Annotated in this window: 34 protein-coding genes and 2 tRNA genes; 18 read left to right on the forward strand and 18 right to left on the reverse strand. The window is 72.2% G+C overall.

From position 1 onward, the window contains the following. Positions 1-279: transposase family protein (locus B056_RS37805; RefSeq protein ID WP_018504427.1), on the forward strand; the 279-nt coding region annotated here is incomplete at its 5' end. Positions 280-662: 383 nt separating this feature from the next. On the opposite strand, the gene B056_RS40050 is transcribed toward B056_RS37805, so the two are convergent. Genes B056_RS40050 through B056_RS0124145 form a run of 3 tightly spaced genes read right to left on the reverse strand, consistent with a single transcriptional unit; the run spans position 663 to position 3,202 of the window. Beyond that, a complete protein-coding gene (locus B056_RS40050) occupies positions 663-1,151 on the reverse strand; it encodes a gamma-glutamylcyclotransferase family protein (RefSeq protein ID WP_020572676.1) in 489 nt (162 codons plus the stop codon). After that, on the reverse strand, positions 1,036-2,232 hold the full coding sequence (locus B056_RS44700; RefSeq protein WP_018504428.1) for a hypothetical protein: 1,197 nt from the start codon (positions 2,230-2,232) through the stop codon (positions 1,036-1,038). Before B056_RS44700 ends, B056_RS40050 begins: the two co-directional genes overlap by 116 nt. Continuing rightward, positions 2,219-3,202 carry a helix-turn-helix domain-containing protein gene (locus tag B056_RS0124145; protein ID WP_018504429.1) on the reverse strand — a complete coding sequence of 328 codons (984 nt, stop codon included), beginning with the start codon at positions 3,200-3,202 and terminating at the stop codon, positions 2,219-2,221. Before B056_RS0124145 ends, B056_RS44700 begins: the two co-directional genes overlap by 14 nt. A gap of 357 nt (positions 3,203-3,559) precedes the next feature. Between B056_RS0124145 and B056_RS0124150 the strand changes: the two genes are divergently transcribed. Beyond that, positions 3,560-4,027: a hypothetical protein gene (locus B056_RS0124150; protein ID WP_018504430.1), complete on the forward strand. Its 468-nt coding sequence runs from the start codon at positions 3,560-3,562 to the stop codon at positions 4,025-4,027. A gap of 58 nt (positions 4,028-4,085) precedes the next feature. Here B056_RS0124150 and B056_RS0124155 read toward each other — a convergent pair whose 3' ends face one another. Then, positions 4,086-4,502: a helix-turn-helix domain-containing protein gene (locus tag B056_RS0124155; protein ID WP_195905950.1), complete on the reverse strand. Its 417-nt coding sequence runs from the start codon at positions 4,500-4,502 to the stop codon at positions 4,086-4,088. Positions 4,503-4,718: 216 nt separating this feature from the next. On the opposite strand from B056_RS0124155, the gene B056_RS0124160 reads away from it, so the two are divergent. The 6 genes from B056_RS0124160 (at position 4,719) to B056_RS0124185 (ending at position 9,334) form a co-directional block, all read left to right on the forward strand. Continuing rightward, positions 4,719-5,129: a hypothetical protein gene (locus B056_RS0124160; RefSeq protein ID WP_026240083.1), complete on the forward strand. Its 411-nt coding sequence runs from the start codon at positions 4,719-4,721 to the stop codon at positions 5,127-5,129. Beyond that, a complete protein-coding gene (locus tag B056_RS0124165) occupies positions 5,126-5,416 on the forward strand; it encodes a hypothetical protein (RefSeq protein WP_018504433.1) in 291 nt (96 codons plus the stop codon). Before B056_RS0124160 ends, B056_RS0124165 begins: the two co-directional genes overlap by 4 nt. Positions 5,417-5,574: 158 nt before the next feature. Beyond that, positions 5,575-7,152, forward strand: a complete 1,578-nt coding sequence (locus B056_RS0124170) for an FtsK/SpoIIIE domain-containing protein (RefSeq protein ID WP_026240084.1) — start codon at positions 5,575-5,577, stop codon at positions 7,150-7,152. After that, positions 7,149-7,385 carry a hypothetical protein gene (locus tag B056_RS0124175; protein WP_018504435.1) on the forward strand — a complete coding sequence of 79 codons (237 nt, stop codon included), beginning with the start codon at positions 7,149-7,151 and terminating at the stop codon, positions 7,383-7,385. The genes B056_RS0124170 and B056_RS0124175 overlap by 4 nt, the downstream gene beginning before the upstream one ends. Then, positions 7,385-9,106 (forward strand): replication initiator, encoded by a 1,722-nt coding sequence (locus B056_RS0124180; protein WP_018504436.1) that lies wholly within the window; start codon positions 7,385-7,387, stop codon positions 9,104-9,106. Before B056_RS0124175 ends, B056_RS0124180 begins: the two co-directional genes overlap by 1 nt. Before the next feature lie 30 nt (positions 9,107-9,136). Then, a complete protein-coding gene (locus B056_RS0124185; protein ID WP_018504437.1) occupies positions 9,137-9,334 on the forward strand; it encodes a helix-turn-helix domain-containing protein in 198 nt (65 codons plus the stop codon). 6 nt (positions 9,335-9,340) lie between these two features. Here the strand turns inward: B056_RS0124185 and B056_RS0124190 are convergent, their stop codons facing one another. Beyond that, positions 9,341-9,544, reverse strand: a complete 204-nt coding sequence (locus B056_RS0124190) for a helix-turn-helix transcriptional regulator (protein ID WP_026240086.1) — start codon at positions 9,542-9,544, stop codon at positions 9,341-9,343. 150 nt (positions 9,545-9,694) lie between these two features. Here B056_RS0124190 and B056_RS0124195 point away from each other — a divergent pair, with 150 nt between their 5' ends. From B056_RS0124195 to B056_RS0124205, 3 genes are all read left to right on the forward strand, one after another. Beyond that, a complete protein-coding gene (locus B056_RS0124195) occupies positions 9,695-9,994 on the forward strand; it encodes a hypothetical protein (protein WP_018504439.1) in 300 nt (99 codons plus the stop codon). A 248-nt stretch (positions 9,995-10,242) separates the two neighbouring features. Beyond that, positions 10,243-10,452: a hypothetical protein gene (locus B056_RS0124200; protein ID WP_018504440.1), complete on the forward strand. Its 210-nt coding sequence runs from the start codon at positions 10,243-10,245 to the stop codon at positions 10,450-10,452. After that, positions 10,452-11,732 (forward strand): tyrosine-type recombinase/integrase, encoded by a 1,281-nt coding sequence (locus B056_RS0124205; RefSeq protein WP_018504441.1) that lies wholly within the window; start codon positions 10,452-10,454, stop codon positions 11,730-11,732. Before B056_RS0124200 ends, B056_RS0124205 begins: the two co-directional genes overlap by 1 nt. A gap of 88 nt (positions 11,733-11,820) precedes the next feature. Here B056_RS0124205 and B056_RS0124210 read toward each other — a convergent pair. The 3 genes from B056_RS0124210 to B056_RS0124220 form a co-directional block, all read right to left on the reverse strand. Beyond that, positions 11,821-11,893: transfer RNA gene (locus B056_RS0124210), tRNA-Lys, on the reverse strand. Positions 11,894-12,682: 789 nt separating this feature from the next. Continuing rightward, complete coding sequence (locus B056_RS0124215; protein WP_018504442.1) at positions 12,683-13,378, reverse strand: DUF459 domain-containing protein; 696 nt, start codon at positions 13,376-13,378, stop codon at positions 12,683-12,685. A gap of 337 nt (positions 13,379-13,715) precedes the next feature. Next, complete coding sequence (locus B056_RS0124220; protein WP_026240087.1) at positions 13,716-15,344, reverse strand: phospholipase D family protein; 1,629 nt, start codon at positions 15,342-15,344, stop codon at positions 13,716-13,718. Between the two features lie 384 nt (positions 15,345-15,728). Between B056_RS0124220 and B056_RS0124225 the strand changes: the two genes are divergently transcribed. After that, on the forward strand, positions 15,729-16,502 hold the full coding sequence (locus tag B056_RS0124225) for a polysaccharide deacetylase family protein (RefSeq protein ID WP_018504444.1): 774 nt from the start codon (positions 15,729-15,731) through the stop codon (positions 16,500-16,502). Positions 16,503-16,563: 61 nt separating this feature from the next. Here the strand turns inward: B056_RS0124225 and B056_RS0124230 are convergent, their stop codons facing one another. After that, complete coding sequence (locus B056_RS0124230) at positions 16,564-18,135, reverse strand: aldehyde dehydrogenase family protein (protein ID WP_018504445.1); 1,572 nt, start codon at positions 18,133-18,135, stop codon at positions 16,564-16,566. 463 nt (positions 18,136-18,598) lie between these two features. On the opposite strand from B056_RS0124230, the gene B056_RS0124235 reads away from it, so the two are divergent. After that, entirely contained in the window at positions 18,599-19,315 is a 717-nt protein-coding gene (locus B056_RS0124235; protein ID WP_020572678.1) for a response regulator, read from the forward strand. Between the two features lie 1,305 nt (positions 19,316-20,620). Here B056_RS0124235 and B056_RS0124240 read toward each other — a convergent pair. The 4 genes from B056_RS0124240 to lon all read right to left on the reverse strand — a co-directional run bounded on the left by B056_RS0124240 (position 20,621) and on the right by lon (position 25,049). Further along, positions 20,621-20,696: transfer RNA gene (locus B056_RS0124240), tRNA-His, on the reverse strand. Between the two features lie 130 nt (positions 20,697-20,826). Continuing rightward, positions 20,827-21,423 (reverse strand): oligoribonuclease, encoded by a 597-nt coding sequence (gene orn, locus B056_RS0124245; RefSeq protein ID WP_018504447.1) that lies wholly within the window; start codon positions 21,421-21,423, stop codon positions 20,827-20,829. A gap of 129 nt (positions 21,424-21,552) precedes the next feature. Then, positions 21,553-22,110, reverse strand: coding sequence for a hypothetical protein (locus B056_RS0124250; RefSeq protein WP_018504448.1), 558 nt, complete (start codon positions 22,108-22,110; stop codon positions 21,553-21,555). A gap of 416 nt (positions 22,111-22,526) precedes the next feature. Next, positions 22,527-25,049 (reverse strand): endopeptidase La, encoded by a 2,523-nt coding sequence (gene lon, locus B056_RS0124255; RefSeq protein WP_018504449.1) that lies wholly within the window; start codon positions 25,047-25,049, stop codon positions 22,527-22,529. A 298-nt stretch (positions 25,050-25,347) separates the two neighbouring features. Here lon and B056_RS0124260 point away from each other — a divergent pair, with 298 nt between their 5' ends. The 5 genes from B056_RS0124260 to B056_RS0124280 all read left to right on the forward strand — a co-directional run bounded on the left by B056_RS0124260 (position 25,348) and on the right by B056_RS0124280 (position 29,439). Further along, on the forward strand, positions 25,348-26,316 hold the full coding sequence (locus tag B056_RS0124260; RefSeq protein WP_018504450.1) for a pirin family protein: 969 nt from the start codon (positions 25,348-25,350) through the stop codon (positions 26,314-26,316). A gap of 160 nt (positions 26,317-26,476) precedes the next feature. Beyond that, positions 26,477-27,217 carry a Crp/Fnr family transcriptional regulator gene (locus B056_RS0124265; RefSeq protein ID WP_018504451.1) on the forward strand — a complete coding sequence of 247 codons (741 nt, stop codon included), beginning with the start codon at positions 26,477-26,479 and terminating at the stop codon, positions 27,215-27,217. A gap of 113 nt (positions 27,218-27,330) precedes the next feature. Then, positions 27,331-28,062 carry a hypothetical protein gene (locus B056_RS0124270; protein WP_018504452.1) on the forward strand — a complete coding sequence of 244 codons (732 nt, stop codon included), beginning with the start codon at positions 27,331-27,333 and terminating at the stop codon, positions 28,060-28,062. A 140-nt stretch (positions 28,063-28,202) separates the two neighbouring features. After that, on the forward strand, positions 28,203-29,048 hold the full coding sequence (locus tag B056_RS0124275) for a HipA family kinase (protein WP_018504453.1): 846 nt from the start codon (positions 28,203-28,205) through the stop codon (positions 29,046-29,048). After that, a complete protein-coding gene (locus B056_RS0124280) occupies positions 29,041-29,439 on the forward strand; it encodes a DUF3037 domain-containing protein (RefSeq protein ID WP_026240088.1) in 399 nt (132 codons plus the stop codon). Before B056_RS0124275 ends, B056_RS0124280 begins: the two co-directional genes overlap by 8 nt. 172 nt (positions 29,440-29,611) lie before the next feature. Here B056_RS0124280 and B056_RS0124290 read toward each other — a convergent pair whose 3' ends face one another. The 5 genes from B056_RS0124290 to B056_RS0124310 all read right to left on the reverse strand — a co-directional run. Then, positions 29,612-31,015, reverse strand: a complete 1,404-nt coding sequence (locus tag B056_RS0124290; RefSeq protein WP_018504456.1) for a glycoside hydrolase family 26 protein — start codon at positions 31,013-31,015, stop codon at positions 29,612-29,614. A gap of 503 nt (positions 31,016-31,518) precedes the next feature. Further along, positions 31,519-36,564, reverse strand: coding sequence for an alpha-(1->3)-arabinofuranosyltransferase domain-containing protein (locus tag B056_RS0124295; RefSeq protein WP_020572679.1), 5,046 nt, complete (start codon positions 36,562-36,564; stop codon positions 31,519-31,521). Then, positions 36,561-37,901: a glycosyltransferase family 4 protein gene (locus B056_RS0124300; RefSeq protein WP_018504458.1), complete on the reverse strand. Its 1,341-nt coding sequence runs from the start codon at positions 37,899-37,901 to the stop codon at positions 36,561-36,563. The genes B056_RS0124295 and B056_RS0124300 overlap by 4 nt, the downstream gene beginning before the upstream one ends. Next, positions 37,898-39,484, reverse strand: coding sequence for a lipopolysaccharide biosynthesis protein (locus B056_RS0124305; RefSeq protein WP_020572680.1), 1,587 nt, complete (start codon positions 39,482-39,484; stop codon positions 37,898-37,900). The genes B056_RS0124300 and B056_RS0124305 overlap by 4 nt, the downstream gene beginning before the upstream one ends. 165 nt (positions 39,485-39,649) lie before the next feature. Beyond that, on the reverse strand, positions 39,650-40,601 hold a 952-nt coding region (locus B056_RS0124310), incomplete at its 5' end, for a GDP-mannose 4,6-dehydratase (RefSeq protein ID WP_026240089.1).

Below are 40,601 nucleotides of genomic sequence, written 5' to 3' on the forward strand. Positions count from 1 at the left end.
ACGATCAACCGCGCGGAAACGATCTACCTCTACGCCGACAAGGGCTACGTCGGCGGCGAGAGCGATCTGCTCCTCGTGCCCCGTAAGAAGCCCGCGAACGGCGAACTTTCCGACGGCCTCAAGGAGAGCAACCGCGTCCTCGCGGCCACCCGCGCACCCGGCGAACGCGGCTTCGCGGTCCTGAAGAACTGGCGCGTGCTCAGCCGTTTCCGCGGCTGCCCACGCCGGGTCGGCGAGTTCACCCAGGCCGTCTTCGTCCTGGAACAGGAGGGAATCTAGAAAAACAAACTTTGAAAATGCTCGCTATGTCGTTACGATCGAGTCGACGAACCAACCCTTCGACATCGAAGTCAGTGCCGGAGTAGGAGACAGGTTCGGCTCGTACCTCCGCTTTTGCCTGTTCCTCGACCTCTTCTTCAGTGAGAAGAACAGGCTCCGACAACGCGTCGTCGGCGCCCGGGCCCTGTGGCACGCTCATGTAGATCACCGTATCGCACGGCAGGGAACCGGATGAGGCTCTGTGCAGCGAGACCAGTTTATGGATCATCGAGTGAGTCGCGACGCGCCGGTGAGCACGGCCCGCCAGGGCCGCGCGCAGCCGTCGCGCGGCGCGGCACCTGCGCGGGCTTGATCCTAAAATGAGAGTTTCGGCAACGTACGGGCTACCTACCTTGCTCGTAGCGGTGGCGCCATGCGGTGCAACGCTCCACGTAGCTGGGCAGGTGGTCGCGGGCGAACTCGTCCGGGCTCCATAGCTGGGCGGGGAGGAACTCGGCGGGCTCGGTGCAGGCGTAGGCCCATGCGTGGTGGCCGTGCTCCAGGTCGACGCGGCTGACGGTGTAAAAGTCGGCCTCGAACGCGTCGAGGGTGCTCCACTCGGCTTCCGTGAGGTCGTCGAATAGGTGTCCCGTGGCGGTGGCGGCCTGGTCGCGAATGAGTCCTGGGTAGATCCGCTCTGGGAGGGCGATGACCCGCCATCCGGTGACGGTGACGGGGATGCGGTGGGGGTCGCGGTCGATGAGGGCGCGCAGGACGTCAGGGAAGAGGAGGCTTCCGTAGACGAAGAGGGGTGCCGGGTCCGCCGATGCGGGGTCCAGTCGGCCAGAGTTGGGTGAGTTGGTGCGGGGTGCTGGGCTGGGTGTAGACGGCACGGAAGACCTTCCCCACGGTTTCGGTGTCGGCGGTGTCGGCAAGGTTGACGAACCAGTCGATGCCGGCGGGGTAGGCCCACAGGTAGCTGCGTAGCTGGGGGTCGTTGCCGCGGTCGGTGAGGATGTCGGCGATGGCGTCTGCGGTCCAGAACGGGACGCAGGCGCGGGCATGGTCCGCGCAGTCCGCGACCGGCACACCGGCGTTGATGGCGCGGTGCAGGTCGGCGCGGACAAGCTGTAGGTAGTGGTCCAGGCGGACTCGCACGGTCACGGCGGTGTCGTCGGGGGTGACGAACAGCGGCATGGCCTGCGCGATGCCTTCCAACAGCACCTGATAGGGCACGTGGACCGACAGCAGGCGCGGCCACGGAACATCGGTACGGCTGGCGGTGGCGGTGTAGCTGGCGCTCTGGAGGGCGTGTCCGAGGATCTCGTGTAGGGCGAACTGGCGTAGGCGGACCTTGGTGAAGGCCGCGTTGCGCAGGTTGAACCGGAGACGTACGTCCTGGCCGGTGCCGTCGAGCCAGTAGGCCCAGTAGGCGTCGACGTCGGCGGTCGTGATCTCCAGGGTGTACGGGGCGTCCGTTTCGGCAAGGGCCCGGACGGCAGGCTCTGCCTCGCTGGCGGCGGCGCGGATCATCTCGGGTGCGTCGGCGGCCTCGACTGGTCCTTCGGCGTCGCGGAGCTGGCGGTCGGTGGTGGCATCCCAGGAAACCCCGATTTCGGCCAGTGCCGTGCGGGCGCGTTCACCGACAGCCGTCACGTACTCCTCGGGCCATCCGGCCGCCGAGCATCCCTGGGTGGCGGTCAGGTAGTCGTCGAGTGGGGGCCGTTCGCCGAGCAGCGCGCCGAGATAGGCCAGGTGGGCGCGGAGCTGCTCGGCGCAGACCTGGTCGCCGTCGCGCTCGGCTCGCTCGTAGAGCTGGGCGAGCGTGCTGTGGACGTCCAGGCGGCTCGGGGCCGCTGTCACCTTGGCCGCGGTCGGCGCGCAGTCGAAGTCGATGACCGGCGACGCCTTCCGGGCCTTCTCGTAGGCGTCCCATGCCCGTAGCGTCTGCTCGATCTCGTCACGTAGACGCATGCGCGGTGTCCCATCGCAGCGTCACGAACTGGTTCGGCCGTAGGTTCCGGCGGGTCAGCTCGATGACGACTCCGGCCTCGTCGCGGGCGAAGGACAGACCCTCGGTCGCCGAGATCTCCGACCCGTCCGGCCGGTCCTCGGTCGCCGAGCATCGGGTCAGCGACGTGACGCCCTGGTGGCGAAGCCGGATCGTGAGCGTTCCGGTGGGGCGGACGATCGACTGACGCCAGTAGTGGTCGTAGACGAACCGTCCACCGGTGCTGCGGTAGCCGACGGTCGCGGACTCTCCGGGCTGGATGGCGGGGAAGACCTGGCAGGCGAAGCGGGCGCTGAGCTTGGTGTCGTGGACGCGCTGAATGATGATGTTGCGGTCGGGGGAGGGCAGGGCCTCAATCTCCAACGGGCCGTTGGTGGTCTCGAACCACAGTTCCCTGTTGAGCCTGGTGAACGGCGTCGCCGTGCCGTTGTACAGCTCATGCCGGTAGGTCAGCGTCGCCCATCCGTCTTCGGCAACCTCGATGTCGATGGTCAGGCTGCGGTCCTCGACGTCTCCGGCCGGCTCGCGGGGCGCCGGCATGCTCACGCCTGCGGTCGTGGTCGCGTAGGCGTTGGCGCGGTGATGGTCGCCGATGCCGGCAAGGGCGGGGGAGGGCGGCGCGTCGGCTCTGGTCGTCTCGGCTTCCCAGGGGCGGGGCGCGAGCCGGAAGTAGGCACCGGGGATGCGGAGCGCGTCGGCGATGCGCTCGACCAGGTCGAGTGAGGTGATGTTGCTTTCGCCGCTCATGACCCGGCTGACCCGGCTTTGGGTGAGGCCGCGGACGGGGGAGGACACCCGGTCCTGGCTGGCGCCGTCGTACTTGCGCATCAGGCGGAAGATCGCCTGGAAGTCCAGGGTCTCGCAGGCGGCGCGGAACTCCTCGCGGGCGAGGAGATCGGGCGAGACGGTGTAGGGAGGGGCGGGCTGGGCCATCCGCCATCTCCTCGGGTGCGGGCCGACAGCCAGGGTCAGCGGGTGGTCAGGTCGCTACGCAGAGACTAGCGCCACCATGCCACCTTGGTATGGGTGGTTCGCCGCTGATCTGACGCTTTGGCGCTCGGATGGCGCCTGACAGCCACTCGGCAGGCGGTGAACCGGCCGGATTCCATGCACACCGTGCCTTGCCAACTTGACGTTTCGTGACGCATCGGATGCGGACGAGTCTTGTTCGCAGGCCACCCCGCTCCGCGTCGAGTCGGGATCTCCGCGGGGCGGGGTGGCGTCCAGGCCGTGAGGCGACGTGAGCGGATGAGGGGCGCTGCGGGTGCGATGGGACATGACGGAGCAGACATGGACGGAACCTCGCGGCGGGTCCGGGGGTTCGCGATGACGTGGGCCAGCGGCTCCTGCGAGACGGACGGGGACCCGGGCGTGGGCCTGCTGCCGTGGGGCGCGGACGCCTGGGCGCTCGTCGTACCGGCCGGCTCGTCGGCGCAGGCGCTGTACGCGGCGATGGCGGACATGCCCTCCGGCCTGCGCTTCGCCGAGTCCTTCGGGGACGTGGACACGGTCCTGGTCTACGAAGCGTCCGGGATACGGCTGTCCCGGCGGCAGCTGCCGGGCTCGTTCCTGCGCTCCATGCTCGAACTCGACCCGGCGTCGGTCGGGGAGGACAACGGCCGGCGCTGGATGACCGAAGGAGAACGCGGGGCGTACGACGCGGGGAAGGCGGACATGGCCGACGCGCTGCGCCGGCAGGTGACCCGACGGCGACGGCGCCCACGCTCGTGGAGTCCTTCGGTACTGGAAGAGGACTGACAGCGCGAAGAGCTGCGATGGGCCGGACCTCGTCGGGGGGGTCCGGCCCATCGTCGTCTCAGGACGGCGTCCGGCTGTCCGCCCTGGTGACGGCCTGCTCGACGGCGGCGAGCCTGGATGTGATCTCGGTGAGCCGCTCCTCGACCCGGGCCAGGGCGGCGAGGATCTCCCGGCCCGTGGGCTCTCCGGGCGTGCCGGCGACCGGCGGCTCGGACACGAGCACCTGGATCAGGTGATCGTCGGGCCACTCCAGCGCCTGGGCGATCGCGACGAGGGTCTTGTTCTGCACCCGGCGGCCGGCGCCGTGCTGAAGCTCGCGCAGCGTCGACACGGACACTCCCGAGATGCGGGCGAGCTCCTGCTGACCGATGCGACGGCGCGCCATCCGCTCGTTGAGCGCCGACGCGACGGCGGCCCAGTCCTCGCCGTTGACGGGCCCGCGGGCCCGGTACACCGGGGTTCTCCGGTCAGCCATGCGCGCATATTAGCGGCCCGCAAAACGACGCCAGAACCCATCCCGGCATGCCATATCACCTTGGCATGAATCTATGAGCGCCTGCATGGCGCCCATGTCACGGCTACATACAACGCTGGGTTAGCGGTTGATACGCGCTTGCTGAGCGGTGGATCGTGTATCTCGTCAGCCGGAACGCACGGTTGGTTCCGGGTAAAGGCGAGTGGAGGTGGCACGGTGGCGGTTCCGCAACGCATTCCGGTGCGGTTCGAGGACGTGTTCCCGCACGGTGCGTTCGTGCTGGGCGTGGAGGCGGCGAGCGACTTCGACAAGGTGAGGGAGAAGGCGGCGGACGTCCAGGCTCGGGACAAGGACACCGGCGAACGGGTCTGGTCGGTGCGGGTCCTGGACGCGGACCCGATGGCCCGGAAGGCCGAACTGAAGGTGAAGATCCTCGGGGAGGTGGCGCCGGTCCTGCCGGACAACCTGCCGGGGCTCCCGTTCCGGCCGGTGATGTTCGAGCGCCTGGTGGTGGTCCCGTACGTGGACACCAACGGGCGCCAGCCGCGGCTGGCGTTCTCGCTGCGGGCGGGCGTGATGCGGCCGGTCGGCCCGGCCCGGCGGACCAACCCGGGGGTGGCGGCGTGAGCGGGCGCGAGATGGACGGGCTGCGCTCGTCGACACACCTGGGGCTGCACGTGGGCGCGGACTGGTCGGCCCGCTGCCACACCTACCCGGACAAGCCGCCGATCCTCTCCGTCCACACGGGCCGGACGACGCTGTCCGTCTCGGCGGCCGGTAGCGCGGTGACCTCGGATCAGGTCGACTTCGCGTACGCCCTGCTCGCCGCGGTGAACGACTACCTCATTGAATGCGAGAGGTTCCGGTTCGCCGCACAGGACGCGGCCGAACTCCCGGGGCATCTCGCCGCTTAGCCGCTCCTCTTAGCTGCTCCGCGGTTCTCCTTCGCATCAGGCGGCCCGGAACCCTTCGTTCGGACGGGCGGATGGGTTCCGGGCCCGCCGGTCCTTCCCTCCTCTCCCCTTTCTTTCGGCTCCTGGTTTCGTGCGCTCTGAAACAGGTGGTATCTGTCATGTCCAGAATCAACGGCGACCGGGGAATACCCCGCATTCCGTCCCGGCCCGACAAGATGCGGGTCCCGATGTGGATGCTGGTGCTCGCGGTGGCGGGCAAGGGGCTGGCGCTCGGGGTCCGCTGGTGCTGGCGGCACCGGGTGGCGGTGCCGGTCGCGCTCGGCCTGGCGCTGTTCACGCGCCGCTTCGGGACGCTGGGCCTGGCGGCGCTGCTCGTCGCCCTGGCCCTGGTCGCGGTGGTCTGGCGACGCCTGCACGCCCGGTCGTTCGGCTGGCTGGCCCGCTGGGTGTGGGGACGGGTGCGGCTCGGGTTCGTGTACCGGCGGCGGTGGCGGCCGGCGATGGTGCACTCGGGCCTGGCGATCCGCATGCCGGCGTCGAACGGCGATCAGGTGACCTTCGACGAGTACTTCCCGCGTATCCGTTCGATCCGCTCGACCCGGGCCGTGGACGTGCTGCGGGTGGAACTGCTCCCGGGGCAGACACCGGAACAGTGGGCGGACGCGGCCGAAGGACTGCGGCACGTCTTCCGGGCCCGGCGCTGCCAGGTGCAGGGCGAGCCGTCCCGTTTCGTCCGGCTGCACTTGCACCACCGAGACACCCTGACCACCCCGGTTGAACCGGCTGGACTCGACCCGTCCGGCCCGGTCATCGATCACGACCCGGACGGCGACGTTACGGCGACCGGCGAGCCTGACCGGCTCGTCGGGGACCTCTCGGCCGTTCGCGTCGGCCGGCGGGAGGACGGCGAGCCCTGGACGCTGCCCGTGCGGGGAACGCATCTGCTCATCGCGGGCGCCACCGGCGCGGGCAAGGGCTCGGTGCTGTGGTCGGTCATCCGCGGTCTCGGCCCGGCCGTGCGCGCCGGCCTCGTCGAGCTGTGGGTCTGCGACCCCAAGGGCGGCATGGAACTCGCGTTCGGCGAGCCGCTGTTCACCCGGTTCGCCACCACCACGGAAGCGATCGCGGATCTCCTCGACGACGCGGTGTCGGTGATGCAGGACCGCACGGCCCGGCTGCGCGGGGTGACCCGGCTCCACACTCCGACTCCGGGTGAGCCGCTGATCGTTCTGGTGGTCGACGAGATCGCCTCGTTGACGGCCTACGTCACCGACCGGGACGTCAAGAAGCGGATCGGCGCTGCGCTGCCGCTGTTGCTCTCCCAGGGCCGGGCGCCCGGGGTCGTGGTCCTGGCGGCGGTGCAGGACCCGCGCAAGGAAGTGCTGCCGTTCCGGGACCTGTTCCCGGTCCGGGTCGCACTGCGCATGACCGAAACCGAACAGGCGGATCTCGTGCTCGGCTCCGGTGCCCGTGACCGGGGCGCACGGGCGGACGAGATCCCGGTGTCCCTGCCCGGGGTGGGCTACGTGCTCCACGAAGGACAACCGGAACCGGTCCGGGTCCGGGCCTCGTTCATCGACGACACCGAGATCAGCCGGACCGTGTGGTCCTACCGGCCCACTCCCGCGGCCGGCACCGGCTGGACACCGGACCTCGACCCCTACCGCGACAACGACCCGGCGGACCACGACCACGACCACTCCGGCGACGGCTCCTGGTGGGGTGAGGTGGCGTGAACGGCCCGGCTGGCGAGATGCCTGACGATCTGCTCGACTCGGCCGCGCCGGTGCCCGTCCTGCCAGTCTGCGCGACCTGCGGGCACCTGCGCATCACCCACCGGCGCGGCCGATGCCGTGCGGACCTCGGCTCGGGAACCGCCTGCGGCTGCGCCTTTTTCATCACCGCGCCGGCCCGTCCGCCGGCCGGTGTGCGCCTGGACCTCGACGACCGGGAGGACCGCACCTCTTGATGACTGGCCTCACCCCCGCCGGCCTCGACCCCTCCTCCGGCCGTGACGATCGTGACGATCGTCCGGGTTCCCGGGCGGCGCGGATGCGGATGCCGCTCGCTCGTCAGGTCGTGGAAACGGTCGCCGTGGAGAACGGCGTGTGCGTGCGGCCGATGGCGATGCGCCGGACGAACCTCGACACCGGCGAAACCGAGATCATCCCGGTGCCGTGCGGGGCCACCCTGGCGAGCAAGTGCCCGACCTGCGCGGAGCGGGCCCGGCGGCTGCGGATGGCGCAGTGCAAGGCAGGCTGGCACCTGGACGACGAACCCCTTCCCGACCCGGACCCGCCTACGGATGAGGCGAAGACCCTCGCGGGCTTCCGCGCCGATCTCGAAACCGTCCGGCTCGACGCTGAACGCGACGGGGACGCGGCCGGCGTCGCCGAGATCGACGAACTCATCGGCCAGGTGGACGAGGAACTCAACGCGCTCGGCGTGCGGGGGAAGGCGGCGCCGGACAGTCGGGATCGGCCTCGCCGTGTCCGCTCGACCCGCCGGCGGCAGGATGCCCCCGACCTGCCCCGGCTCCCGGTGGACAAGCGGACAGTCGGACGGACCTTCGAAGCGACGGACGGCACCACCTGGCGGCCGTCGATGTTCCTGACCCTGACCTGCGACTCGTACGGGCGGGTGACCAGTGAGGGAACCCCGGTAGACCCGGGCTCGTACGACTACCGGCGGGCGGCCCGCGACGCGATCCACTTCCCGAAGCTCATCGACCGGTTCTGGCAGAACCTGCGCCGCGCGGTCGGCTGGGATGTGCAGTACTTCGCCACCCTCGAACCGCAACGGCGGCTCGCCCCGCACCTGCACGCGGCCATCCGCGGCACCGTGCCCCGGGTCCTGCTGCGGCAGGTGGCGGCGGCCACGTATCAGCAGATCTGGTGGCCCTCGTGTGACCGGCCAGTCTATGACGACACGTGCCTCCCGGTCTGGGACGACACCGCGGCCCGCTACCTCGACCCGGACACGTCCCGACCCCTCCCGACCTGGGATGAGGCGGTGGACGCGATCGGCGACGATGACGAACCGGCCCACGTCGTCCGCTTCGGGCCACAACTCCGCGCGGACGGTGTCACGGCGAACTCGGCGAACACCGGCCGGATGATCGGCTATCTGACCAAGTACCTGGCGAAGAGCCTCGACGCCTGCCACGCGGTCACCACCGACGCGCAGCGGCGGCACGTCGATCGGCTCGCGGACGCGCTGCGCCACGAACCGTGCTCGCCTACCTGCGCGAACTGGCTGCGCTACGGCGTCCAGCCGAGAAACCCGAAACCGGGCCTCGTCCCGGGGCGGTGCCGGGGCAAGGCCCACCGGCGGGAGACCCTCGGGTTCGGCGGACGGCGGGTGCTCGTCTCGCGGCGCTGGTCCGGCAAGACCCTGACCGACCACAAGCACGACCGGGTCGCGTTCATCCGGGAGCAACTCGAAGCCCTCGGCCAAGTGGCGACCGGCCCGGCGGCCACCGGCACCGACCCGGCACGGACGGTGTGGACGCTGCTTCGGCCCGGTGACCCGGCGGCCCCTCGCCGCGAACACCTGCTGTTGCAGGCGGTCGCGCAACGGCATGCCTGGCGCGCACAACTCGACGCGGCCCGCGCCGCCACAGCGGCCGGCACCGCCACGGCCGGCGGACTTCCGGGAACCGGCCCACCGGCGGTGGCCGACGCTGCCTGAGCTGTCGTCTCGATCGCCTGGAAGGCAAGGATGACCAAGCTTCTCGTGACACCGGCCGAAGCCGCCGAGATCCTCGCACTCAGCCGGAGCACCGTGTACGAACTGCTCGCCGCGGGCGCCATCGAGTCCGTGCGGATCGGCCGGTCCCGGCGCATCCCGCGCGCCGCGCTCGACGCCTATGTGAACCGGCTGCGGGGCATCGACGTCGGCCACGGCGCGGCGGCGTGAGGCGGGCTACCGCTCGGCGGCCGGCGGAAGGTCGGGCCGGTGTTCGGCAATCCAGGCTTCGACGTCGTCGGTCTGCCAGATGTGACCGGCGGCGAGCGTGGCATGCGGCTTCGGGAAGGTCGGGTCCTCCTTCAGGAGCTGGTTCACCCGGGTCCGGCCCACCTCTAGCCGCTGCGCGATCTCCGCCGCCCCCATGAGCGGTTGTCCCATGACCGCAGACTACTGGACGACCGTCCAGACGCCCTGTACCGTTGGCGTCGCTGGACGGTCGTCCAGTCGAGATAGGCGGTCCCGGTGGGTGCTGCGAACACCCGACCGGGACCTGAGATCCCACCCTGCTCACGACAGGAGCGAGACCCTATGCCCATTTTCCCGTCCGGCAGTTCCGGCGCCTGGCGCACCCCCGGTGACGGCAGATCCGCCCTCATCTCCGTGCGCCGCACCGACACCGGCTACGAACTGCTCGTCCGTCCCGGCGCGGACGTCGGCGACCTGATGCAGGTGCTCGCGGGGTTGCCCGTGGACGCCTTCTTCACCGAGCACTTCGGCGACGTTGACGCGGTCCTCGCGTTCCACCGCCTGCCCGGTCTTTCGGCAACGGTCCTGGACGGCTGGAACCCCTCGACCGGCCCGGCGGCGGCGAGCGTTCCCCGCCTGTAGCGGCTGTTCTGCCTGCTCTACCCCCATTTTTCTTCCGTTCTCTGGTGGCGCTTGAAGCTGTCGGGGTGTCGGACGTGTCCAGGGTCGGCCGGAGGCCGATCGCGTAGCGACGCGCAGCGCCCTGGACGCGGCCGGCGCCCCGGCAGACCATCCCAGCGCCAGAGAACGGAAACCCACCCGCACCGGGCAACGCCACCCGCGGCCCGCGTGCACCTGACCCGTTCTTCCGGCAAGGAGCCGACTTCGCCATGCCCACGAACAGCGACAACCGCCCGACCATGAGCCTGCAACAGGCACTCCGCGAGCACCTCGACCGTGCCCGCGCCGGACAGGGCCTGCTCTACCCACAGCCCGAAGGAGAGTCCAAGTTCGCCTGCGACATGGGCGACAGCCGGTACGGCTGCGCTTGGTGCGACAACATCGAATGGCCCGACGGCAACCCCCTGGACGCTGACTGATGGCCGCGCGCAAGGGTCGGCGCGGCGCTGGTGAGGGCGCGATCTACAAGGACGCTTCCGGCCGCTGGCGGGCGACCGTGGATCTCGGCTGGAAGGCCGGGAAGCGGCAACGGAAGTACCTGTCCGGGAAGACCCGGGCGGAGGTCGCGGAGAAGCTGCGGTCGCTGCGTCGTGAGCAGGAAGACGGTGTGGCGATCGTGACCGGTGCGAAGCCGCTGACGATGGAACAGTGGCTGACGTTCTGGCTGGACACGATCGCGGCCAGGAAGGTGCGGCCGTCGACGCTGGCGACGTACCGGGGGTACGTGCGGAACCGGATCGTTCCGGCGCTCGGCGCGGTCCGGCTCGACCGGCTCACCCCGGAGCATCTGGAGGCGTTCTACCGCCGATGCGAGACGGAGGGCCTGGCGGCGGCGTCCGTGCTCCAGATGCACCGGATCGTCTCCCGGGCGCTGAAGGTCGCGCACCGGCGGGGGAGAGTCGCCCGAAACGTGGCGACGCTGGTCGATCCTCCCTCGGTTGACCGTGAGGAGGTCCGGCCGCTGACCGCGTCGGACGCGCGGGCTGTCCTGGACACGGCGAAGGGGCAGCGCAACGCGGCCCGGTGGTCGGTCGCGCTGGCGCTCGGCCTGCGGCAGGGTGAGGCGCTGGGGCTGCCCTGGGATGCCGTCGACCTGGACGCGACACCGGCCACGCTGACGGTGCGGCAGGCGCTGCAACGGCGGCCCTGGGAGCACGGCTGCGCCGATCCGAAGACCTGCGGGACCGCGCGCCGGTGCCCTCATCGGACCGGCGGGGGCCTGGTGATCGTGCGGCCGAAGAGCCGTGCTGGCCGGCGGACGATCGTGATTCCGCCGAACCTGGCGGTCAGCCTGCGGGCTCATCGTGCCACGCAGCGTGCTGAGTGCGGTGCGGCCGGCGGCGAGTGGGTCAACGAACACGACCTCGTGTTCGTCCAGCCGAACGGACGTCCGCTCGATCCCCGTGCGGACCACCGGGCCTGGCAGGACCTGCTGTCTCAGGCCGGTGTGCGGGCGGCCCGGCTCCACGACGCGCGGCACACGATGGCGAGCCTGCTGCTGGCCCAGGGCGTTCATCCACGGGTGGTCATGGAGATCATGGGTCACTCGCAGATCAGTCTGACTCTGGGCACGTACAGCCACGTGGCGCCGGAGCTGTCCACCGACGCGGCCGACCGGATGGGCGCGGCCCTTTGGGGCACCGCAGCGCCGGCCACCGACAGCGACGATGACCGGAAGAAGGAAGTAGAAGGGGATTGATGCGTTGCGCGCCCGTGGCTGCCAGCATGGCTGCCACAATGAAAACAGCGGCCCCATCCAAAAGGAAGAAACCGCTGGTAGCTACGGGTGCGCCGCCAGGGACTTGAACCCCGAACCCGCGGATTAAGAGTCCGCTGCTCTGCCAATTGAGCTAGCGGCGCGTGCCTCCGCGTTCCCGCGGCGACGTAGACAACCCTACCAGCTCCGCGGAGGTACTGACGCGGGGGGTCGCAGTCCTGTTCATGTCGATCTGTCCCACTCCAGCTGGCCCGGTCGTCAGGGGCCGGGCTCCGGAGGGTCTGGGGTCGGCTGGGAATCCGGGGTGCCCGTGGCGTCGATCGCCTCCGGGGTTCGAGATGCTGGTATGGGCCCGCGGTGGCAGCTCGATGTCGCCCCAGCGGCTCGAGCTGCACCGTCCGCTACCGATCGTCTGTCGGTGTGAGCCCTGCCATAGGACGGGTTCGATCCTGTTCCGTCGTGCTGTGATCGTTTTTCCGTGGTGCGCGGTGATCTTCTGTCGACGGTCGTGGTGATCTCCAACCTGGAGTGCGTCGGGGATCTTCAGCGGCGGCGCGGGGTCAGACCGTCATCTATCGGACGAAAGGTTCAAAGCGCCGGGTGGCCTGCTCGCCTTTTAGTTTCCTTCTTGTCGTTTGGGGTCGGAGTTCGGCCAGATCTGCCCCCGAAGCGGCGAGGAAGAAACTAAAGGGCGAGCAGCTGAGCCGGGTTCCCGGCCAGCTACCGAGGCCAGGCTCGCCTCTGGTTCCGCGGGCAGGCCCTGGCGGCCCCGGGACCTGGCAGCCCCGGGACCTGGCAGCCCCGGGGGACCTGGCGGCCCCGTCCTCGTGGGAGCGGGCGCAGGTCGCAGCGCCGGTGGCGCTGCCGGCAGCACCACCGCCCGCACCCTGGGCCTGGCGGACAGACCTGGGGCTCTCGTCGCCTCCGCAGGGTCAGGGGGCGCGGGCGGCGTCGGCCAGGGCGCGCCCGTAGCGTTCCGCGCCGGGGGCCCGGATCGGGCACACCGTCATCGCCGGTTGGGCGATCGGGCAGAAGTGGACGCCGTCCGGGCTGCGGACGGCCACCTTGCCGTCGGGGTCGCAGGGCTCGCCGGGCAGGCACGGCAGCCTCGGGACGAACCGTCCGTGGTCGGTGAGGACCTCCCCGGCCGGCGCGACCCGGACATGGGAGTTCCCGGCGGCGACCTCGCGCCAGACCCGGTCGAGCTCGGTGAGGCCGTCCGGCCCGACGGGCTGGTCCTCGCGCGGCGGGGCGTCCACGAGGACGACCTCGATGCCCCGGCGGGTGAGGATGTCGACGGCCTTGGCGGCGTCCTCCCGATAGGCGGTGATCACGTCCCGGCCCTGCATGCACTCGGAGGCGGTGTTGCCGGAGAAGGACAGGACCGCCACGGTGGGATCCCAGCGCCGGGCCTGGTTGCGCATGTCGGTGAACCAGTCGCACAGGGCCGTGCCGCCCCAGGTCCGCGTGGTGGCCTGGGTGACCCCGTCCTTCTCGGCGGCCGTGGTGAAGGAGTCGCGTGCCTCCCAGGCGAGCGAGTCGCCCCAGAGCGCGGCCCTCGGTTCGTCCCGCTCGTGCCGCCCGGCTGTCAGCGCGATCGTGGCCAGGACGACCGCGCCCGCGAACATCCAGCCGATGACGCCCAGACGTGGCGTGCTCAGCGCAGCTCCTCCCGACGGGTGCCGGCATGGACGGCACAGGCGCCGAGGACCCGCGAGCCGTCCGATCCGGCTGTGGCCTCGTTCTCACGGTTCCGGACACGTCCCGGGGACATCGTGCTGCATCGTCGTGGGATGGCCGCGCGCCGGGTGCGGTCCGCGTCGGATGTCCACCGGGACCCGCGGGGTCATGAGCGGCCGTTGTCGGAGTCGGCGCCCGCGCGGGCTTGCTGGTGTTACGCCGGCCCGGCCGCGCGGCCCTTTCTCCCGCGCGGCGGGGCTGCGCGCCGCCTCCGGGCCGGGCGGATCACCAGGCGTTGTCGCGGCGCATCCGGCGGGGACGGCCGTCCGGGTCGTAGATGGCGTGGTAGAGCGGCGCGGACCAGCCGCGGGTCAGCCGGTCCAGGCGCTGCGGCTGGTGTGGCCGGACCCGGCCCGGCGGGCGCGGGCCGGCCTGGCCGCCGCGGTGCCAGGCGTCGAGTTCCTCGGCGCGCCGCCGGAACGCCTTGAACCCGGCCTCGGGGTCGATGAGCTCCTCGTCGTCGCCGTCCCAGTCGAGGTGCTCGCGCCAGAGCTCGAGACGCAGGTCGCGGGCGAAGACCCGGGCGCCGTCCCCGAGGCCGCCGGGGTCGCGTGGCTCGCGCGGGTCGAGGGTGGTGTCGATGGTGGCGATGGCGAGCTCCGAGTCGTGGCTCCAGGACCGCCGGTTGAGGTTGTCCGAGCCGATGGAGGTCCAGACGTCGTCGATCGTCACGGCCTTCGAGTGGACGTAGACGGGCGTCCCAGCGTGGTTCTCGACGTCGTAGACGCCGACGCGGTCGCCGCCGGCCGCGCGGCAGATCTCCAGGGCCTTCTCCCGCCCGACGAGGTTGGGCGGCAGCGAGAAACGGCCGCCCTGGGTCGGGAACCGCGGGACGACGATCACCAGGTGCAGCTCGGGCTCACGGCGCAGCGCGTCCGCGAACAGCCGGGCCACCTCGGTGGACCACATGTACTGGTCCTCCAGGTAGATCAGCCGCCGGGCGCGGCGCAGCACCTTGCGGTAGGCGCGCGCGATGGAGCGCTCGCCCTTGCGCGCGAACGGGTAGTGCGGGCGCCGTCGCGGGTAGGTGCGCAGGATCTGGACGGCGTGCGGGCCGACCGGGGCCGGGTCGGGTGCCTGCGGCGGGAGGCCGTCCGGGTTCGTCTCGACCGGGCGGATCCGGTAGAAGGCCTGCCGGACGGGGTTGGGGTTGTCCAGCGCGGACGGGTCCTCCCAGCGTTCCCGGAAGGTCAGTTCGAGATCGCCCACAGCCGGCCCGCGCACCTCGGCCTGGATGTCGTGCCAGGGCGGGGCGGCACCGTAGGCGTCGGCGATCGGCTGGCTCTGCGGGTCGCCGGCGTGCGCGGCGTCGTCGCGGCGGCTGTAGCAGAGATCGATGCCGCCGGCGAAGGCCACGGCGTCCCCAGCCACGGCGTCCCCCGCCACCGCGTCTCCCGCCACCGCGGCGCGGCGGGCGATGACCAGCTTCTGGTGGTGCGAGCCGTTGCGGTGCACCCGGTGGTCGAGGACCACCTGGGCGCCGGCGATGTTCAGCTCCTCGGCCAGCCGGCGGTTCGGGCGCGAGCTGAACGACAGCAGCTCCAGGTGCGAGCGCCACATCAGGCCACGCACCACGGCGCCCCGGCCGGCGGCGCGGCCCAGCACCTGCCCGACCTCGGAGCCGGCGCCGTCCAGCCGCTGGTCGAGATCGCCGCGCCAGTCGGTGAACAGGAGAAGGTCGTTCTCGCCGAGGGTCTCGACGACCTCGAGCAGGCGGGAGAAGTAGGCCCGCCCGTGCACCAGCGGGCGGACGAGGTTCCCGGTGGTCCACGCCCGGCCGTCCGGATGGCGGACGTCCAGCGCCGTGTCCGGGTTGCCGCGCTCCTCGGCGGTCAGGAACCACTCCTCGAACATCGCGTCTCCGGGCGCGCTCCCCTCGGGCGGGGTTCCCTCGGACGCGGTCTCCAGGGGCATGGTCTCCTCGGACGCCGTGTCCTCGGGCATCGTGCCGGTCCTCCTTCTTCTGGCGACGCCCGGTCCGGGCACCGCGCCGGCGCGACGCGTGCCGGGGCCCTGCTGCGGATGGGACGAGCCCGTGGCCCGGGAGCGACCGGCGTTCACACGATGAATCGTGAAGCGCCGGAAGCCCACCGGAAGGTCACGGATCGTCCCGGGAGCTCCCTTCCCTCCCGCGGGACGTCCGAACCAGCGAGCCGGGACACGGTAATGGCCGGACCACGGCGACGGGCGGTGCGCGTGCCACCGGGGGGTGGCGCGCGGTGTGGCACAGTGTCCGTCATGGTGCGGTCCGGCACGGGGCGGCGGGAGACGGGGCGGTGGGCCGCCGGTGGCACGGTCATGGCGCTCGGCGCACTGGCCTACGGCCTGCCCTCACTGGCCACCTTCCGCCGGCTGCGCACCCGGGTCACCCCGGGGCTCGCCGGGGTGGGCCGGACCGACCACATCGCGCTCACGTTCGACGACGGTCCCGACCCCGCCTCGACGCCGCGCTTCCTCGACGTGCTCGACGCCCTCGAGATCCGCTCGACGTTCTTCGTGCTCGGCGGGATGCTCGAGCGCGCCCCCGGCCTGGCCCGGGAGATGACCGCGGCCGGGCACGAGCTGGCCGTCCACGGGTGGGATCACCGGCCCATGCTGCTGCGCGGGCCGGCGTCCACCTACGACCAGCTCGCGCGCACCCGGGACCTGATCGCCGAGACCACCGGCCGGGTGCCGGCCTACGTCCGCCCGCCGCACGGGGTGCTCTCGGCCGGCGTGCTCGCCGCCGCGCGCCGCCTCGACCTCACCCCCGTCCTGTGGACGGCGTGGGGCCGGGACTGGACGGCGACGGCGACCCCGGCCGGCGTGCTGGCGACGCTCGCCCCCGATCTGCGTGGCGGCGCGACGGTGCTGCTGCACGACAGCGACTGCACGTCCGCCCCGGGGGCGTGGCGCAGCGCGCTGGGCGCCCTGCCCGAGCTGGCGGCCCGCTGCGACGACGCCGGCCTGCGCCTCGGGCCGCTCGCCGAGCACGGCCTGCGCCCCGCCCCGCCCCGCGGCGGCGGGACCTGATCAGGTCTCCGGTGGCCCTGTCAGGTCTTCGGTGGCCCCGGTCAGGTCCCGGGTGGCCCGGTCAGGTCTCCGGGTACAGCGAGTAGGACGGGAAGTTGCCGTAGAGGCGCTCGGCCGGGTCCGCGCCGACGGTGACCGCGCGGACGAGGTGCTCCCCGCCGACGAACGCCCCCTTCCACGACGCCCCGCGCCCACCGAACGGCTCGGACCGGTCGCCACGCGAGCGGGGCTTGTTGACCCCGACCTTGAAGGCGGCGAGCTCGCCGGCGAGCCGTCGGGCCGTGGCGTCGTCGTCGCAGGCCAGTGAGGCGACGAGCGCGCCGTTCGAGGCGTTCATCGCGGACAGCAGCTCGGCCTCGGAGTCGACGACCACGATGCTGTCGACCGGCCCGAACGGCTCGGCGTGGTGCAGGGCGGCCGACGGCGGCGGGTTGAGGATCGCCACCGGCGGGACGTAGGCGGTCCGGTCCTGGTCGGGCAGGAACCGGCCGTCGGCGAGGTCGCCGCGGTAGAGCGGCACGCCGCCCTTGGTGACGGCCTCGTCGATCTTGGCGGCGAGCTCTGTCGCCTTCTCCGCGGTGATCACCGGCCCGAAGTCGAGGTCGGGCAGCGGGTCGGAGTCGTCGGCCACGGCGAGCGGGTGCCCGAACCGTACCGAGGAGACCACCGGCAGGTACATCTCCAGGAACTTGTCGAAGAGCTGGCGCTGGACGACGTAGCGCGGGTAGGCGGTGCAGCGCTGCTTGCCGTACTCGAAGCCCTTGCGCAGGTGGCCGGCCAGCAGGTCCCACTGGGAGAAGTCCCAGATGCCCCAGGCGTTGAGGCCCTCCTGCTCGAGGAAGTGCCGCTTGCCGGTGTCGACGAGCGCGGCCGCCACCTGGCCGCCGGCCGAACGCCCGCCCACGAAGGCCAGGCAGCCGATCTCCGGCGCCCGGACCAGCGCCGCCGACAGCCGCGATCCCGACCCGGAGACCAGCGACACCGGCAGGCCGGCCCGGCGCGCCAGCGCGCAGGCCAGGGTCAGGCAGGCCGCCCCGCCGTCGGTCGGCGTCTTGGCGATCGCCGCGTTGCCGGCGAGCACCTGGACGAGCATGGCGTGCATGAGCACGCTCATCGGGTAGTTCCAGCTCGCGATGTTGCTGACCGGGCCGGGCAGGGCCGTCCGGTCGCCGATCATGGAGTCGATCTCGTCGACGTACCAGCGCACGCCGTCCAGGGCGCGGTCGACGTCGGTGCGGGCCAGCCGCCACGGCTTGCCGATCTCCCAGACCAGCAGCAGCGCGAGCAGGTCGCGGTGCTCCTCCATCGCCTCGATGGCGGCGGTCACCCGGGCCTTGCGGTCGGCCAGTGGGACGTCGCGCCATTCCTTGTGGTCGTCGAGTGTGGCCCGGATGGCCTCGCGGGCCTCGTCGGGTTCGATCATCGGCGGGCCGGCGATCGGGGCGCCGTCCACCGGGGTGAGGCTGTGCAGTGGGTTGCCGGTCCGGCGCCACTGACCGCCCCACAGGTTGAGCAGGCGGTCCTCGTGGAATGCTTCGGGGGCCTCCTGCCGGGCGCGGGAGTAGGCGTCGGCCCAGGCGGTGCCCGGCTTGAGGTGCAGTCGGGACGGGGGGGTGCTGGCTGCGGCGTCCATCTGACGAGGGTCTCTCTGATCCGATCGCGGCGCCACCAAACAGCCTTCAATGCCGTCGCATACGCGGTACATCCAGGAGACTCAGATAACTGGTTATGAAGCACCCGTTACCCGCGTCGTGTTGCTACCGCGCGTCGTTGCCTGGTTGTGCTGAGCAGCCGGATGAATGAGCCCGCCGGCGCCGTGGGTGGACGTCCGCACAGCTCGCGAGCCTGCCCGCCGGCCGGGGCCGCGTCGCGGATGGGGAGCAGAACGTCCCACTACGTCGAACTGGCGGCGAACCCGCGTACTATTTCCAGTATGTCGGATGCGTTAAGGACATGGAAGTCGGAGGTGACTTCAGCGCGCCCGCGACCTCATGTGTGTAGTGCATCACGTAGAGTGGGCAGGTGTCCGAACCGGCTTTCGCCTGCGGCGGAGAAGCCGCCTGGCGGAAAAACCGAACCCGATTTCCGGATGTGTGATGACGGCCAGTGTGGTGCCGCCGTCGGCCGCTGATGCCGACCCGACCCGTGACGTGACGCCGATACGGGTTCTCGTCGTGGACGATCACGAGCTCTTCCTTCAGGGCCTGCAGACCGTGCTGGAGACCGAGGAGGACATTTCGGTGGTCGGGCGCGCGGCGGACGGCCAGGAGGCGCTGACCCTGGCGTCCGGCACGACGCCGGACATCGTCCTCATGGACGTGCGGATGCCGGGCCGCGACGGCATCGCCGCCGCCGGTGCCATCAAACGCGCGGTGCCGCGCACCAGGATCGTCATGCTCACCGTGTCGGACGAGGAGTCCGACCTGTTCGAGGCGATCAAGGCCGGGGCCGTCGGCTACCTGCTGAAGTCGATCCCGCCGCACGAGGTGGCCGACGCGGTGCGCGCCGTGCACAACGGCCAGAGCCTGATCAGCCCCTCGATGGCCTCGAAGCTCATGGTCGAGTTCGCGACGATGGCCCGCGGTGGGGAGGACCGTCCGCGCGCGCACGCGCCCCACCTCACCGCCCGGGAGCTCGAGGTCCTCAAGCTGGTCGCCGAAGGCCGGGCGAACCGCGAGATCGCGCGGAAGCTCTTCATCAGTGAGAACACCGTGAAGAACCATGTTCGCAATATTCTTGACAAGCTTCAGCTGCACTCCCGCATGGAAGCGGTGATGTACGCCGTTCGTCAGGGCCTGTTCGACATCGAATAAGTGGTTCCGGTGGGCGGTGGGAGTGTGTTCGGTGTGAATGGAGTCGTGTGGCCGACCCCGTCGGCTGGGAGCGGCGGGTTCGTCGGGCTCTCCGTCAAGTGATCCTCGAGTGGCCTCCGGTTGTGGCCGGTGCGTGCCGGTGGGAGCACTGACGGGCCACGTCTGACACGGTCTTCCGTACTCAGTGCGTCTTCTTCGTGACGGCGGGCCCCATAACACTTTCCCGTAATGGGTGAATTGTCCGTTCTGGAAATCCGGTGCCGCCCAGGCCGCGACCGGTGGCGACCACGAATGGCGTTGGCGGCCCGGTCGCGGGGAAGAGGCAGGTGGGAAGCCTGGCAGGCGCTGAGGAGCGGGTGTCGGTCCAGGGCGAAAGCCGCGGCGGCGCGGGAGATGGCCGGATCTGGAAGGGCTCGGCGTGCCAGACCACCCGGCGCGAGTCGCACTTCCGGGCCGGTGGTGTATCCACAACCTGTTCAGCGCGAGACCTGGCAGACAGAGTTGTGCGGTCCTTTCCTTCATTCCACCCCATACGATGTCGATGTTGGCTAGCGTCATCCGTCGACCAGCACGCTCGGATGCCCGGCACGCTCGATCGAGCAGCTCGAACGCCGGGACAGCGCCATCGGGGAGGTGAGGAGCCCGGTCCTCGGCGAGGGCCACGTCCTAGGCCGGATTTTCCGGCCCGCGATCTGCCAGCGTCCGTCAGGTTCGTCGAGCGCTGGCCGTCCGCGCGACCGCTCGTCCCACGGTTCGTCCTGACCGGGGAGGTGAGTTCACCGGTGACCACAGCGGAGCAGCCGTCCGGGGCCGACACAAGCCCGGGGCGGCCGAGCATCATCAATCAGATCTGCCTCACCTGCCGAGGCGGGCGAGCTGTCTTCGAGCTTCGCGCCGCCGACCAGGGTGGCACGGCGCCGCACCTCGAGCCCTGCCGCCACTGCGCGGGGAAGGGCCGACACGTAGGCCTCATCCCGCCGGTATAACCATATTTCCGGTGCTGTGAACCCGGGATTCCCGGTGCTGTGAACCTGGCTCCGGTGGCCACGGAGGCCGGTCACCCAGACGCCTCCGCGGTCGCCGGAGCGCCGGGCCGGCGGCTCTGGGTTGAGGCGCGCCCACGATGCCGTCCACGGGCCCGCCCGGTGAGGTTTGCGACGAGGCCGGTAGGGCCGCGCGGCGTCCGGGCGAGGACCCGGCGGTGGCCGGGGCTGGCCGGCCTGCGGGCGCGACCGAAGTGCCGCAACGGGCAAAGGAAGCCGAGTGAGGGGAGGCGAGCCGCCGCAAACGACGGCCCCCTCTAACTGGGGTGAGTGACGGGACTTGAACCCGCGGCACCCGGGACCACAACCCGGTGCTCTACCAACTGAGCTACACCCACCATCGCCCGGTTCTCACCGGGCGCAGCCATCGTACCGGGTGAACGTGCCGGTGCGGCGGCCGGGTCACGACCGAGGGCCGAAATCCGACCAATTCCCGCCCGGCGACCCGGCAGCCGGGAGGCGCGGCTGTCAGGAGGCGCGGATCGCGGCGGCCGCCGCGCGGGCGGCGTCGGTGGTCGGGCCGGGCTGGGGCACGAAGAGGATCTCGCGGTAGTACCGCAGCTCCTCGATGCTCTCCCGGATGTCGGCCAGGGCGCGGTGCCCGCCCGACTTCACCGGGGCCGCGTAGTACGCCCGCGGGTACCAGCGCCGGGCCAGTTCCTTGATCGAGGAGACGTCGATCATGCGGTAGTGCAGGAAGGTGTCGAGCTGGGGCAGGTAGCGGGCGATGAACGTCCGGTCGGTCGCGATCGAGTTGCCGCACAGCGGGGCCTTGCGCGCCTCCGGGACGAACCGGCGCAGGTAGCTGAGGAGCTGTTCCTCGGCGTCGTCGAGCTTGAGGTCGGAGCCACGCACGGCCTCGGTGAGCCCGGAGGTCTCGTGCATCTCGCGGACGACCGGGAGCATCTGGTCGAGGGCCGCGTCCGGGGCCGCCAGCACGAGGTCGATGCCCTCGTCCAGCACGGTGAGCTCGCTGTCGGTCACCAGGCAGGCGACCTCGAGCAGCAGGTCGGAACCGGCATCCAGGCCGGTCATCTCGCAGTCGATCCAAACCAGGCGATCCATCCCGTTCACATTAGGGATTTCCGTCGCTGTCGTCACGTACGGCCTCCGGTTCCGGCCTCGCGCTCCGCGTCGCGCCCCGGCCTGGCTCCCATAGTCACCGTGCGGTGGGGCGGGTTCCAGTCATGGGGCTCACGCCGGCGACCGGCTCGTGACCGGCCCGGTGCCGGGCCTCGGGACCGCCGCGCCGGCGGAGGAGCCGGCACCGGCGTCGGCCGGGGTGGAGTTCTGGATCCGGAAGGTGATGCTGCGTGCGGGCACGCCCGGGCGTTCGGAGCGGGCCTCGAGAGAGTAGACGCCGTCGATCACGGCGCTGGTCTCCCAGCCGGTCTGGTGCGGGGCGAACAGGTAGGGCGCCACGCTCGCCGTCATGGGGTAGCGGCTGCCGGTCGGGCCGGTCAGCGTGTAGTGGATCTCGCCGAGATCACCGGTCGTCTCCAGGCTGATGTGCCGGAAGCCGCGCAGCGTCTCGCCCTCCAGAACGCCGTTGAACCCCACGATGACGCCGGGGGGCACCGTGCGCGGTGGCGTCGTACCGGTCACCGGCGGGATGATGCTCTCCGCGTCGATCCCGTGGTACCGGGCGTCGTCGGCCAGACGGCTGTGGTACTCGACCACCAGCACCGGCATCATGATCAGCGCGGCGAGGAACAGCGCCAGGCCGACCCAGCCGCGCCGGAAGGCGTCCACGCCGTGTGCACCTTTCGCCACGGTTGCGGGGAAGCACCGAGTCTAGCCCGTGCGTGACCGCCACCCCGGCTGAGGTGACCGGAGTCGAGCTGACCAGATCAGCGGGGTCTGCGACCCGGTGGTCTGGTCGGTCTGCGCCCGGGGCCGCGGTTGTCCCGCGGACGCTGGCGTCCCCGTAGTCGACTCACTGCCAGGATGCGCTCCTGTGCGACGCGCTCCTGCCGAAGGCACCGGCCTCGATCCACGCCCCGAAGGTAGCGGGCCGGACAGCCCTTCGTGGGCGCCGTCACAAGGTGTTAACCGAACTGCCGGCGTGTCGCGCATGCTCGCGCCGGCGCGCCGCGGCGGCCCGTAGGTGCCACCGCCGTCGTTGTGAGAGACGGCGGCGGCACCCAACGGGCCGCCAACGGACAGTCTCAGGCCGCCATCGCGCGGTTGTGCGTCGGGTCGAACGCCGGTTCCAGCGCCAGCTCAAGCACTTCCCGGACGTCCGCGACCAGATGCACCGTCAGCGCCTCGCGGACCGCGCTCGGGACGTCGTCAAGGTCTGGGCCGTTGCGCGCCGGCAGGAGCACCGTTGTGATGCCGGCGCGATGCGCGGCGAGCAACTTCTGCTTGACCCCACCAATGGGTAGTACCCGACCGGTGAGGGAGACCTCTCCGGTCATCGCGACGTCCGCCCGCACCGGGCGCCCGGAGAGCAGCGACGCGAGCGCGGTGGTCATCGTGACCCCGGCGCTCGGCCCGTCCTTGGGCACCGCGCCCGCCGGGACGTGGATGTGCACCCCGCGGTCCCGCAGGTCCCCGACCGGCAGCTCCAGCTCCACCCCGCGCGAGCGAAGGTAGGACAGCGCGATCTGCGCCGACTCCTTCATGACGTCGCCGAGCTGCCCGGTCAGCGTCACCCCGCTGGCCCCGGTCTCCGGGTCGGCCAGGGACGCCTCGACGAACAGGACGTCCCCGCCGGCCCCGGTGACCGCGAGCCCGGTCGCCACCCCCGGCAGCGCGGTGCGCTCCGCCGACTCCGGGGTGTGCCGCGGCCGGCCGAGGTAGCCGGTCAGGTCGCCGGCGCCGATCGTGACCGGCAGCGCCACCTCGTCCAGGGCGACCTTCGCGACGACCTTGCGCAGCACCCGGGCGGTCGCCCGCTCCAGGTCGCGCACGCCGGCCTCGCGGGTGTACTCGCCGGCCAGCAGCCGCAGCGCGCCGTCGTCCACGGTGACGTCGTCGGCGGTCAGCCCGGCCCGCTCGAGCTGACGCGGGAGCAGGTGGTCGCGGGCGATGGTGACCTTCTCCTCCTCGGTGTAGCCGTCGAGCAGGATCAGCTCCATCCGGTCCAGCAGCGGCGCCGGGATGGAGTCCAGCGCGTTCGCGGTGGCCAGGAACAGCACGTCCGACAGGTCGAGCTCGACCTCCAGGTAGTGGTCGCGGAAGGTGTGGTTCTGCGCCGGGTCGAGGACCTCCAGCAGCGCCGCCGTCGGGTCGCCGCGGTAGTCGGAGCCGACCTTGTCGACCTCGTCGAGCAGGATCACCGGGTTCATCGAGCCGGCCTCGCGGATCGCCCGCACGATGCGACCGGGCTGCGCGCCGACGTAGGTGCGCCGGTGGCCGCGGATCTCCGCCTCGTCGCGGACGCCGCCGAGCGCCACCCGGGCGAACCTGCGGCCCATGGCGCGGGCCACGGACTCGCCCAGCGAGGTCTTGCCGACCCCGGGCGGCCCGGCCAGCGCGAGCACGGCGCCGCTGCGCCGCCCGCCGACGACCCCCAGCCCGGCGTCGGCCCGCCGGCGGCGGACCGCCAGGTACTCGACGATCCGGTCCTTGACGTCGCTGAGTCCGGCGTGGTCGGCGTCCAGCACGGCCCGCGCGGAGGCGATGTCGTAGGTGTCCGCCGCGTGCTCGTTCCACGGCAACTCCAGGACGGTGTCCAGCCAGGTGCGGATCCAGCCGACCTCGGGGGAGGACTCGGCCGTCCGCTCCAGCTTGTCGACCTCCTTGAGCGCCGCGGCGCGGACCTTCTCCGGCAGGTCGGCGGCCTCGACCCGGGCCCGGTAGTCCTCCTCCTCGGAGGCCGCGGGGGACCCGTCCAGCTCGGCCAGCTCCTTGCGGACGGCCTCCAGCTGACGGCGCAGCAGGAACTCCCGCTGCTGACGGTCGACGCCCTCCTGGACGTCGCGCCGGATGGTCTCGGCCACGTCGACCTCGGCGGCGTGCTCCCGCGTCCACGGGACGAGCAGCTCCAGCCGGGCGGCCACGTCGGCGGTGCGCAGCAGCTCCAGCTTCCGCGCGGTCGACAGGTAGGACGAGTAGCCGGCGGTGTCGGCCAGCGTGTCGGGGTTCTCGATCGCCTCGACGGTGTCGGCGACCTGGCCGACCCCGCGGGCGCGCAGCACCCCGGTCACCAGCGTGCGGTACTCGCGGGCGAGCTCGACCAGCCGGGCGGCCGCGCCGTCGGGGTCGGCGGCGGTGCCGGTGCCGGTGGAACCAGGCGTGCCCGCGGTCGTGGTCGCGCTGATCGTGCCGGTGAAGCCGGGCGGCAGGACCGGCTCGACGGGAATCGCCTCGGCCCACACGACACCGGTGTCGGCGGCGCCGGGCGGCGTCGGGGCGCTGCCCACCCGGGCCCGGGAGACCGCCCTCACGAGCGCGGCTGTCCCGCCGTCGGGCAGCCGGCCGATCTGGTCGACGACGGCGAGGACACCCATGTCGGCGAGCTCGCCGTCCACCCGGGGGACGAGCAGGATCTCGGCGGCGCGCTGGAAGGAACGGCTGGAGATGCCCGGCGCCCTGGCGTCGGGTGTGGAGTCGGGTCTGCCGCCGCGGGCCGCGTCCACGGCGGCGCGGGTCCCGGCGTCCGACAGGTCGAGCGGAACCACCATGCCGGGCAGGACGACCGCGTCGTCCAGCGGCAGCAGCGGGAGGAGCCTGGTGTGTGACATGCGGCCTTCATCCCTCGTGTCGAGCGGCTTGGGCCCACTCTCATTGAGCCTGTCGTGCTCAATGCATCGGAGTGGACCGTTGTTCCCGAACCTGATCGCTCTGGGCGAACGCCGCTGTCGGCGCGGGACCGGCGCGGGAACCGAAGGCGCGCGACGCGTCGGGAAGAGCCAGGTGGTCCGGCGGGTTGAGGGAGGTAGTTGCATCAGCAACTGTTGGGTCGGGTGGGAGCGAGGTCTCACCCCGTCGACCGGGCAGGGGTCCGATGAGAGGATCCGCCTGGTTCCGTAGGAGGTCACCATGCCAGCCGTCACCGCCGACGCCCTCACGTTGCCGAGGCTGTCCGTGCCGGGTCTCGGCGATGTCGAGCGCCCGGTGAAGAAGGTCGTCACCGCTCCGTCCGGGCTGGAGGGGGAGGGGTTCCCCGTCCGCCGGATGTTCGCCGGGGTGAGCCTGGCCGACCGCGACCCCTTCGTCCACGCCGACCAGATGGGTGAGATCGACTACGCCCCCGGTGAGCCCAAGGGCACGCCGTGGCACCCGCACCGCGGCTTCGAGACCGTCACCTACATGATCGACGGCACCTTCCAACACCAGGACTCGCACGGCGGCGGCGGCCTGATCGCCGACGGCGCCACCCAGTGGATGACGGCCGGCTCCGGCATCCTGCACATCGAGACCCCGCCCGAGGCGCTCGTCGTCAGCGGCGGCCGGTTCCACGGCGTCCAGCTCTGGGTGAACCTGCCGGCGAAGGACAAGTTCAGCGCGCCCCGCTACCAGAGCATCGAAGGCGAGGAGGTCTCGCTGATCGCCTCCCCGGACGGCGGCAGCCTGGTCCGGATCATCGCCGGTGACGTCGGTGGCTTCCGCGGCCCCGGGGCGACCCACACGCCGATCGGGGTGGTCCACACCACGGTCAGCCCGGGCGCGAGGGTCAGCCTGCCCTGGAACCCGGAGTACAACGCACTGGTCTACGTTCTGGCCGGCCAGGGCACCGTCGGCGCCGACGACGCGCCCGTGCGCCTCGGCCAGACAGCCGTGCTGGGCGCGGGGGACCGCGTCACCCTCGCGGCGAGCGCGGCGCAGGACTCGCACACCCCGAACCTGGAGGTCCTGCTGCTCGGCGGCCGGCCGATCCGCGAGCACGTCGAGATGTACGGGCCGTTCGTCATGAACACCAAGGACGAGCTCCGCCAGGCGATCGAGGACTTCCAGGCCGGCCGCCTGGGGGTGATCCCCGAGAACGCCCTGATGCCGCACCGCGTCTGACCGGCTCGGGGCGACACGATTTAACCGGTGAGTCCGGCGTACCGCACCCGGTCGTGCACGCAGGGGAACCGCCGTGGTGGTATCAACCGGTACATCAGGCAATCGTGGATCATCGGTCGGGCTCCGGCATGGGCGGCACCCGGCGGCGAGGGGGCGGACCATGGTTCGGGAGATCGGCCGGACCGGTTCGGAGCAGCAGGGCCCACGCCGGCGGGACTGGCCGTCGACCACCCTGCTCGGGCGGCTGCCCGAGCAGACCCGGGCGGCCTTCGTCGGCCTGGGCCCCTACCGTGAGTACGCCAGCGAGGAGATCGTCCTGCGGGAGGGCGACACCACCAACTTCGTCGTGCTGCTGCTGAACGGGTGGGTCAAGGTCACCGCCTCCACCGAGAACGGCGGTTTCGCCCTGCTCGCCATCCGTCACGGTGGTGACCTCGTCGGCGAGCAGGCCGGCCTCGACGGCGAGCCGCGGTCGGCGACGGTCACCGCGGCCGGGGCGGTGCTGGCGAAGGTGATCGCGCTCGAGACGTTCCTCGCCTTTCTGCGGTCGCATCCCGACGCGGGACCCCCGGTCCTGCAGTCCGTCAGCGCCAAGCTGCGTAACGCGACCCGGCGCCGCGTCGAGTTCGGTGGATGCTCGGTGGCCGTCCGGCTGGCCCGGGTGATCGTCGAGCTCGAGCGCTCCTACGGAGCGGACGCGACGGACGGCCCGGGGCGTCGGGTGCAGATCGCCCTCACCCAGCCCGAGCTCGCCGCGCTGGTCGGCGCGGCCGAGCCGACGGTGCACAAGGTCCTGCGCGAGCTGCGCCAGCAGGGAATCGTGGACACCCGCTACCGCTCCATCGTGATCCGCGACGTCGAGGCCCTGTACCGGGCCGCCGGGACGACACGCCCCCGCTGACGTTGCCCGGGGCCGCTCGTCGTCGCTCGGACAATCCCATCGCATGACGATGTGTTCCGTGTCCACAGCGTGAACAGTTACCTCCGACGGACCGTGACCATCGGAGGCTGAGCGTGAACGAGACGATGCCCGGCATCCGGCGGCTGTGTATCGCCGTCGCCGCCCACGGCAACGACGACAACGGCCGGGTGGGCCCGCTCCCCGCGGTCCCGCCGGTCCCGCCGTCACTGGGGGCCGTGCTGGACGAGACCTGCGCCGCGGCCGAGATCCGGTGCGCGCACTGGGTGAACCGGCCGTCCGGGGGTGAGCTGGCGGTGTTCCCGCCCGGCATCGACGAGGGTCGGGTGGTCTCCGACTTCGTCCGGGAGCTGCGCCGCACCCTGGCGCGGGTGAACGCGCGGCCGGCACCGCGGCTGCGGCTGCGGGTCGCGCTGCACCAGGGCATCACCCGGGTCGACGAGCAGGGCTACGGGGGGCGCGCGATCGTGAAGGCGGGCCGGCTGCGCGACGCCGACGTCCTTGACCGGGAGCTCGCCGAGCACCCGGAGTCCGACCTGGTGCTCATCGTCTCCGGTGAGCTGTTCGACGACCTGACCGGCGACCTGACCGGCGACACCGCGGCGGGTGACCACGCGTTCGGTTTCGGCGCGCCGGGCGACGGCGACCGGGGTGACCAACCGTCGGACCTGCGCCGCGTCGACTTCCGTCCGGTGACTCTGGACGTGCCCGACAGCGGCCAGCGCTCGCTGGCGTGGGTGCTGGCGCCCGCCCCGCCACCGGTCCGCCCCGCCCTCGCCGGGCGGCGCCCCGCCCGGCGCGACGCCTCCAGCCGCGCGGGGGCCTGACACACGGAACATGGACGTCCGGCCCGAACCGGGGACGCCCACGCGCAGGTCGGGGGCGCGGCGCACCGGAACCGGGGTGCCGCGGTTCCCCCGGCCGCCCGGCTCACCGGGCCGGCCCGGCCGGCGGGCATGCTGGTGCGGTGCTTCGTCATGTCCTCGCGACCCGCTACGCCACGCCCCTGCGGGAGGGCGGCAGTCTGCCCGGCGTCATGGAGGGCGACGACCTCGGAACGTGGGTGGTGAAGTTCACCGGCGCCGGGCAGGGGCCCAAGGCGCTCGTCGCCGAGGTGATCGTCGGGGAGCTCGCGCGCGGCCTGGGCCTGGCCGTGCCCGAGCTGGTCCTCGTCGACGTCGACCCGGACCTCGGCCGGACCGAGCCCGACCAGGAGGTCCAGGACCTGCTCCGGGCGAGCCCCGGCCGCAACCTCGGCATGGACTACCTGCCCGGCTCGATCACCTACGACCCGCTGGCGTTCCCGGTGGAGCCGGCGCTCGCCGCCCGGGTCATCTGGCTCGACGCGTTCACGCTGAACGTCGACCGGTCCTGGCGGAACCCGAACCTGCTGGTGTGGGGGGCCCGGCTGTGGCTGATCGATCACGGGGCGGCCCTGTACCCGCACCATGACTGGGCGGGAGCCGCCGCGGCGGTCGACCGGCCGCTGCCCGGCTTCGCCGACCACGTCCTGCTGCCCGTGCTGGGGGCGGACGCGCCGGACCTGCTCGCCGCCGTGGACCGGGAGCTCGCGCCCGCGGTCACGGCGGAGTTGCTGTCCCGGATCGTCGGGCTGGTGCCGCCGGAGTGGGCGGAGGTTCCCGGTTCGGCCTACGTCGACTGGCTGCTCTCCCGGGTCTCGGGGGAGCGTCCCTGGCTGGCGGCGATGCTGGCCCCCACCGAACCGCTCGTCACCAGGAGTGAGCCGGCGCGGCGGGCGGCCGGGCGGGGCACCGGGCGTCCCGACTGGCTGCGGGGAGGCTCCGGTGCCTGATCTGTTCGAGTACGCGATGATCCGCGTCGTGCCGCGGGTCGAGCGTGGCGAGTGCGCCAACGTCGGTGTCCTGCTGTGGTGCCAGCGGGCCGGCTTCCTCGGCTGCCGGTGCGTCATCGACCGTGAGCGGCTCGCCAGTCTCGATCCGTTCCTCGACCAGGACGCGGTGTCGGCGAGCCTCGGCGCCCTGCACCGGGTCTGTGCCGGTGGCCTCGACGCCGGTCCGCCCGGCCGGCTCTCCGGCGGGGAACGGTTCCGGTGGTTGACGGCCCCGCGCAGCACCGTGGTGCAGACGTCGGCCGTCCACACCGGGTTCACCGAGGACCCCGCCGCCGAGCTCGACCGGCTGGTCGAGCTGCTGGTGGCGACGCCCGGCCCACCGCGGGGCTGAGGCGACGTCGCTCGCGGGCCCCCCACGTGCCCGCGAGCGACGCGCCGGTCGAGGCCGGCCGCGGCGCCTGGCCCCCGGTGATCCTCCACACCGGGGGACAGGCGCCGCGCCGCCGGGGCGCGGGCGTCTCCGGCCGGTCGGCCGGAGGCCCCGCCCTGGTCACCGGCCAGTTCTAAGGGCTGCTCCACAGTTCGGTGTAGCGCTGGGCGGAGGCGTTGTTGATGAAGAGGCAGGACGGCCCGAGCGGCCGGTACAGGTTGGACCCGACATTCGGCGGCTCACAGGTGCTGTAGTAGTTCTCGTAGTACAGACCCTGGCCGGCGCGCGCATCCATCCAGTCGCGCATGAATGTGATGAAGTTCGGGTTGTCCCCGGCACCGTTCTCGTTACGTCCGCTCACGACCCCCCATTCGCCGATACCGAAAAGCTTGTTGTGGGAGCGGGCGAAGTTGTACAGCCAGGTGATGCCGCCGATCGCGTTCGCCTGGTTGTTGAACTCGGCGAGGGTGCGGGACGGCGGATAGTGGTCGTAGGCGTCGATGCCCACGATGTCCACCCAGGCGTCGCCCGGGTACAGGTCGAGCGGGTTATGGCTCGCGGGGTTCTGCGAGTAGTGCGCGTTGATGGTCCAGTCGAGCAGCGGGTCAGGCTCGGCCGTGGAGTTGATGGCGTCGGCGATCCGCCGCCAGCAGCCCACATAGGCGGACGGGTTGCTTCCCGACCACTGGTACCAGTTCCCGTTCGCCTCCCACGCGATACGGATGATCGAGTTCTGCCGTCCGGTGGAGTTCAGTGTCTGGCCGAACGTGCGCCACTGCGAGTCGTAGGCACCCGACGCGCAGGCGGTGAGTGTGGCCCCCGAGTTCTCGGGGAAGGGAGGCACCGAGATGACGAGACGACCCGGCCAACCGGCGAAGTTGGCCTGGGTCCAGGACGGTTGAACGATGTTCTGCCAGTTGTTACGGGAGACGAACACGTGGGCGAGATCGCATGGACTGCCCCGGCGCTCGCAGAACGCGTCCACGTTCTCCGCGTTCTGGATCGGATCCCCGTTCGCCCCGGAGAGCCAGGGTCGTGGTTCTGGCTGGCTCTGCTCGACGAACACCTCGGCCCGGTCGAACGCGACCCGGACACCACTGGAGTTCGGGTTGCGCCAACCGATGTTGACGATCACCGCGGTGTGGATCCCGGGATTGAGGAGCCCGGAGTGGTAGATACGGTTCACGGCGCCGATCGCCGCGTACGTGTCGACGGCGGTCGGTGTCCCGCCGTCGACACCGATCGTCGCGACGCCCCCGGAGGGCCCCAGGACGCTGTAGATGTCGATCTGTGTCCCGGAGAACCGGAGCACCGCGCCGCTCGAGGGCTGGACCGACTCCCGGTAGCTGTTGTTGGGCGTGGCCGGGCTGCAACCCGTACACGCCGACCAGTCGCCGAAGTAGCTGACCTGGGAGATCCCCGAACCGATCGCGGTGTCCTCGATGACCGGCCCCGGCACCGTGACGGCCTGCGCGCCGTCGCCGCCGGTCACCGTCCCGGCCAACAGGGTCGGCGCGAGCACGGCGAGACGCAGCATCGTCGATCGCAGGCGGGTCCGCCGCCGGCGACCGGCCGGGGCGCGGACGACCCGCTGACCGGTGTCGGTGGTCCCGGCGCCGCCGGCTTTCCAAACGTGGCTTCTCCCGCGGTTCTCCGTAGCGCTGGTGGTCGATTCGACCTGGTGTCCGGCGGGCGGCCCGCCGGCACGTGACTCCCGGCCGCCCGGACTCCCGGGCTGGGCCCGGGCCCGGTTCAGCCAGAGCGTGGAACGCCTGTGGCGACCGCGTCGCGCATGCTTCGGGTGGCGTTCGCCGGAGTTGGCAGCCTCCTGAGGCGATGTTCCCCGATCCGAAGTGATTTGTTGTGGCACCCCCGCGCCTCATCCCTTCGTCAGGGCCCGTGGTCGGCAAGCTCGTCGACCAGAGCCGCTCGTAGCCGATGACGCGGTGATGCTATACGGGGAGTGAGTGGAGACTACTCTCGGTGACTACTTGGCCGGAGATTCGGGGTGCCGTACCGGACATGCCCCGTCGGGCTTGGTCAGGTGCTGTGGCGGGGAGTGGGCGGGGGGGAGTACGGGTCGGGGGCGCCGGTCGCGGCGGTGCCGGTCGGCTCGGCCGGGGAGCCCTGGGGAGCGGGGGCGGCAGATCCGGGGATGGTTCCCGAAGAGGTCCGGGCGGCGGCGCGGGCCCGGACCAGAGAGACGATCATGTCGGCGGCCAGCAGGAGGACCGTGAGCCAGGAGACCACGGCGACCCGGTCGAACGCCGCCACCCACGAGCCGTTGGCCGGCAGGTCATGCCGGGCCTGCACCTGGAGGACGTAGAGCGCGCTGAGGGCCAGGCACGCGGCGGGGGCGACGCGCAGCAGCAGCCGGGCGCGGGAGTTCCGCAGCGCCGCGGCGGTGAGCACGGCGACCACGAGACCCGCCGCCGGGCCGACCAGCACCGCGCTCGCCGCCCCGGTGGCCAGGGTCGTGAGCAGCGTCGACCGGCCTGAAACCCGGACGACCGGGCCCGACCCGGCCCGCCAGGGATCCGCCGTCGGCAGATCAGCCGGGCGGCCGGGCCCGGCGTTGCCCGCCGGGAGGTACTGGTAGCCGACGAGATGACGCCAGCTTCGGCCGCGGCGGCGCCGGTAGGCCCCGACCAGCAGGATCGCCAGGCTCAGGACGCCGGTCACGACCGACAGTTTCACGGCGATGCCGACGACGTGCTGCGGTGCCCAGTCGAGGACGACGGTGAAGCTCCCGGCGCTCGGGTCGATCCGCCAGCCGTTCGTGTACCCGTCGACCAGGTGGGATTCGCCGAGGTCCCGGCCGTCGACGCGGGCCGTCCAACCGGGGGAGCGGCTCTCGCCCAGCACGAGCCAGAACGACTTGCCCGGGGTCGCGGCGCTGACGTCCACCCGGAACGAGGTGTCGCTGGTCGCCTCGGCCCGCACGGTCGGTGCGGTCCCGCCCTGACCGCCGCTCGCGGCGGCCGCGGCGCCACCCGCGCCAGCGCCGGTGGCGGACGTGCCTGCCGCGGCGGCCGCGCCGGTGGCGTCGAGCCAGGCTCCACCGCCGGCCTCGGAGGCCAGCAGCAGCCGGTCGACGTCGATCCCGGTCAGCGCGCCGTTCGAGGTGCGCACCACGTGGTCGCCCGCGTTGAGGGTGATCGGCGTCCCGCAGGCCCGCACCGTCAGCCCGTCGCGGCCGGCGGCGTCCTTGATACTTCCGGTGACCTGGATCCCGACCGGTGCGCCGTCGATGGTCAGCAGGTCGGTGCGGCAGGGAGCGGGGATGTCCGCGGGGCCGGCCGCCGCCGTCGCGGCGACCCCGGGAACCGCGGTGATCGTCAGGCCGGCGGTGGCACCGATGACCGCGCCGGCGGCGTCACCGGTGGCGGTGGCGGTGGCGGGTGCGCCGGCGGCGCCGGGGGCGGTGGTCGCGGCGGAGGCGCGGCCCGTTCCGCCAGCGGTGCCGTCCAGACCCGGCACGGCGACCTCGGCGATGCCGACCGGGAGGTCCATCACCGCGCGGCTGATGGTGTCGACGCTGGTGACCGTGCGGACGTCGTCCACCACCAGCCGGATGGTGCTGCCGGTGACCGCGGGGAAGGTGAGGTTGACGGTCTGGGTGGCGTTGCGGGTCTGCGAGCTGACCGGCGAGTCGATGACCTGCGGGACGGCGACCGCGCCGACCCGGCGGCCGTCCACCATGATGCCGATCCTCGTCGGGACGGAGTGCCGCCCGTCGGCGACGAGGGCGAGGTTCATCGCGGAGAACGTGACCGGGGTCGGCGAGGTGACCTGGAGCCACGAGCCGATCTGGTCACCGATGCCGGGGCTCCACGCCGTGGTGGTGTCGCCGTCGAACGCGCTCGACGCGCGCGCGCCGAGCGTGCCGGGCAGCCGGCCGGACGAGGTCATCGTGGGCGCGGCCCCGGCGCGGCCCAGGGTCGCGTCGACGAGCTGGTCGGAGGCGTAGGCGGAGATCCGGGCGGTACCGGTGAGCGCGAACGTGCGGGCCGTGGGCAGCGTGAACGAGCGGGCCATCGTCGGCTCGGGGTCGCGGCGGAACGGCTCGGACGGGTTCGCCCGGTCGCGGGACACCTGCAGGCTCAGCCGGTGATCGAGAGAGGAGGCGCCGGCGGCGTCGAGGGTGTCGGTGGGCAGGCGCAGCACCTCCTCGGCGGTCAGCGGCTTCCCGTCGGTGCCGGGGATCTCCACCTCGGCGAAGCCGACGGCGGACAGCCCGTCGTAGGTGCGGCGCACGCCGAAGTTCGTGGCGTCGACGTGGACGCGCAGCGTGGTGAACGTCCGGGACGGGAAGTCGATGGTCTGGCCGGCCTGGGTGCGGGAGGAGTCCCGCAGGTCGACGGTGACGGGGGAGCCGCCGTCGAAGGTCAGGGTGACCTTGGTGATCCACCGGTTGCGCGGGCCGTTGAGCGGCTGGACGACCCGGATGTGGTCGGTGGTCGTCGGCTTCGCCAGGTCGACCTGCCAGGCGGCGCCCGCCGGGTCGGTGAACGCGCCGACCCGCCAGGCCGAGTCCAGGCTGCCGTCGATGCCCAGCACCGGGCGGTCGGAGACCCCGTAGGAGAAGGTGTTGCCGTAGTCGGTGGCGCGGACGTCCGCGACCTGCGCCGCGGAGCCGGGGGCGTGCAGCTGGGCGACGGTCTGCGCCGAGTGGCCTGCGTCGGGGAAGAGCACCAGCCGGTTGTCGTTGGGGTCCTTCGCCAGCGGGGCGACACCGGGCTGCTCGACGTAGCCGAAGTTCTCCCGGATGCCCGTCCAGCGTTCGGCGCGCAGCCGGTTGGTGTCGCTGACCAGCAGCTCGGCGCCGTCGTCGAGAGCCTGGCGCAGCCGCTGCGGGTCGCCGGCGAGCTCACCGGCGTAGAGGACGGTGCGCCCGTCGTTGAGCACCGCGTCGAGCTGGCCGGTGGCCGCCGCGTCGACGAGGGCCTCACCGTTGCCGCTGACCAGCAGCGGGGCGTCGGTGCGCTCGGTGCGCACGATCGAGTGCGGGTCGTCCACGGCGAAGTCGGCGAGGGCCGGCGGGTCGATGACGTCGGCGTCGGTGCCCAGGGTGATCTCGTCGGTGTAGGGGATGCCCGGGTCCTCCAGCACCGGTGGCCCGAACGCGCGCGGCTCGGCCAGCCCGGCGGGGCGCTGGTTGGCGACGAGGTCCCAGGTCGCGCGCGGGCGCGGGGTCCGGAACCGTTCGTAGGCCAGGTTGCTGCGCAGCACGACGTCACCGGCGCTCATCAGCCGGGCGATGTCGGGGATCGAGGCCGGGTCGAGCACGCCCTCCTGCATCCGCCGGTCCAGCGAGCGCAGCAGGTCCACGGAGCCGGCGTCGCCGTAGGGGATGAGTTCGCGGACCACCGACGGGCGGTCCATCAGCCCGGACATCACCGGGTCGAGCGTCGTACCCCAGCGGTAGTGCGCGAAGTCCGCGCCGGGCAGCTCCAGCACCCGGGTCTGTTCCCCGGTCGCGTCGGGGGCCACGGCGTCCAGCGCGCTGGCCAGCTCCTGCTCGTAGCCGGGGATGTCCTCGGGTCGGTCCAGCAGCGGCTCGATGAAGTGCCCGCGGAACAGCGGCGACATGTTCAGCACCAGCAGCAGCGCCACTCCGCCGAACGCCAGCGCCGGCACCGCGTGCCCGCGCAGCCGCAGCCGCAGCGCACCGGCCCCGGACCGCGAGATACCGGCCGCGGACGACGGGCCCGCCCCGGCCCGGGCCCGGCGGGCCGCGTACCACTGGTCCAGCACGGCGAGCCCGCCGGCGAGCAGCACCGACAGCCCCAGGACGACCATCGGCACGGCCCGTGGCAGCGACCGCAGGGCCAGGCCCGCGGTGGAGCCCTCGGCGAAGTCGCGGAACAGCCGGCCCAGCGGCGACGGATGGTCGTACGGGTACACGCCGACCGAGATCGTCGTGCCCAGCGTGATCAGCGCCACGAAGTAGGCGCGCTGCCCCCACCGCAGGCAGGAAGCCGCGACCAGGGCCAGGATCGGCACCGCGAAGCTGATCGTGATGATCACCAGGCTGCCGGTGTAGTCCCTGGCCGGGCCGATCCACAGGCCGAGCGCGTCCTCGCCGTAGAAGAACCAGTTACCCAGGCCGCGCAGCACCTCGGACGCCTGCGAGCTGCTCGCCACGGTCTTCACCGTCTCGGTGAAGGCGAGCACGTTCAGCCCGTAGCCGGCCTGGGTGTACAGACCGGCCATCCACCACGCGGACGTCACGATGATCAACAGGACCGCCCGCCCGCACAGGGTGAGGGCGGTGCCGAGGCGGACCTCCCGGGTGCCCCACACCGCGAACGGCACCCACAGCAGCGGCGCGAACAGGATGAAGATCAGGCTGGACGCGTTGATGCTGCCGATCAGGGTGACCATCAGCGCGAACGCCGCCGGCCAGCGCCAGCCCGTGCGCCAGCGCACCAGGCGCGGGGTGTCCGCGGGGCGGGAGCGGTGGTCCGCGCCGGCCTCGCGCAGACCCCGCACGGTGATGCCGATCAGCCAGCCCAGGCCGGCGTACGGCAGCAGGATGGCCGAGATCCGCGCCTCGTACTCCAGCGTGTACGGGGTGAGCATGTACCCGAGGGCCGCGATGAACGCGAAGCGGTTCGCCCAGCCGAACGTGCGCAGCAGGAACAGCACGCCGGCGCCGGCGCCGAACAGGATCGAGCCCGTCCACAGCCGCTGCGCCACCCAGTCGGGCAGCCCGGCGAGCTGGGCGAGCCAGTAGAAGGCACCCTGCGGGAACAGATAGCCGATGTTCTGGTGGGTGACGGTCCCCATGCCGACGTCGGGGTCCCACATCGACACCGCGCGGGCCAGCATCCGGCCCGGGTCGAGGTAGAGGTAGGCCTTCGTGTCGGCGCCGATCCGCCCCGGCGCCGTCGCCAGCAGCGGGATGTAGGCCAGCGCGGCGAGCACCAGCGCCGGCCAGGACGGCAGCAGCCGGCGGACCCGGCCGAGCCGCCCCTGGTGGCGCGGGTGGCCGGAGGGCGGCGCGCCGCCGGGGCCCGTCGTGGCGCCCGGGGCCGGCCCGTCGGGATGGGCGGCTCCGGACGCCGGAGCGGTCAAGGTCACCGGGGCGCGCCCGAGCGCGAGCTCGGGGCGGGGCGGCGGACGAGTCGACGGCGGGCGGCCTCGTTGACCAGCGCGAGGTAGGTCGAGCGGGCGGTGTGCTCCCAGGTGAAGGTCGCCGCGTGCGCGAGCGCGCCGGCGGAGAGCCGGGTCCGCAGCTCGGGGTCGGACAGCACCCCGGCCAGGGTCTTGCCCAGGTCGTTCGGGTCCTCGACCAGCAGACCGGACACGCCGTCCGCGACGGCGTCGGTGTGCCCGGCGATCTTCGTCGCGACGGACGGCGTCCCGCAGGCGGCCGCCTCGGTGATCGTCATGCCCCAACCCTCTCTGGCGGAGGCCGAGGTGAGCACCCAGGCGCGCCGGTAGAGGTCGAGAAGACCCGCGTCGTCCACCCGGCCGACCAGGCGCAGCCAGCCGCTCGCGCCCGCCGCGGCGATGCGGGCCTCGAGCGCCGGGCGCTCGTAGCCCTCGCCGACGATCACGGCCTCCATCGCCGGGTGCTCGTCGTGCGCCCGGATCAGCGAGTCGATCAGCACGTCGAACCGCTTCACCGGCACCAGCCGGCCGACGGCGAGCACCAGCGGGCGTGCCGAGCGCTCCCCGGCGGGGCTGAACGAGGAGTCGATGCCCGGGGGGATCACCGAGATGTTGCCCGCCGGCAGGCCGAGCAGCTCGATGATCTCGTCCCGGGACGACTGGGAGAGGGTGAGGATGCGGGTCCGCCGGTACAGCGGCGGCGCCAGCTTGAACTCGATGGTCTCGCCGACCTGGGCCAGCCCCCGGGAGAGCACCATCCGCCACATCGCGCCGTGCACGTGGTGCAGGAACACCACCCGCGGGCAGCGCGCCCAGACGGGGGAGAAGAACGGCATCCCGTTCCAGATCTCGACCAGGCCGTCCCACGGGCCGGTGCGGCCCAGCGCGCCGGAGGTGGCCGTCCGCGGGAACACCGAGTACCGGCCGGCCTTGCGGACGATCTGGTAACCGTTGCGCCGGGTGGTCTCGGGGTGGCCGGGTGCCTCGGCGGTGCGCAGGCTGACGTCGACGCCCGCGGCGGCCCACCGCTCGGCGACCTTGTCGGCGTGCAGCTCGGAGCCACCCGCCTCGGGGTCGTCCAGATCCCGCCAGGCCAGCATGTGGATGCGGCGCATCCCCGAGGTCTCGACGAGCTCGGCCAGTGTGGGCTGCGCGGGCAGCGCGTCGGCGAGGCCGGCCAGCAGCCGCTCGGACGCCGCCGACGGGGCGAACTGCCGGCTCAACGCGGACGTCTCGGTCAGGCCGGGTGTTCCGGTCAGGTCGGGTGTTCCGGTCAGGTCGGAGGTCCCGGGCAGCGTGCTCACGCGCGGGCCGTCCGGCGGGCGGCGGCGAGCACCATCAGCCCGGTGACGACGGCGAGCACGGCCTGGCAGCCGAAGTTCGCCCGCGCGGTCGACACGGGGGATCCCTGCGCCCAGGCCATGAGGGCGACGGCGGTGCCGGTCGCGACGGCGAGCACGGCGAGCACGGCGCGTTCGCCGAGTGCCAGCAGGTAGTGGGAGAACAACACGGTCGCTCCGAGACAGGTCATAGCTCCGGCCAGCGGGAGGAGGGCGCCGGAGGCACTGGTGAAACGCGGCCCGAAAGCCAGCGACAGCAGTGTGTCGGGTGCGATCGCCGCTACGGTGAGCAGCCCCACCGCGGGCACCGCGAGTATCGCCAGCGTCGCACCGAGCTGATGCAGCGCATGCTGCCCGAGATGGTTGCGGTCCGCCGCCTCGGGCAGGAGGAACCCGGCGAGGACGATCGCGGCCAGCACGATCACCTTCGCCGCGACCGAGACGGCCGCGTACGAGCCGGACTCGTCCGGGGCGAGCCGGCCCTGCAGCAGCACGTCGATGTTCTGCAGCACACCGAGGAACACCAGCGTCACCAGCGCGGCGCCGACCTCGACGGCGAGCCGCCGCGGCTCCACGGTGGCCGCCGGCCCGGCGACCGGCAGCGGCAGCGTCGTCGCCCCGGTGTCGGCGTGGAGCCTGGCGGGGGCCGGCGGAGCCTCGGGTCGGGTCGGGTCTGCCTGCATGATCGCCGACGGGTGCCGGCGCAGGCTGTAACGGGTGTGCGCGAGCGCGGCGAGCACCCCGAGCAGTACGGCGATGGCCGCGCCGGCCTCGTCCAGCCCGGCCAGGACCAGGGCGATCGTCGAACCGCTCTTGACCGCCGCGTCCACCAGCAGGTTCGCGGCCAGCGACGGGTAGAGCCGCCCGCACTGCATCAGGCCGCGGTCCACGCACAGCAGGCACCAGGCCGCCCCGGCGATGATGATCTCGGCGACACCGCCGGCTCCGGGCAGTGAGAGCTCCCGGGCGACGAACCCGCGCGCGATGATCGCCAGCACCGCGACGGCGAGGACCATGATGACGCCGGCCCGGCGGACCCGGCCGATCCACTCGTCGATCAGGTCGGCCTGGCCGGTGTGCTGCCAGTTCGTGATCCGCCGGACGACCCCGACGAGCAGGGCGCTGCCGGGCATCGAGACGACGAAGAAGATCGCGAAGAGCTGTGCGACGGCGCCGTAGGAACGGGTGCTCATGGCCCGCGCGATGACCAGGGTGACCCCGAGGTTGGCCGCGTTGGCGATCAGCCCGGCGAGGGCGAGGGGGATCGCCCCCCGCATGGCCGCCCGGATCCGGTCGCTCTGGCCGCGCAGCCGCTCGGGCGCCAGGCTGGCGAGCCCGGGGAACGCCGCGAGGCTCGGGTGCTGCCGGCGCGGCGGCGTCGGCTGCCCGGGAGCCGCCTCCGCACCGGGAGCCGCCTCCGCACCGGGAGCCGCCTCCGCACCGGGAGCCGTCTCCGGCCCGGGAGCCGCCTCCGCACCGGGACGGCTTGACCGGTGCCGCCCGCGCGTCTGCGGGGGAAGAGACCCGGTGGCCGGACCTGTGTTCATCGGTTGTCCCCCGGAGTCGCGCACGCGCGTACCCTCCCCATCACACGGCGTGACATGCACCCGGGTGCGTATTCACCCGCGCCAGGTCTCGGCGCGGGCCGCACGGTCCGCGCCAGCCGTGTGGGCGGGTCGGCGGGCACCCGGGGGACGTCGGTCACCGGTTGGTCAGTGTCTGTCCGCCGCGGCGGCCTCGGTGGCGAGGTCGGCGTCGACCATCATCTCCACCAGCTCACGGAAGCCGACCCGCGGCTTCCACCCCAGCACCTCGGCCGCCTTCGACGGGTCGCCCACCAGGACGTCGACCTCGGCTGGCCGGAAGAAACGCGGGTCGGACCGGACATAGCCCGACCAGTCCTCGATACCGACCCGGGCGAAGGCCACGTCCAACAGCTCACGGATGCTGTGGGTCTCACCGGTCGCGACGACGAAGTCGTCCGGGGTGTCCTGCTGAAGCATCCGCCACATCGCGTCCACATAGTCCCCCGCGAAACCCCAGTCGCGCCGCGACTCCAGATTCCCCAGCGACACCGAGTCCTGCAGACCCAGCGAAATCCGCGCCACCGCCCGGGAGATCTTCCGCGTCACGAACTCGATCCCCCGCCGCGGCGACTCGTGATTGAACAACATCCCCGAACACGCGAACAACCCGTACGACTCCCGGTAATTCACCGTCAGATAATGCCCGAACGTCTTCGCCACCCCGTACGGCGAACGCGGATGAAACGGCGTCGTCTCCCGCTGCGGCGTCTCCCGCACCTTTCCGAACATCTCCGACGACGACGCCTGGTAGAAACGCACCCGGGACAGGTCGTTACCACCCGCGATCCGCAGCGCCTCCAGAACCCGCAGCACCCCCATACCCGTCGTCTCCCCCGTCAGCTCCGCCTGCTTCCAGGACAGCCCGACGAACGAGATCGCGCCCAGGTTGTACACCTCGTCAGGCTGGGAGATCTCCACCGCNCCGATCAACGACGGAAGATCCGTCAGGTCACCCTCCAACAACACGACCCCCGGCACCAGCCGCTCCACGGTCGCCACCTTCGGGTTCGACTGCCCGCGCACCAGCCCGAACACCTCATAACCCCGCCCAACCAGCAACTCCCCCAGGTACAACCCG

It is taken from the genome of Parafrankia discariae (assembly GCF_000373365.1).
Lineage (GTDB): Bacteria > Actinomycetota > Actinomycetes > Frankiales > Frankiaceae > Parafrankia > Parafrankia discariae.

Coding starts and splice junctions, on each gene's coding strand:
- B056_RS44700 (WP_018504428.1), bottom strand. CDS start 2,232: ATGCGTCTACGTGACGAGATCGAGCAGACGCTACGGGCATGGGACGCC.
- B056_RS0124145 (WP_018504429.1), bottom strand. CDS start 3,202: ATGGCCCAGCCCGCCCCTCCCTACACCGTCTCGCCCGATCTCCTCGCC.
- B056_RS0124150 (WP_018504430.1), top strand. CDS start 3,560: ATGGACGGAACCTCGCGGCGGGTCCGGGGGTTCGCGATGACGTGGGCC.
- B056_RS0124155 (WP_195905950.1), bottom strand. CDS start 4,502: ATGGCTGACCGGAGAACCCCGGTGTACCGGGCCCGCGGGCCCGTCAAC.
- B056_RS0124170 (WP_026240084.1), top strand. CDS start 5,575: ATGTCCAGAATCAACGGCGACCGGGGAATACCCCGCATTCCGTCCCGG.
- B056_RS0124180 (WP_018504436.1), top strand. CDS start 7,385: ATGACTGGCCTCACCCCCGCCGGCCTCGACCCCTCCTCCGGCCGTGAC.
- B056_RS0124185 (WP_018504437.1), top strand. CDS start 9,137: ATGACCAAGCTTCTCGTGACACCGGCCGAAGCCGCCGAGATCCTCGCA.
- B056_RS0124190 (WP_026240086.1), bottom strand. CDS start 9,544: ATGGGACAACCGCTCATGGGGGCGGCGGAGATCGCGCAGCGGCTAGAG.
- B056_RS0124195 (WP_018504439.1), top strand. CDS start 9,695: ATGCCCATTTTCCCGTCCGGCAGTTCCGGCGCCTGGCGCACCCCCGGT.
- B056_RS0124200 (WP_018504440.1), top strand. CDS start 10,243: ATGCCCACGAACAGCGACAACCGCCCGACCATGAGCCTGCAACAGGCA.
- B056_RS0124205 (WP_018504441.1), top strand. CDS start 10,452: ATGGCCGCGCGCAAGGGTCGGCGCGGCGCTGGTGAGGGCGCGATCTAC.
- B056_RS0124215 (WP_018504442.1), bottom strand. CDS start 13,378: ATGTTCGCGGGCGCGGTCGTCCTGGCCACGATCGCGCTGACAGCCGGG.
- B056_RS0124220 (WP_026240087.1), bottom strand. CDS start 15,344: ATGTTCGAGGAGTGGTTCCTGACCGCCGAGGAGCGCGGCAACCCGGAC.
- B056_RS0124225 (WP_018504444.1), top strand. CDS start 15,729: ATGGTGCGGTCCGGCACGGGGCGGCGGGAGACGGGGCGGTGGGCCGCC.
- B056_RS0124230 (WP_018504445.1), bottom strand. CDS start 18,135: ATGGACGCCGCAGCCAGCACCCCCCCGTCCCGACTGCACCTCAAGCCG.
- B056_RS0124235 (WP_020572678.1), top strand. CDS start 18,599: ATGACGGCCAGTGTGGTGCCGCCGTCGGCCGCTGATGCCGACCCGACC.
- orn (WP_018504447.1), bottom strand. CDS start 21,423: ATGGATCGCCTGGTTTGGATCGACTGCGAGATGACCGGCCTGGATGCC.
- lon (WP_018504449.1), bottom strand. CDS start 25,049: ATGTCACACACCAGGCTCCTCCCGCTGCTGCCGCTGGACGACGCGGTC.
- B056_RS0124260 (WP_018504450.1), top strand. CDS start 25,348: ATGCCAGCCGTCACCGCCGACGCCCTCACGTTGCCGAGGCTGTCCGTG.
- B056_RS0124265 (WP_018504451.1), top strand. CDS start 26,477: ATGGTTCGGGAGATCGGCCGGACCGGTTCGGAGCAGCAGGGCCCACGC.
- B056_RS0124290 (WP_018504456.1), bottom strand. CDS start 31,015: ATGCTGCGTCTCGCCGTGCTCGCGCCGACCCTGTTGGCCGGGACGGTG.
- B056_RS0124305 (WP_020572680.1), bottom strand. CDS start 39,484: ATGAACACAGGTCCGGCCACCGGGTCTCTTCCCCCGCAGACGCGCGGG.